Genomic DNA, 57,671 nt, shown 5'->3' with positions numbered 1-57,671 from the left:
CTCGCCCTGTTCACGCTCACCGTCTCGGTGCTGGCCGAGGGCTTTGGTGTCGGGCTTATCTCCACCAGCTTCGTCAAAACGCTGGGCAAGACACTTTGCCTGTGCCTCATCGCAGTCGCGATGGATTTGATCTGGGGCTACACCGGCATCTTGTCCCTCGGCCACTTCGCATTCTTCGGGTTGGGCGGGTATATGATCGGCATGTGGCTCATGTACGAGCGCACCCGTCAGATAGTTGTGACCTCCCTCGCCGATGGGGTCTTGCCGCCAACGCCCGAGGAAGTAGAGGCCGCAATCGGCAACCAGATTTTTGGCGTGGTCGGCAGCAGTGACTTCCCGCTGATCTGGGCCTTTGCAGACAGCCTAACGCTGCAGCTCGCGCTCGTGGTGATCGTGCCCGGAGTGCTGGCGCTGGTGTTCGGTTGGCTCGCCTTTCGCAGCCGCGTGACTGGCGTGTACCTGTCAATCCTCACGCAGGCGATGACCCTTGGCTTGTCACTGTACCTGTTTCAAAACGCCAGCGGCCTGCGTGGCAACAACGGGTTGTCCGGCCTGCAAAACCTACCGGGCATCACGGCCCCGCAATCGGCGGTATCTTTGTGGTTTTTCTGGGCGTCTGCGCTGGCGCTCGGCTTGGGCTACCTTTTGGTAGCATGGGTGGTGTCGGGCAAGTTCGGCTCCGTCATTCGTGGCATCCGCGACAACGAGGCGCGCGTGCGCTTCCTTGGGTATTCTGTGGAGAGCTACAAGCTGGCAGTGTTCACCCTGACGGCCTGTATTTCCGGCATCGCGGGGGCGCTCTACTACCCGCAGGCCGGCATCATCAACCCCGCAGAAGTTGCGCCTATCGCGTCGATCTATCTGGCGGTTTGGGTTGCCATCGGCGGGCGTGGGCGGCTCTACGGTGCGGTGATCGGGACGGCCTTCGTCAGCCTTGTCTCAAGCTGGTTCACCGGCGGTCAGGCACCTGACATCAACCTTGGGTTCTACACGGTGAAATGGGTCGATTGGTGGTTGATCCTGCTGGGCCTCAGCTTCGTACTGGTCACGCTCTATGCCCCGCGTGGGATGAGCGGGCTCATCGACGCGCTGCCCCGCAGAAAGGGAGAGGACGCATGAGCACCCTTTTAGAAGTGTCAGGCGTCACCGTCAGCTTTGACGGTTTCCGCGCCATCAATAACCTGTCCTTCCAGATCGGTCGGGCGGAGCTGCGCGCGGTGATCGGTCCGAACGGTGCGGGCAAGACGACTTTCATGGACATAGTGACCGGCAAAACCCGCCCCGACGACGGCCATATCCTGTGGGGCGATAAAAGCATCTCGCTCGTTGGCATGTCTGAGGCGAAGATCGTACAGGCTGGGATTGGTCGCAAGTTTCAAAAACCCACGGTGTTCGAGGATCAAAGCGTGCAAGAAAATCTGCTTATGGCGCTGCGCAAAAACCGCAGCCCCTTGTCTGTTTTGTTCTACCGCCCCAACGCCGCCGACCTTGCCCGCGTCGCTGAACTTGCCGCTGAGATAGGGTTAGACGATGCGCTGCTGCGCCTATCGGGGGAGTTGAGCCACGGCCAAAAGCAGTGGTTGGAAATCGGTATGCTTCTCGCGCAAGATCCGCGCCTGTTGCTCGTCGATGAACCCGCCGCAGGGATGACCCCCGCAGAGCGTGAGAAAACCACCACCATCCTCAAGGAAGCCGCGAAAACCCGCGCGGTCGTCGTAGTGGAGCACGATATGGAGTTCGTGCGCCGTCTGAATTGCAAAGTCACCGTGCTGCACGAAGGCGCAGTGTTGGCCGAGGGATCCTTGGATCACGTGACCAAAAACCAAGACGTCATTGACGTCTATCTGGGGCGATAGAACATGCTGAAGATCGAGAACCTAACGCTGCATTACGGCAACTCGCAAATCCTGCACGACGTATCCATGACCGCTGATCTGGGCGCCGTCACCTGTGTGATGGGGACCAACGGCGTCGGCAAAACCAGCCTGCTTAAAGCGATCTCCGGCACGCATCCCCGTTCTGGCGGAACTGTGGTTCTTGACGGTCAGGATGTGGGGCACCCGCCTGCCTACGACCTCGCGAAAATGGGTGTCGGATATGTGCCGCAGGGCCGTGACATATTCCCGCTCATGACGGTACGAGAGAACTTGCAAACTGGCTTTGCATGCCTGCCCAAGTCCGAGCATTTCATCCCCGACGACATTTTCGACCTGTTTCCCGTCCTGAAGAAGATGGAAAACCGCCGTGGCGGCGACCTGTCGGGCGGCCAGCAACAGCAACTGGCGATCGCCCGCGCCCTGATCACCAAACCCAAACTGCTGCTCCTGGATGAGCCAACGGAGGGCATTCAACCCAACATCATCCAGCAAATCGGCGAGGTGATCCGCCTGCTTCGCGACAGAGGCACACTGGCCATCGTGCTGGTGGAGCAATACTTCGACTTCGCAGTTGAACTGGCCGATCAAGTGGTTGTCTTACGGCGCGGCGCGGTGATCGAAAACGTAGCCAAACGGGACGTGGACCGCGCGCAGCTGCTGTCACTGGTGTCAGTGTAACAACCGCCTCCCCCAACGCGATGCATCCTACCCTCAGCTGCGGGAAAAACCGTACCTAGCCGACGCCAAAACCTGCGCTGCCTACAGGGATTCGCACGCGCTCCCGCATGACGTCGCCCGAAAACGCGCGCCGCGCATCCTCTTGCGTTTGAAAAGCCGCCTCTTCGCCAACACTAAGGCACTCAGAAGCGAAAGCCCTGCAGTATACTGATATTGCTACAAAAAACCCTAAACACGACTCCTAATCACAAAAATTGCGCCCAGCGCAAGTGATCACTTATGATCATTTCTGTTCGTTATGACCAGGATATGATCACTTCGATCTTGCTCAAAACGCGCCCATCACGGGAAGCTATAGGGGGAGGACACGCTATCAAAACGCTTCGTCAAAAACGCATTCTTTCGATCCTGAGACATCAGGGATCCGTTGAGATCAATGATCTCATGGGGCTGCTTCAGGGCGTCTCCCGCGTCACGTTGCGCCGCGACATCACGGAAATGGCTGAGGAAGGGTTGCTGCGGCGCACCCATGGCGGTGCCGTCCTTCCGGACAGTCACGCCTTGCAACTGGCCGCTGCGAACGCGACCGCACTGCGCGATGCGCAGACCGAGCAGCTCTCCGAGTACGCGGCCATCGTCATGGGCCCGCTCAAAGAACGCGGTGGCAACGCCCTGCGCCGCTCTGCACTGCGCCTTGGCCTCCCGCTGCTTGCCGAGTCTGCGCCGCAAGACGGCGGGCGTTATCTTGGCCCCGACAACTACGCCGCCAGCTTTGCCCTTGGCCAACGCGCGGGACGTGACGCTATTGGTGACGCCGCCACGGTTTTGCATGTTTGCGTCAACGATCTAGCCAACTCACAAGAACGCTCAAACGGGTTTGACGCGGGCTTTCGCGACACGTTCGCGGGCGAAGTCTCAGTCGTGCGGGTCAATGGGCAGGGCCATTTCCGTGTCGCACGCCGTGTTGCCACTGATGCGCTGCGCACCCGCTCCAACATCACCATCGGCTTCGGCGTGAACGACCACTCTGCCATCGCTTTGATCGAAGCAGCCGAGCGTGAAGGCCGTGATCTGGGTGTCTACGCGGTTGGCGGGGAAGACCCGAGGTTCGTGTCGCGTCTGACTGAAGACAGCCCCCTGCGGGCGGTCGCAGCCCTATTCCCTGAACTCGTCGGCGTGGCCGCCGTGGACGCCGCTATCGATATGATACAAAGCCCAAACGAAACGTTTGCCCCGATCATCACGCCGCACCGCATCGTAGCCGCAGACAACTTCGATACCTTCTATCAGGCGACCACCCTCGCGGACGGCACGCCGTCGGTGAAGTTGCGAAACGCTGTTTTGGGTACAGACGCATCTTCTACCAGTAGCCTTCAGACCCTGCCGAAAAATACGCGGATCGCCTTTGTGCCACACTACCCGTCGCATGAATGGTACCGCCTGATGGGCGCCGCAATGATCAAACGCGCGGCAGAACACGGCCTCCAAGTCGACATCGCGCCGCCGCAAGTCGGCATTGCCCGCGAGATCACCCGCCTGCGCTCCAAAATCGCGCAAAACGTCGCGGAACGGATCACCGCTGGCCAGACCATTATTCTAGGCCAAGGCGAGGCTTCACGGCTGGTCGCTGGCGAATTAGCGCGGCGCGTCTCGGGCAACCCAACTGCATTCGACAACACGACAATCATCACCAACTCGCTCGAAATCATGCAAACCCTGACGGGGGTACCCGGCCTCAAGGTCATCCTGACGGGCGGGGAATTTCAGGTCGCTGATCAATGCCTTGTCGGGCCGAGCGTCGGCGCATTGTTCGAGCGGATGCGCGCGGACGTCGCCTATCTATCAATCGATGGCGTGTCCGCGGAATTTGGACTGTCGATGATCGACGAGCGGCTGGCCCAAACGACCATCCGCGCAGCCAACGCCGCCAAACATATCGTTGCCATGGCCGACCACATCTGCGTCGGCGTCGACGCAAACCACCGCGTCTTGGGGGCTACTGATTTCGATGAACTCGTCTGTGATGACGGTGTTCTACCCGACGAACGCGAACGGCTTAGACAAGCAGGCGTCGTCGTAACGATCGCAAATGAAGATGACGAAACGCTTCATAACCACGCGGGCGTCGCCCGCATCACGACCAAAGGGAGGAACTTACTTTGAAACACTATATCAGTTACGCCGCACTCGGCGCCGCACTCATGGCGCAACCGGTTTTCGCGCAAGACGTCACGCTGCAATTCTGGGACAACCAGCAAACAGAGAGCGGCTTGTCGGACGTACAGAAGGCCGCCGTCGACCGCTTTATGGCCGAAAACCCAGACATCGCGATTGAAGTCACCACGATCCCCTACCCCGAATATCAGCAACGCCTGCTGACAGCGGTGCAAGGGGGAAACGCGCCTGACATTGCGACGCTTGACCAGATCTGGCTGGGTGCATTTGCAGAAGCCAAAGCCGTCGTTGATCTGAGCGACCGCGCTGCCGAGGCGGGTCTCACACGCGACCAATTCTTTGGCGGCGCATGGGACTCCGCTGTCTATGAGGATGCCCTTTACGGCATGCCGTTCAATGTCGACGTCTGGCAGTTCAGCTTCTTCAACCAAGACTTGCTCGACGCTGCAGGCGTTTCTTCGGCAGACTTATCCACTTTTGAAGGTCTACGCGCAGCCGCTGAGAAAATGACCGGTGACGGCAAGTTTGGCGTTGGGCTGTTCGGTCACGCGGGTGAAGACACCGTTGCTGTGATGAATTCGTTCATCTTCTCCAACGGCGGCGAAGTTCTCGCCTCGGATGGCAGCTGCGCCCTTAACCAGCCTGAAGCCGTCGAAGCGCTGGCCTACGTGCAAGACCTCGCGCAGTTCGCCCCGAATGGTATCTTGTCCGCCTCGTCCGGTGACATGCGGGAGCTATTCCTCAATGGCTCACTTGCCATCGAATTCTGGCCAGCCCTTGAGCAACCAACCTTGAAATCAAGCGAGATCAACTGGGGTTTCGTCAACGGCACAGCCCCCGAAGGCAAGACCCCTGTGGGCACATTTGGCGGCTGGAACTTGGCCATGTTTGAAAGCTCCGAGCACAAGGACGCCGCGTGGCGCTTCATGCAGTTCTTGGTGAGCGAAGAGGTCAACGGCGACGTTGTCGATCTGATCCCTGCAAACACAAACGCGGCTGAAACGTTCCTCGCGGCCAACCGCGAAGGTCCAGATCAAATCATGGCGCACCTGAACAACGCCAAACCGCGTCCGCTGTCTGCACGCTACCTTGAAATCGCTGACGTCCAGATGCGCCTTTACCAAGACGTTCTGTCTGGCACCAACGCACAAGAGGCCGCTGACACCGCCTGCGGTGAAATCGACGCGATCAACTAAACCAAACCACTGACACGAGGCGCGCGCCTAGTCGCGCCTCGTGTTCTCATGTGCATCAAACTGCGCTCGCTGGAGACCCAAATAATGACCTACAAGGACCGCTGGCTCGCCTGGCTTTTCCTCGCGCCGACGCTCGTTTTGCTCGCGGTGTTCCTCTATTATCCGATGATCGGAACGTTCGTTGAGAGCTTCTACTCAACGTCCTTCATCAATCCGAACCCCGAATTTGTGGGGTTTGAAGTTTACCGCAAGATCATCGCAAGCCGTGAGTTCAGCGAGGTTCTGTGGAACTCCGTCCTGTGGACCGTGGGCGCGGTTATCTTGCAAAACATCCTCGGCTTCTCAACCGCGATGCTGTTGAACCAAGGCTTGCCGGGCCAAGGGCTTTTGCGCGCGTTGTTTCTGTTGCCGTTCATCCTTCCCGGCGTTGTGACCGCTATTTTGTGGCGCTTCATGTATGATCCGCAATTGGGTCTAGTGAACTCCCTTGTCGTACGGTTGTCCGATGCGGAAAACGCCGTCGCGTGGCTCGCCAGCGCCGACACCGCCATGATCGCGGTGATTTTCACCGCTGTGTGGAAGGGCTTCCCCTTCTCCATGTTGATCTATCTCGCGGCCCTGCAAAGCGTTGACCGCGAACAGCTCGAGGCTGCGACCATCGACGGCGCGGGTCCGTTTCGCAAGCTGATCGACGTTATCATCCCATCCGTCTCCAGCGTGATTTTGGTCAACATCGTTTTGACCCTGATCCTGACGTTCAACTACTTCGACATCATATGGATCATGACCCGCGGCGGGCCGCAGGACAGCACGCACATCTTCCCAACCATCATCTACGAGACAGGCTTCGGTCAGTTCCGCTTCGGCGAGGCCGCAACCTATGGCGTCTTCTCGATCCTTGTGTTGTCCGTGCTCGTTGCTCTTTACGCCATCGTTCAGCGGACCACATCGAACCGGAGGGCCACATCATGAAACGCTCCAAAACACTTCGCATCCTTTCGGTTGTCGGCCTGCTGATTATCGGGTTGATCGTTCTGCTCCCGTTCTTCTGGATGATCTCGGTCAGCCTCAAACCTGCGACGGAGCCCTTCGCTATTCCCGCGCGCTTGTGGCCTGAATCTCCGACCCTCGCTAATTACGCCAGCGCCTTCCGCCCAGAGTTTCGGACCTATTTCCTTAACTCGATGATTGTCTCCGGCGCCTCCGTCGTGATCACCGTCTCGCTGGCCCTTTTTGCCGCCTACAGCTTCACACGCGGCCAGCTTTTCGCCCTGTCATTCATGCTTGGCGCAGTGGTCTTGGCTCAGATGTTTCCGCACGCCGCGATCATTATTCCGATCTACAAGATGATGCGCTCATGGGACTTGCTGAACAGCTACACCTCGCTAATCCTGTCCTATGTGTCGATCACGCTTCCAGTGGCAATCTGGATGTTGCGCGGGTTCCTTGTGAAACTCCCCGTCTCGCTAGAGGAGGCTGCCGCCGTGGATGGCGCAAGCCCGATGCGCGTATTTCGCGACATCGTGGTACCATTGGCGCGGCCCGGTATCATCTCCGTCGCGGTCTATGTGCTGATCATCACGTGGCAGGAGTTTCTGTTCGCCCTGTCGTTCACGTCAACCAACGACATGCGCACGCTCCCCGTCGGGCTCAACGATTTTATCGGCCAGTACGGCATTCGCTACGGTGAATTGATGGCGTCCTCCGTGATGGTCTCTATGCCCGTCGTCGCCGTGTTTTTCTTTCTTCAACGATACTTCGTGGCCGGCCTGACGGCTGGCGCGGTCAAAGGGTGATCCTTATGCCATTGATAGAAATCTCCACTCCTCTCAGCGGCATTCGTCGTCTGACATTCAATCGGCCGGAGAAGCTCAATGCTATCTCCACGCCTATGCTCGACGAGTTCGAAGTTGCACTCGACAATGCCGAAGCCGATGACAGCGTACGGGTCATCATACTGGCTGGCGCGGGCGGCAAAGCCTTCATCGCAGGGGCTGATATCGCCGAATACAAAGGCGATAAACGCGCGGCCTTCGCGGCCTACCAAATGCGCGCCCGTGGCCTGTTTGACCGGCTGGAAAACATGCCGAAACCCGTGATCGCACAGATCGACGGATTTGCCCTTGGCGGCGGCTTCGAGATCGCGATGTGTTGTGACATCATCATGGTAAGCGACGTTGCGCAGCTTGGTCTCCCCGAGGGGCGGCTCGGTCTCGTTCCGGGCGGCGGCGGCACGCAACGCCTGATCCGCGCGGTTGGCAAATATGCGGCCTCCGACGTGATGTTGGCGGGGTGGCGTTTGAGCGGCCCCCGCGCCCATGCGCTCGGCCTTGCTGCTGAATGCACCACCACGGAAACGTTGGACGATGCGGTCATGGCCCGCGCACGCGCCTGCCTCAAAATAGCGCCACAAGCCCAAGCAGAGATGAAACGCCTGATGCGCGAAGGCGCTGACGCGCCCGCAGCGACAGCAAAAAGCTTTGAGCAGGAAGTGCTGTTCCGCCTCTATTCCGCCCCTGATGGGCAAGAGGGCATCAACGCCTTCCTCGAGAAGCGCGACCCTAACTTCGTGGGAGGTTTGTGATGAACTTCGAAGGGAAAACAGCATTCATCACGGGGGCTGCGCAAGGGATCGGATACGCCTGTGCCGCCGAAATTATCCGTGCAGGTGGGCAAGTCATGCTCACCGACATTGATGCGGAGCTGGGCGCAAGCGCCGCGAAAAGCCTTGGCAAGAACGCACGTTTCCATACGGTTGATGTTCGCGCCTTCGATGAGATGCAAGCCGCAGCTGATGCCACGGTAGCGGCCTTTGGCGGCCTCGACATTTTGGTCAATAACGCCGCGCGTGCCCTTGACGGGGTCGTCGACGAGATTGACGAAGATCGCTGGGCCACGGTCATCGACACCAACCTCACAAGCGTCTGGCGCGGGATGCGAGTCTGTGTGCCCTTGATGCGCAAGCGCGGCGGTGGGGCGGTGGTCAACATGTCCTCTGTCCAAGGCCTTCGCGGGTTCAAGGGCTGGGCGGCATACGCGGCGGCGAAAGGCGGAATAAACGCCCTCACTGTGCAGGCCGCCGTCGACCTCGCCCCCCACAACATCCGTGTAAACGCGGTGGCACCGGGTACCATTATGACTCCACTCAACGAACGTGTGTTCGCCGAGTCTGCCGATGGCGACGCATTGATAGCCGAATGGAATAGAGCGCACCCGATCGGCCGATTTGGGGAACCCGAAGAGGTCGCGCGCACCGTCGCCTTCCTCGCGTCCAGCGACGCGAGCTTCATCACAGGCGAAATTCTCCGCGTTGATGGCGGTCTTGCCGCGCGGGGCGAATGATGGCGCCATTGCCAAATATCGCAACGCTTAACGCAGGCGGCGGAACGCTGCACTGGAACGGCGCTGTGGGTCACATCGACAGGCTAATGCTTAAAGATGGGACCCGCGAGATTGTGCCGCTTCACCGTGCGCCTTGGTGCGATGACGAGACCGCAGGCGTCCAGCAACTTCCGCCCGTCGAACGGCACCTGACGGGCGACTTTCTTTGCGCGCCGTTTGGACCGAACGAATTGGACGACCACCTGCCGCACGGGAATTGCGCGAACACAGCTTGGGACCTCCAAGACGTCAGCGATAGAACACTCACCGCCGTGACCGACGGGCCATTGGAAAGCCGCATCGGCGTCTGCATGACGCTCGCGAGCAACGCGCCGCTGCTTTATCAGGTGCACAGCATCACCGGTGGGGCGGGCGACGTCCCCGTCGCACATCACCCAATGGTGCACATGCAACAGGGTGGACGCCTGTCCATGTCGCCCAAACGGTCAGTGATAACCCCCAAGATGCCGCTAGAGGCTGGGCGTCATGCCCTCACCTACCCCGCCCAAAGCACGGACGCGACAGCATTCCCCGGCCCGAGCGGCGCGGTTGATCTAACGGTACTGCCTATCGGCACTGCCACCGAGGACTTCGTGACAATGGTAGAGAATGAGGCGTCAACGCTAGGCTGGACCGCCGTGGTGCGAGAGGTCGAGGACGATGTCGTGTTCTTTCTAAAAGACCCGCGCGTGTTGCCTGTGACCATGTTTTGGCACTCCAACGGTGGCCGCGACTACGCGCCGTGGAACGGAACCCATACCGGCGTCATAGGGATCGAAGATGGGGTCGCCGCAGGCCCCGACCCGCGCCCCAGCGCCCCGCACGATACCCGCATCGCCGAGGAAGACGTGCCAACCGCGCTCACCTTAGCAAGGGGACGCACACACCGCATCGTTCACGTGACAGGCGCTTTGGCGCGCCCCGAAGGCTGGACGCGTGTGACCGACATTCGAATAGAAGGCAGCACTTTGGTGGTGGTGGGTTCTGACTCCACCACGCGCGTTTTGCCGTTTGAGACACATATCTGGAAGGAACAATAAGATGGCGACCGTTGAACTGTCTGGCCTGACGAAGACCTACGGCAACTACACAGCGCTCAAGGGGCTTAACCTGAGCATTGCCGACGGTGAATTTATCGTCCTTCTTGGGCCTTCGGGCTGCGGGAAGTCGACAACTATGCGGCTTGTCGCGGGTCTTGAGGAAATCACCAGCGGCGAGATTTTGATCGGCGGCGAGCGCGTGAACGAGCGCCCTGCCCGTGATCGCAACCTTGCGATGGTGTTCCAGAACTACGCGCTCTACCCGCATATGACCGTGGGCGAAAACATCGGCTACCCGTTGAAGATCGCGGGCATCCGGAAGGACGAGCGGCAAAAGGCCGTCGACGCCGCAGCGGCCAAGGTCGAAATGGGGCACCTGTTGTCGCGCCGTCCCTCCGAACTGTCGGGCGGACAACGCCAGCGCGTCGCCCTTGCCCGCGCTATCGTCCGCACCCCGCGCCTGTTCTTGATGGACGAGCCACTGTCGAACCTTGACGCGAAACTGCGCACAGTTATGCGCGCGGAACTCAAACACCTGCAAAAAGAACTGGCGACTACAACCATTTACGTAACCCACGATCAGGTGGAAGCGATGACGCTGGCCGACCGCATCGTGATCCTCAATGACGCGGTTATTCAGCAAGTGGGCACCCCTGCCGAAATCTATGCGCGTCCGGCCAACACCTTCGTCGCCAGCTTCATCGGGTCGCCACCGATGAACCTTATATCGGGCACGCTTGCTGATGGTATACTGACTCACGCGGCGGGGCAGCTACCGATGGCTGGCGCAGGGGAGGTGAAACTCGGCGTGCGCCCCGAGGATATTTACCTGTGCGAAGGCGACGATCCCGTCCACTTTGAGGGGCAGGTCTATTCCGCCGAATTGCTTGGCGACTGTGTGTTGCTGAACATCAAGACCGACGAGGGCCTTCTGTCAGCCCGTGTCCCCCCGACGGTTCAACTAACGATGGGCGACACCGTCAAGCTGCGGTTCGACACGAACAGCCTGCATCTTTACGACGCCACCACCGGCAACCGACGGGACAGCTAATGCAACATCGCTTTTCCACAGCCGAGCGGACACTCTTGGACAGCGCGAACGCACGCGTGTTCTTCGACGGCGTGTTCACCCGCCCAAAGTTGAACCACCCCGAGGGGGTCGCAATAGGGCCCGACGGCCGGATTTGGGCTGGTACGGATGCCGGTGACATTTTCCGCATTTCACCAGACGGTCAGGACCATGAAGTGGCTCACCAACTTGGCGGCTTCGCCCTTGGGTTGGCGTTTGATGGCAGTCGTGCGCTCTTCGTTTGCGATTTGGAGCGCGCTTGTGTGCTGCGCGTAGACCTTGCCACGGGGACCGTCGCGCAATGGTCACATCCTGCGCTCAGAATCCCGAACTTCCCTGTGGTAGATCGCGCGTCAGGGCAACTGTTCGTGTCCGACAGCCACGACCCAGTACGTGCAGGGCCGGGCATTTTCGCGTTTGATCTGGAGACTGGTGACAGCACGCTATGGTTGGACGCCCCGCTACAATTCGCCAACGGTTTGGCAATGCGCGAAGATGAACGTGCGGTTTATGTGGCCGAAACCTTTGCGCGCCGCGTCAGCCGCGTCGCAATCAACGACGATGGCACTGCGGGCCCGCCCGAACCCTTCGCCACCGACTTAGACGGGCTGCCCGACGGCCTTGCCTTCGACGCGGTCGGGAACCTCGTTGTCGGCTGTTACGAGCCATCACGCCTGCTGCGCATCCCCGCCCAAGGCGGCACTGGCGAGGTGCTGATCGAGGACGCCACCGCGCATGTCCTCTGTCACCCCACAAACATCGCTTTCGCGGGGGATCGGCTTTTTGCCGCGAACCTCGGTCGCTGGCACATCACGGCTATCGACATGGACATTGGCGCGCCTGCGCTATGGGAGTTCGACCAATGACATTTCACGGCCTCACATGGGATCATCCACGCGGCTGCAACGCCTTGCTAGCCGCCGCAGACCGGGTCAACGCTGGTCGCTCCACACCGCTCATCGAATGGCACATCCAGCCGCTCGAAGGGTTTGAAAGCGCACCAATTGCGGATCTCGCCGCTCGCTATGACCTCTTGGTTCTTGACCATCCACACATCGGCGAAGCCGTCGCCGAAGATTGCCTAACACCGCTCAACACCCTGTTCTCGCAAGGCCAGTGTGACGAATGGGCAGCCGGCACGATCGGCCCCGCCTTCGCCTCCTATGTCTGGCAAGGTAACTCATGGGCCTTGCCGCTTGATGTCGCCACACAGGTCATGGCGCTGCGCCCCAAACACGCACGCCCGCAAACATGGGAGCAGATTGACCGGATCGCGACCGATGGTGGCGTGGCACAATCACTCGCCGGGCCGCACGCCATTCTGACACTCATGAGCATGGTGGCCGGCACAGGCGCCTCCGTTGGCGCAAAGCGGTTTTTGGAGCCCGAGCAAGCGGCGATTATGCTACAACGCATGCACCGCCTATACGCGCTGCGCCCCAAAGGAAGCGAGCGTCTGAACCCTATCGGGCTTCTTGATGCCATGGCCAGCGACACCGCGATCTCGCTGATCCCGCTTGTGTTCGGTTACGTCAACTACATGCGCCCCGCGCGAGGTCAGTTACCCGTCGCCTTCGCTGATTCCATTCGTGCGGCGACGGGGGCCGGTGGGGTTCTTGGCGGCACAGGTATCGCAATCACTACCCGTGCCACGCCGACCGACAGCCTTCTCGCCCATCTCGTTGAGTTGATGTCCGCCGACACGCAATGCCGCTTCATCCCGCGGCACGACGGGCAGCCCTCTGCGCGGGCGGCGTGGACCGATGCACAGGTCAACGACGCATGGGGCGGGTTCTACGCCGCGACACGCGACACTGCTGAGACCGCCCTGCTGCGCCCTAGGTTCGATGGCTACGTCGCTTTTCAAACTGCCGCTGCAGCGGTTGTTCGAGACGCGCTCGACACGCGCGAGGACGTGCAAAAGACACTCCAAAAAATTGAAACACTCTGGTCCGACGCCCACGCACCGGCGCGGCCTTCTTAACACGATAAGGGAACTCCCATGACACCGATGGCACTAGAGGGCATCCGCGTCCTCGACTTTTCGCACCTTTTGCAAGGCCCGTTCGCAACCCAACTGATGGCTGATATGGGCGCGGACGTAATCAAGATTGAACGTCCGGGCAAAGGCGATTTGTTTCGCTCTTTGACGTTCCGCAACAAATGGGTTGGCGGGGACCAAAGCCCGAACTTCCTAGCGTGGAACCGTAACAAACGCAGCATGGCGCTGAACCTGAAATCAGCCGAAGCGCGCGAAGTCATCATGAAAATGGCTGAAACGGCCGACGTCGTGATCCAGAACTTTCGCCCGGGCGTTATGGCGAAGATGGGGCTTGGCTATGAGGATTTCAAAAAGGTAAACCCGCGCATCGTCTACTGCTCGGGGTCAGGCTACGGCGTCGATGGCCCTTACCAAACCCGCCCGGGTCAGGACATGCTTGTGCAAGGGTTGACGGGTGTCATGGCCGCGACAGGTCAAGCCGACCAACCGCCAACCCCTGTGGGTGCGGGGTTCTCCGACCAAATCGGCGCCATGAATATGATCTACGGCATTATGACCGCTTTGCTGTGGCGCGAACGCTCCGGCGAGGGGCAAGAGGTTAGCGTAAACCTGTTGGCGGGGATGCTTGCGCACCAGAACCAAGAGATGGTTACTGCTATGAACTTTGGCGAGGATTTCGAGCGCCCCTCCTCGGGCATCGGTCATCCTGGCATGGACGCGCCATTTGGCACCTACCCGACCCGCGACGGCTGGATCACCATCGCCATGAGCCCATTTGCGACGCTCATCGACGTTTTGGACGCTCCCGAGCTGAAGGTCTATGACGACCCCAAAACCCTCTATGACAAACGCGACGAAATATGGCGCGAGCTTGCACGGCGCACTGGAGAATGGCATCGCGACACCCTTCTCGAAGCGCTGCTTGCGGCTGACATCTGGTGCGGGGAAGTAAAAACCCATCTGGAGGCCGCAGAAGACCCGCAGGTCGCCCACCTTGGCCTTATCCAAAGCTATCAGCACCCGACCGCGGGCGAGGTCAAAGTTGTCGGCCCCGCCGTCGGCATGAGCGCCACGCCCCCAAAAATCTCACGCCCCGCGCCACTGGTTGGTGAGCATACACGAGAGGTGCTGAGGGAAGCAGGCTATGACGCCGAAACCATTGAGCGTTGGTTGAAGGACGGCACCGCCGGGGAACCGGAAAACAAGTAATGCAATAATCCAATCTGCCTCGCGGATCTTAGCGCAACAACCACGGTGACATCCGTTGTTGCGTGGTCCGCGGGGCTACCCGCCAAACCACAGTGCTTTCTTCGGCAGTGAGACAGCGCAGCGACGTCCGGATGTGCGATAGAAACCGCTGTACCCGATCATACTTTTGCGCATGGAGTATCTAGAAGTCCGAAAACTCACGGTTCGCAGGGTGCAGGCCGACGTTGACGGCGATGTTTGCAATAGCTTAAAGGGGTCGCATGACACGTCTCGGAGCCATCTTCGCCACGACTTATTATTCGCTGCCTTAGGTAGCGGACCATCTCTCGTGTTCACCGCTGCTTTACGCCAGCGGTTTAGCATCAGACGTCGATGACCCTGGCCCAACTTTCTGGATCAGGATCATGTTCTCCACACCACTCACGATAACCATCTTCGGCTTTGGCGCCTTTGGAAAGCTCGCCGCGGCCCTTCTTGCACCCCACGCGCATGTCTCGGTGTTTGATAAGTCATGCGACGCTCGCCAAGCCGCCTCCGAGCTCGGCTTCAGCATCATAAGGGATGTGAGCGACGTCCATGCCGACGTTGTGGTTCTGGCCGTTCCCGCTCAATCTCTCGAACAGTGCCTTTTGGACATCGCCCCCCATTTGCGCGAAGGCCAATTGGTAATAGATGTTTGCTCAATTAAGGAAGAACCAGCGCGCCTTATGCGCTCGCATCTACCCGCGCACGTCGAAATTCTCGCGAGCCACCCAATGTTTGGGCCGCAGAGTGCAATGAAGGGTACAGCCGACAGCCAGATTGTGCTCTGCCCGATCAGGGGCACGCGTTGGCGGCGTCTTGCGGCGTTCCTGCGACAGCGTCTGGGGTTTGGTATCATCGTCACCACACCCGAAGAACATGATCGTCAAACCGCAAGGTCGCAGGGCCTCACCCACCTTCTCGCACATGCTTTTGCAACATTGGGCGAGCATCCCAGAATCTGCACCCGCAGCTCCGAACTCATGTCGGAGGCCATCGCGCTAGTCGCACACGATGCGCCAGAGGTCTCCGACGCTATCGTCTTGGGTAATCGCCACCTCGCCCCCCTGCGCGAGAGCCTTATCTCGGCGCTGTCATCATTCGGCGAAACGGAGGTGAACAAACATTCGCCTGCGCAAACTGACGGCCAACCGTATGAGGCATAAACACGGACTTGGGCTCTGAAGCGACGCGCCGGGCTGCGAAGGGACGCGCGGTTTTGAACAGCTATCAACGCCTGCTCTAGGCTCCAGTTGGGCACAGAGTTGTCGATACCGCGAAAGTCCGGCTACCCATTCTGGGCCGGCCGAAGCCACTAAAGCTAGGCCATCTGACCTTCCACCCGCAGACTAAAATCTGTTTTGTTTTGCACCGATTGTGTCAGTATATCGCTATTGATTTCAGTGATTCCAAATTGGCAAAGGTTCTCCCCCCATGGCAGGTCCCAAAACGCGCCCCGACAATAATTTCCACTGCTTTGAGGGGGCCGGATACGGCTTCTGGAAGGCCATCGCGCAAGGCATGCGCCCCACGGGGCTGACCGGTTCACCAGACGGATACCAACTGGACTACGCCAAGGATGTGGATGGCGCGATCGTGCACAACGGTGGCATGTTCGCGCCGCAAGAGGTCAAGTTGCGGCCGGGCTCCTACTTCCGGTTCTTCGGAACAGCGTCCAAAAACGTCTACGGCGCAGGATCATCCATGGCAGGTGGCTGGTGGCTTGACTACGACAACTTCTTGAAGGTCTGCGAGTGGGCCGAGGCGCATGACATCTCTCTGGCCCGCGCGGCGCAGGCGTTGCTGGTCATTCCGAAGGAATGGCACGACTGCGGCTACGTGGGGCGTGCACGGCTGAAAACCACGATGAAAGCGTGGGTTGGTAAGGGCAAGCCCGCCACTGGCTCGGTAAGCCCTGACAGCGCCATGCGCGACAAGGCGAAAACGCCAGTGACGATGGCGCCCGCGCATCTGGAAATGAAGCAGTACTTTGTTCCCGGTGACCGCGCCTTGCTCGGGGCCAGCTTTGAGGTTGTAAACACCCAGCAAGTGATCAGAAAAGACGCGCGCCTCCCGTAAGTTTGAGGGAATTTCAACAGGCATGCTATTTTAGGTTGCCGCCCCGCACAGCTATCGCTAAACGGGTCGGCGGAGACGTGGCCGAGTGGTCGAAGGCGCTCCCCTGCTAAGGGAGTAGGCCCGGAAGGGTCTCGAGGGTTCGAATCCCTTCGTCTCCGCCACCACCCCTAACGTGCTGTTATTGTGAGGTTTTTAGAGCGATGTCCAAAGGCTTGTTGTCCATAATGGACCACAAAAAGGCCGAGAAAGAGGACATGCACTACCTCGTTCAACCTCGCGGCTCCGGTAGGAGTTGGGTATTCAGAATGGTGACACCGCCTAACTTGGTTGGTGTTCCCAATCCGTGGGACGGAAAGCCTCTAGCTAAAGAGATAAAACGAGGTCTTGGGACGCGTCGGCTTCCAGAAGCTCGTAAGCTCCGTGACATCGCGCTGGGTGATATTCGCAAGCTTCAGAATAGCCTTGGTGAGCGGGAGGCGTTCTCTCTGGCTTCTGCCGTGGATTGGCGTGATCAAGTGGAGGCTGCAAACATAAAGGCTCAAGAGGATGGAGACCCATTCAATGTTGGGGTCGAATTCGTGTTGGGCGACAAGGTTGAGCAGGCTTCGGCTAGAGGCATTCCGCATGACCAGATAAAGAGGTTCGCCCGTGTCGCTACGGGCGCTGGGTATCCACTTGTGTTCGCTCATTCGCAGTATGTAGAGGCCCGCCGTGTTGGTAACCCCTACGACTACAACCCATTAAAGCGCACAACCGTCATGAGCCTTGATACGGCGATGAAGCATCTTCGTGCCTTCCTTGAGGACGATGCGGAGACTGCTTGCTTGGAAGATGTAACTCCACAGCTTGCCCGTCGCTTTCGCGATGAATACCTGCCTTCCATTCGTCATGGGCGCAGTCCTCAAGGCCTGTCTCCACAAACCATATCCAAGAACATCAACTTGTTGAAGATGCTTTGGGTTTGGGCCGACGAGAATGACCACCTGCCAGCCGACTATAATAACCCTTGGGTCTTTAAGCGCGGTATCAGCCGCAGCTCCAGCCAGCGTGAGCAGGTCAGGCAGGATTACCAGCCCAAGGAGTTTAGTAAGCTGTTGGGAAAAACAGAGCGGGGCACCAAGGAGGGTGATTTGATCCGCCTTGCAATAGCTACAGGCTGCCGCGCCGACGAGCTTGCGATGATTGCTAGCAGCCAAGTAAGAAAAGATCGGTCAGGCTTCGATCTGCTAGATGGCAAGACCAAGAACGCCTCCCGTTTTATCCCAGTTGTAGGTAGCGCTAGAGAGCTGCTGCAGGCCCGTGTGGAAACGCATGGGAAGTCAGGTAGGGTTTTCCCCGAATGGCCCGTAAGGCCAGCCTCTGGTAAGGCTGCAGCGGTCTCACAGTGGTTCACTCGCTTTCGGCGAAAGGTATTAGGCAAGGAGACAGATGGACGTTTGGCGCTTCACTCCACGCGCCACACTTGGCGAACCGTTGCGCGTCGTGCTGGCGTTGATGAAGCGGCTATCAATGACCTTGGCGGCTGGGCAGGCCCACGCACCTCGTCTTCCGTCTACGATCATGGGTTGCGTGAGGAGCAGTTGGAGAAGGCACAGCAGAGCGTGTGGGACGAGCTGGAGAGAATGGGTTACCTTAGGGGGTATTAGTAGACAGCCAAATCGCGGCTGATCGCGTTAAAGTTCGTCGTCTTTCTTGGACTTTGCAATTGCCTCAAGCGCGTCGGCCATACGCTTTCTCTCAGCAGCCTTGCGCTTGTTTGAACTCACAATGAGCCCGATGGGTAATATCACTACTAAAGCAATGAAAATGAGAAACAGCCCAGGAAGGCCGATGTTATTGAGCATGAAGTATTCCTCGTTGAAGGGGGAGACTGCCTCCCCATTAGCTTTGTATCGAGATTGAACTAAACCTGACAGTCTCGCGACAAGAACAAATAGTAAAGCGCACAGAAATCAAGAGCTCTCAAGCAATCGGTAAACTGATGTTCTGGCAATCCCTAGCGCTCTTGCTATCTCGGTCGCACCCTTCCCCTCTTCGTTCCTCATTCGCTTCACCTCGTTCACATCGATAGACGCCTTGCGCCCCTTATAGACCCCGTCAGCCTTCGCCTTCGCTATGCCCTCTAGCTGCCTTTCCTTGCGCAAGTTGGTCTCGAACTCTGCAAAGACCCCAAGCATTTGAAAGAACGCTTTGCCTGCTGCTGTTCCAGTATCCACAGGCTGCTCTGTCGCCTTAAGCGCCACCCCCTTACTGTGAAGCTCACGAGCAATGCTGGATAGATCATCCATTGACCGTGCAAGGCGATCAAGTCGCGTGACCACCAATGTGTCGCCATCCCTTAGGAACTCAAGCAGGGTCTTCAGTTCAACGCGACCCTGCCTGCTTGTCCCGCTAACCTTCTCTTCCCTAATGATCTCACACCCCGCCGCATCAAGCGCCTTGCGTTGTATTGTCAGGTCTTGGTCTGTTGTTGATACCCGTGCGTAACCATAAATCGCCATACTTAAGTGTTCCTTTTGCCTCTAGACCCTTTGTGTCTGGTGTAACAAAACACATAAATCAACCCTAAAAGTACAATCAATCTGTACAGCAGGTGTGTTCTCTTGGGGTATAGCCTAGCGGAACACCCTCAACTTGCTAAGGGTATGAAGCTTTTAGAATGGGTCTCGTGGCGGCGATGCCACCCAACCAAACGGGCAATGGAGAAGGGTCGTATCTGGCAGCAGTCGATCCAGCTAAGCCCCCCCTATAGGGCGGCTTCGGCTGGCCTGCGGTCCGAGCTATAGTTTTGATGGTGGCGGCTCAGGCTTCGCTCTCGCTTGATATCAACGCAACCGCTGCGGAGAGCCGCTGAGAGCGTCAGACAGACGCAGTCCGAGTGGACTTGATGCCCTTTCACCAAAGAGAAGCACTGCCCACTGTAGGGGCGCTGGGTAGGGGCGGGGGTAAAAAGCCAGTCGCTGTACCTATATTAGGCCCTCAGAGATTTGACCCCTAAATCACTTCTGAGGCATCCCTACAGGTAGCGTACCAGCTATTGCTTAGTTGTATTGCGTCAGGCTCTAGCTTCAACCGACCCGCAGCATATAGACCCTCATTCCACTTAGTGTCAGTAGCTTTAGCTATAGCATAAGCTTTTACCCTTAAGGTCTTCTTCCTCCTTGGGGGAGGAGGGAGGGTAATAGCTTAAGCTTCCCTGATGGTGGAACTTAATTGGCCCGCTACCTAGTTCGGCGCATGAAAGCACTAGCTAGGCATGAAGGTTGGAGGCGGGGGGAGGTAAGACCCCAAAGCTAGGCAATGGGTCTCACCCTTAAGCTTAGCCTAAGCTAATACCTCCCCACCCTGCTACCAGACACGATGAAGCATAAGCTACAGCCCTATAGCTACTATATAGCAACAGCGGGGCATTAGCTCTAATGGTGGAACTTAATTAAAACCCCTTATTTATAAGGCTCTTGAGCGTCCACGCACCTCGAGCACTTACGCCCCCACTGGTGCCCCTCAAGGGCTATCGCGCGGCTCATGGGTGTTGGGTCCCTAGAGCCTGTTCTTCGGCTTATCCATCTCACCGCTTCGCTCTTGATCTTGGGGTATCTATCGGCTGACAAGTATTAGGTTGAGGATGGTTCTGTGGACTTTGCTTCCATATTTGTTCCCTGTATGTTCCTATCATGCCAGCCGCTCGCCCCTCTGCTAATAGGTTTAAAAATCAGCGCCTCTGCCATGGTGCCAGCCTAGGCATGCTGATTACTGTCCGGTGTCCGTTCTGTCGCCGCACCGTTAACTTCTGGGCGGCTGACCTCGTCCAAGTGCTGGGGCCAGATCACGAGTTGCATGTTCCGCCATTTCCTTGCTCTCGCTGCAAAACTAGAGAGGTTGACGTGACATGGTGTGTTCCGGCTAGCTCAACCTTGACCGACTTGACAGTTCGCCGTCCGGTTCGCCAAGTTGTCAAATGGGTGTGGCGCGACGAAAAGGCATAACGAATGTGCAACCTTTACTCAAACACCACTGCCGTTGAGGCCATGCGGCAAATGTTCGACGTGCTTCCAAGTAATGTCCACTTAGGGAATGCTGAGCCACTTTCTGCAATTTGGCCGAAGTATCAGGGGCATGTGGTCCGATTGAACTCGGAAGGGGAGAACGAGCTTGTCAGCCTGTCGTGGGGCTTCAGGACGACCAAGACCAGCAAAAAGACAGGCAAGACGCTGCAGCCCGCCGCATGGAACAATGCAAGAGATGATAAGCTGCTCAAATCTGGCTTATGGAGAAGCAGCTTTAAAGAGCGTCGGTGCTTAATCCCCGCCACCGCTTTCTGTGAGGCTAAGGGACGGCAACCTGCAACTTACTATTGGTTTGGCCTCACAGGCGAGGAGAAGCGCCCTCCGTTCGCCTTTGCGGGGATGTGGACCCTTTCACGGTTCGAGGGGGCAGAAGGTCCGCAAGAATGCCCCTGTTTCACCATGATAACTACCACGGCAAACGAGCTGGTAAAGCCGGTACACCCTGAACGTATGCCCGTCATCCTTGCGCCGGAAGACTATGAGCCATGGATGAAAGGCACGATAGAGGATGCTGGAAGCTTGCTTCGTCCATATCCAGCTGAAGGTATGCAAGTGTTGAAGTCTGGGGAGACTGAGAAAGCTGACATGCTCTGAGGCACTGCATCACCAGTTAGACCAAGCCCTCCTTCATCCCGCTAACCTCTTCGTGCTTGATGGTGGGGCTCCTTATTGTCAGGATCACATGCCAATTCAATGTGCGCTGGGCTGTACGGAAGGAGAGATCAAGGTGCATGTACAAGGCGAGTGTGCTTTGAAGGGCGTATCATTGGGTGCGGACCCTCCAGACATCCGCAGAGGTCAGGACCACTGAAACTCGCGGCCCTGACCGGCCGTTCGCTTCATTGCCGAGCGCTGCGGTGCAGCTTCACCAGACCGGCCATTCGTCCACCGTGCAGCATTTTCGGTGGATGAAGGTCGGCAGAGCGGGACAAAGCCGCCATTTAGGATTGCTTCGGCAACGTCTGCTTTCGGTCGGGCGTCTTCAATTTCCGACCATATTTCGTAGCGATGTTGCTGCATTTTTGGGATCTTTGGTTAACGCTCTCGTGTTTCCCACCATGAGTGCATTTCCTTGAATGCGGGCATTAGTCCGACGCTGTCTTCAGTGGCGCTATATTCTACTTTTGGCGGCACCTCGGCATAGACTTTTCTTTTAACAAGACCATCGCGCTCAAGATCCCGTAGTTGCTTTGTAAGCATCGTCTGTGTGATTTCAGGGATCGCTTTCCGAAGCTCTCCAAACCTCTTTGTTCCATCAAAGATGAGTATCTGCAGTATCGACAGCTTCCATTTTCCACCGATCATCGCGAAGACAAGTGGTGCGGGACAAAGATTCGAACTGGATTTGTCGTGCAATTGAAGCTCCATTAGTATCTTTTTGATACTTAAGTATCAAAATACTGCCTACTTTTCAAACCGAGTGTGATGAGTAATTCTAGATTAAACCAGAAAAATGGAGCTTAGCATGGTCGAACCGTCAAAAAACTATGAAGAAATCATTCAAGTATCTGCACCTCAAGAAGCCTGTTTTCAAGCTGTTGCGACACAGATGGGCAAGTGGTGGACCCGATCTGTCGAAGGTGGCCTAGGCGGCGTTGGTGACAAAGTGACTGCGCGCTTCCCGCCCGATTACGGGTATTGGACTTTTGAGGCCACGTCTTTCGAAAGACCTGGTCGAATCGAGATGATTTGCACAGATGCGCATCATAAAGTCGAAGGCCAACCAGAAGAGATCGATCAAGAATGGCTAGGAACAAAGATCATTTGGGAATTCAAAGCGGTTGGAGACAAGACTGAGATTAAGATGACACATGATGGATTGACGCCGACACTGAACTGTTGGGGGATTTGCCTTGATGGCTGGAACCACTTCTTCAAAAACAGCCTGAAATCGTTCTTGTGTGGCGAAGAACCAAGCCCACATATCTTAACTTAGCAGACACTCATCCCACGTGCAGCATCGGTGAGTCTGGGCTCAAAGCCGACCTGCGGCAATGCAGCACACGATGTTTGATCATCAGTGCCTTCTTAGAGTTGTCTCGATGACTGGTCCCAGCCCAGAGCGGACTCACAGCCTCCGACAGAAATTTGAGATAGAAGACCTTCGCGGCGCGTGTCACGAACTGACAAGATGCGGGACAAACCGTGCTTTCGCTGCGGCTGCGCCAATGACGGACTTCGGAGAATGGGTATTCAGTCGGCCTTGATTTTCGCGTTCTAAAAACGGTCATTTTTGGAGCGTCTCGGCTAGAGTGGCAGACCAACGGTAGCTGGCCTGCCCCAGTTCTTTACTCAGGACACTTGTTCGCAAAACCGAATTCTGTTGCCAAATGGGTCATGCACTTGGATTTGCAGGCCCCACGGCAATTCTTCCAAATCAGGACGCCCGAAGGAATACTGCTTATCCGAAAGCTCCTTATGAAACATTCGAATTTTTTGCGTTGGCAAAAATACGTTCGATCCGGGGCTTGCGTCGCCATGATGCTCTGTAAGATGTAAAAGCGCACCGGCACGCTCGACGCCCATGTAGAGCGGCAGTTGCTTTTCGTGACGATGCTCAAATGCGACTTCGAAGCCAAGAAACCCGCAGTAGAACTCTCTTGCTTTGGCCTCATCAAAAATGCGGATGATAGGGCAGATTTTACCGAAGCTGATCGCGTTAGAAACAGCACCTTCCAGTTTGGCCGATGCTGTGTTCCAATCTGAATATCCCAACGTGTTTGCAACGAGCTCCAAAGCCTCTGAGTGGGAAATATCTTTGTCGCCTTTGGCCAAGGCTGACCGAAGTTTGCGGGCCATAGATTTGGCCTGATCTACACTGTTCATGATGATCTCCATGCCAGCAAATTGTTTACGGCGCTCGCTTTACCGACCAAATGCTGGACGGAGTGTTTGAATTAAACATTAGAGCATTTTCACCTTACCCAACAGGGCGCGAGCGGCTGGCAACACAAACCGAGGTAAGAAGGCCATATTCAGTAAAGTTGGTCAAGACCTGCTTTGTGTGCCCACCAAAAACGCTCGTTTTTGACACGGCCCTAAAACACTCCAATTTATGCTGTCAAAAACCCCATTCAAAACCCAGCCAATGTTGAAGGTTTTTGGGATACCCGTGAAAGCGGTCATTCATGCACAAAGCAGCATAGGTAAGTCTGGGCTCGAAGTTGCTGTTCGCCGCTGTCTGCATGAAGGTCCGCTGTTGGGAAGCGGGTTAAACTTTGCAAAGGTCGCTATCTGCGCATTGCTGACCTTGGTGGATGGCGCAGCAAGAGCTACGGCGCAGGCAGGGGGGAGAATGTCGGCTTTTCACAATACGAACCAATGATCACGCACCTGCAGAGAATGTCTGCAAACCGCCCATCGCGGCGGGTAATGAAGATATTGCAAACCTTAAGGTTAGCTTGCGGATTTTGACGCTCTCGGCTGAGCATCAACTCGCCGACATTTCCTCAGTTGGTTTAAAGTTCGATTTCTTATTATTGGCGATTTCCCTTTCTCTCGGACAGGCCTTAGAGATTGCCCGCGAGTGCGCCTGTTTGACTAGACTTCGAATTCCATTGTGCATACTGTGTGGTCCATAAGGGACAACATGCTGAATGGACAACGCTTCGACTGAATATCCTTTTGTTACAGCGACTTAGCGAGGTCGGGTAAGTATCCCTTCGTCTCCGCCATTATACATTTTTAGTCACTTTGATTGGGTCGCCTTGGGCGGCCCTTTTGCCTTATTTTATTGGGATTTTCCCGTCGTTTAAGTTTCCCTCGATTTCTTTCGATAGTGCTCGTATACTTTTCTTGAGTGGTACGGAATGTGGTATTTAATGGTGGCAACGCTGGGCGGTAAGCTTACGAAGAAGTTGGTAGAGAACCTTGGACCGGGTCGGCATGGCGACGGGAATGGGTTGTATCTGGTTGTAGATCCATCCGGTGCGCGGCGTTGGATTGTTCGCGTGGTTGTTAAAGGTCAAAAGAACAAGAAGGGTGCTCCCTTGCGGACCGACTTTGGCTTGGGCGGGGCAGATATAGTCACGATCAACCAGGCCCGCGACCGAGCGCTGGAATATCGCCGCATGGCCAAGCAGGGCCTGAACCCAAGATTTACGGCCACCCGAGAGGTCCCGACCTTTGAGGAGGTCGCGCAGCAAGTCCATATTGATCGCATGCCAACTTGGAAAAATCCCAAGCATGGGCAGCAATGGATCAACACCTTGCGTGACTATGCCTTTCCCAAGATTGGGCGCATGCCAATTGATAGTATTGACCAGCCGGAGGTGCTGATGTGCTTGGCGCCAATCTGGACCGACAAGCACGAAACCGCCCGCAGGTTGTCTCAACGGATTAAAACTGTGTTGGACGTGGCACGCTCAAAAGGGTTTCGGTCCGGTGAGAACCCGGTGACTGCGATCAAAGACGCCCAAGTTTTGCCGAGGATGTCCGCGAAGCCAAAGCATCACAAAGCAGTTCGCTGGCAAGATATGCCTGGGTTGTTTGAGGTATTGAGGACGCGCGATGGCATGGCTGCGAAAGCGCTGATGTTTACTGCATTGTCTGCATCCCGCACGACAGAGGTGCTTAAAATGCGCTGGGAGGAATTAGACCTTGAGGCGCGGGTTTGGACCTGCCCGGCGGAGCGCATGAAAACTGGGTCCGCGCATAGGGTCCCGATGACGCCTCAAATGCTGTCTATTGTCGAAGAGTTGCGCGCGATGAACTCGGAGTTCGTGTTTGAAGGGCAGAAGCGGCACAGGCCCTTGTCCAATATGTCGATGCTGATGTTGCTGCGCCGTGTAACGAATGGGGACGCGACGGTGCACGGGCTGCGCTCGACGTTCCGCGACTGGGCCTCCGAAGTCGCCAATGCGCCGCGAGAGGTGGCGGAAATGTGTCTGGCGCATAGGGTCGGATCGGATGTCGAGAGGGCATACGCGCGGTCTGACCTTTTGGACAAACGGCGTAGCTTGATGAAGAGGTGGTCAAGTTTCGTGTCGGGACGTGAAGGGAGGTTCATCGATGTTTAGTCCATTAGGGTATACGTCCTTTGCTAAGCTTTGGCGGGAATTTACCTCAAAGCACTTTGTTCAGATATACGCCAATGCTGCCGATGACTATGCGGGGGATCAAGCCAAAAGATCTTATTACGTTGGTTCTCCAGCAGATATCTGTGAGCAAATTTTTCTTAAATCGTTTCTCGATCATAGGATTGTCGTCGCCAAGGATCTGCAGCGAATAGCAAGAGTGGATGTAGCATTAGACCGACAATACAACAAAATCTACAAAAACGCGTCTGTTTTTGAGAGCACTCGTATTGCAGAGAACCCAGAAGAGGCAGGCTTAAATGGAGAGTTTCTGCAACGATTTGGCTCAGTTCGGTTTAAGCCTTGGAAGCAATACCACGACGCCCCTGAAGCATGGACGAACGCTTACCCAAAACCGAGCGAAGTTGGCATAGGTCAGATTAATATAGAAAGCGCTCGCTTTCACACGCTTCCCTATGTTTTCGAACGGCTACAATTTGTCGTACCCGATACTGTGCCACCTTGGGCAAGTGATGCATTCCACAAAGAATATGTGAACAGATTTGTCGATGAATTCCCTGGATGGTCATTTTGTATCGATGATGGCGATCTTGCCGATTGGTCGAAGTCATGTCCAACTTACGTTTCCGAGTTCTTCGCTTGCAAAGACAATCCAGTTCAAACAGGCAGGCCGTCTAAAATTGGCGGTATCGTCTCGGCCATCCAACAAATCTATCCGACAGGGATTCCAAATGTACCTCTCAAGGAGATGCATCGCCAAATTGAAGCGGCCCTAGGTGCTACCGTTTCTGAGTCGACGGTCAAAAGGGCGGTCAAAAGACTGAAGAACTAGGTCAAAACTAAGGTCAAAAGTCTCTGATGATTTTTGACCCTTTTGGCCCACTTCACAGAAACCAACTGACGAACACAAACACGGGATACCCAAAGCAACTCAAGGGAATCCAGTTATGTCAGATAGTATCTTCGATAATTCCAAGAACTACGTTCTCGGCGACCCCGAACTTGATCTGATCGGTGACCGCGACAAGCTCGCACAGTGGCGTCACAAAAACATGGGCCCTGCCTTCTACAAGCTCGGGAGGAAGGTCATCTACCGTGGGGCGGACCTGAACGCGTGGGCCGAGGCTTGCCGGGTCGACCCGGCTTTGCGGAGCAAGAGCTAATGCGTGCTCAGGCTGACCTGTTTGGCGTGGAAAATTCCCAAAAGCGGCCTAGCGAGACAACGGCGTGCAAACCCAAGGTTCGCGGCGCTCCCAAAAGCGCTGTTGCGAGCCCTCGTAAGGTCCAGTTCCTGACCATCGATGAAGTCATGAAACGCTATAGCGTTTCGCACGCGACCGTTTGGCGTTGGGTTAAGCACAATGAGCACTTCCCTGCGCCGGTTAAGCTGTCACCAGGTACGAGCCGGTGGTCAGAAGACCAGTTGATTGCGTTCGAAAATCGCGCTCGGTCTCGGCAGAGCGGCAAGCGCTCCAAGACGAGCCAGAAAGCGCCGGTATGAGCCGGTCGTACAAACATGTGCGACCAAAGAAGCACCTTGTCTATTCAGTCGAGGAGCTCATGGGGCTGTTTGATGTAACTCGGAACACTGTATCGAATTGGATCAAGGACGGACTTCGCCCATCAGACGGAGGCGTTCCGTATGTCTTTAACGGGGCCGAAGTGAAGCGGTTTCATGATGCCAAGCGGACAACTGGAAGCACGCCCCTGCGCATTGGCCAGTTCAAATGTTTTTCATGCAAGGAGCGCGTATTTCCCGACACGAAGTCCGTTGAAAAACGAGTGTTAGAGAACGGCGGATTTGCTGTTCGCGCCGTGTGTTTTGCGTGCGCAGCCATTGTGACCAAGAGAGTGAATGAGATTGATTGCGACAAGATTCTAGATTGTGCCAATACAAATACCAGCTTGGAAGCGCTGGACGAAGTAAAGGATCAAATCCCAGCTGGTATTGGGAATGACAGCGATCTGATCGATGAGGTCTGTTATTTCATCAATGACCGCATTCTTCATGAATGGCGCCAGTTTGCGGGCCGTTGGTCGGTTAAAACCGTTTCCGCTAAAATCGCTGCCATTCGCCGGTTTGAAGCTTTTTGTAGTGGTAAAGACTTTTCCAAAGTTACCAAAAAGGACGTGTCGCAGTTTCGCGAACATCTAAAATCTAGCGCTGAATCCTTCGGGGAAGATCGGTTGAGCGTATCGACGGTGCGTCACCTTGTGTCGCACCTGAAGTCATTCTTCGAGTGGCTGATTGTCCAAGACAGGTTTCACGATCTGGATCGAACCTTGCCCGGTTACTTCGAACTGCCCAAGAAGTTCAGTGCTTCGGCTCTCTCAGGCGAGACCAGACCCGTCCCAACTGAAAATGAAGCTTCCCAAATGATCGAATTAGCGCCCGCCGAGACCATCAAGGAAAGGCGTGATAGGGCCATGGTTGCCATTGCCTTCCTGGCGGCTTTACGGGCTGACACGATCACATCCTTGCGAGTCCGACACTTGGATGCCGACCACCAGATCGTGGTGCAAGATGCGCGGCGCTCAAGGACAAAAAACGGCAAAAGCCTCAGGATCAAATTCTTCCCGGTTCCACCGATCTTTGTTGAAGTGGTGGTGGCGTGGAAAGAGGAGCTGATCGGCCTGGGTTATAGCGATGACGATGCATTGTTCCCAGACGACAAACACTTCTCAGGAACTATCGATAGGTCGCAATCGCCTTCAATTTCACCCATGTCGTCGACGCACGCGGTCTCGTCCGCCTTTCAATCAGCCTCCCGAGGAATAAATAAGAACTTTTCTCCGCATTCAGCAAAGCACTTTATCGGGCAATTGCGTTTGAAGATCTGCCAGTCACTTGAAGCCTCTAAGGCTTGGTCGGTTAACATGGGGCATGAGAACGAAGATGTGACTCAGCGGTATTACGAGAACATTACGGAAGAGCGTGTCTCAGAAATCTTCGAGGCATTCCATAGCGGGGAAGGTGTTCCGGTAGAGGATATGGAGCTAATGCTGCGGTATCACGAGCATGAACTGGTTCCAGGAACGCCAGAGTTTGAGCGGGCCAAATGGTTGGTTCTTGAGCGCCAGAATCGGACACTGTAAAAATCGAAATACTCCGAGGGCTGGGTAGCATGGCCACCGGTATCCATCCTAAACCCCATTGTATGTTAACTGACATTGTCGGAAAGCTGTAAGAGTAGTTTATCAACGGCATGTTGGAGCGCGGCAATGGCGACCCGCCCCTATACCACTGCGATTGAGTGCTGGGGTTGGCCCTGTCTTACTTGGGCGGCGAGATGTGCTGAGGGCGGTGACAGCTATCAACGGGAACGTTCTTTTTGCCGCGGCCAAATGATCCAATTGAGGGTCAAGGCATTCATGTGGCTGTCGTGGACCTCCGAACAATGCATTAAGGCGAAGAAGTGGTTAATGACTACGTCGTCATGAGGCTGTCGCTTATCCTAGGATGACATCCATCAAGTTTTGCTAACTCCTAGTTTTATCTGTGTGCTCCCAAATCGCCCAAGACCAGATCAACAAACCAACGACCACGAGTCCGTTAGTGAGACAGCACGCTTTGCAGACATCCGCCTTACCTTTTTAGATCCGCCTGCCGATTTTCAGTTTTGGATCACACGACGCGGCTAGGAAGTGCTCTGCCCTCGAAGTATGCATCGAGATTGTCGACAGCCATGTGCCCCATAGCGGTGCGCACCTCTTCAGTCGCAGACCCAATATGGGGCAGAAGCGTCACATTCTCCATCTTGCGCAGCGTTTCTGGCACTTCTGGCTCTTTGGCGAAGACGTCGAACCCGGCCCCGGCTATGCGTTTTCCAGCCAGCGCCGCGATCAAGGCGGTTTGGTCAAGACTGTCGCCGCGAGCGGTATTAACCAGATAAGCCGAGGGCTTCATGCGGGCGATATGCGCGGCTGTCACCAACGGCGTGCCACCACCACCCGGCACATGGACCGACACCACATCGGCCACCGCCATCACAGCATCGATGCTGTCTAACCCCTGAGCTTCAAACCCAAGGCCACTCACTGGTGAGCGATTATAGTAAACGATTTTCATCCCAAACCCTAAGGCGGCCCTACGCGCGACGGCCTGACCGATGCGGCCCATCCCGATAATCCCCAGCACCTTATCCTGAATACTGGCCCCCAACCCACCGACAATTGAGAATCCACCCCATCGGCCCTCGCGCAGCATCTTCTCGGCAGCAAAGGCGCGGCGGGTTACCGATAGAATTAAGAGCAGCGCGGTGTCGGCAGTGGCATCAGTCAGAACGTCCGGCGTATTCGACACCGCAATGCCAGCATCTCTAGCCGCTGCAACGTCGATGTTCGAGCAACCAACACCGACATTGGCAATCATCCGTGTCCGCACCCCCGCGCCCTTTAGCATCACCGCAGTGATCCGGTCACTGACTGTCGGCACGAGGGCCTCATAATCGTATAGCGCTTGGGCGATCGCCTCAGGCACCATCGGCTTATCGTCGAGGCTGAACACCGCCTCATATGTTTTGGCTAGACGTTCTTCGACCTCCGCAGTCAGCTTCCGTAGCACCAGAACCCTAGGTTTTACCAACATATTTCTCATGTTCTTGCGGCCTCAAACTTTGCCCAGGCCTCTTCCAGCTTGTTGATGTCAAATCCGGGTTCGCGGGCGGGGCAGAGGACGATTTTTTCGCTGGCGACGACGGTGTCGATTGCCTGTTTGAGAGCGGGGATGACCTCACTCGGGATGACGACTGCACCATGCCGGTCCGCGTGAATTAATTCTCCCTGCGCCACCCGCATACCCATAATGCAAACTTCTGTTCCGATCTCGACGACATGAACGAAACCGTGGCTTGGCCCGAGGGATCCAGCTAGCACCGGAAAGCCGTCATCGATCACGTCAAGATCGCGCAAGACACCGTTGGTCACCGCTCCTGCAAGGCCAAGCCCCTTGTGTACGGCGACGTGCACCTCGCCCCACCAGCCAGCGATGCAATTTGGGAAATCGACATCCTCGATCACCGCAGCAGTTGGCCCGCTACCATCCGCCATCGACCTGAAATAATCCATCCGGCGTTCTCGGATGACTTCAGGTGCCTCGGCCGACGGCGCAAGACCCGCGATGCGTGCCGTGCGGGCAAATCCCACGATGGCAGGATCTCCGGGTTGGGAATGCTGCATAGTGCCGCGAGTAAAACGGTTGAATCCTCGCTTGCCCTGCGCCACTTCTATCGCGTTACAAACTGTCGGAGTATCGACTTCGCGTAGCAGCGCTAAAAGGTTATCCGGTAGTGCAGTATCAGTCATACGTACTTGTCCTCTTAGGTGGAAATTAGGTGAGAGTTTCCTGCGGCGGCTTTGTGTCAATCAGCAGTGATATTCCTGTGCCAAGCTTAGCGATTTCCGACGCCGAATTCATCGCGGCCCCCATGACCTCCTCGACCTCGCCTACTCGGCCTAGTTTGATCTCTCCGTTTGACCCATGCTGGCCGTTCAACTTTGTTAAAAGTCTGGGCGACCAGCTACGGGCGAAAGAAGGTAGGGCAAATCGCATACGCGCGGATCTGCCGCCCTCTCAAATAAATCGCCACCGCCTTGTCACATCCGCCCATGAAACACGCATCCGGCGGCCGGATGCATCGCACTCCAGCGCAGCCAGTCCGGTTATCCGAGTTCCGCGCCGAACCATTGGGGTTTGCGACTCAGCAAACAGACCCGAGGTTGCGGTTGAGACCAGAGTAATGATTTTTAAATTGGGCCTCCCATTAGCGCGGAGCCCACAAGATGAGCACCTGCTCAGATAAAAATAACAAACCAGATTTTATTGCAATGGCTTCGCTGTTGATTGAAATTTTTCATGCTTTGGCCCGCTCTCTACATACTAACTTAGCATGCTTCTGGCGGGTAAAGGGTAGCGGGTTGTGTCCAGCATTTCGACATAGAATGTGGAGCCTTTGCCCAATACACTCTCGTAATAAATATGCCCCCCATGTGCCTCGATTATGCGTTTTGAGATGTTTAAACCGAGACCTGTTCCTTGAAACTTTCGTGTGTCGGTGGAGTCAACTTGGCCAAATTCTTCAAAGACTTTGCGATCCGCCCCCTCGGGAATTCCGATACCGTGATCAGTAACTCGAAGACAGATGTGGCCGCCTTCCCTTTGCACGCTGATTAAAATTTCACCGCGACCATTTGAAAACTTTGCAGCATTAGACAGCAGGTTGGTAACGACCTGCACAATTTTTTTGCGATCTCCTCGAACCCAAAACTCATCCCTCTTGACCTTCAGTTCAATGCCTACTTTGGCGCTTTCGGCGTAGGGTCTGAAAAGTTCCGTAGCATCTATCACCAACTCCCCGAGATCGAAAACTTCTTCTGTCAACTCTAATTTTCCACCGTCCGCCTTCTGCAAAAGTAAAAGGTCATCGACGAGGTTGGCCAATCTGTGCGTGTTCCGATCAGCGATTTTTATTGGACCACGAGCTTTTTCGGGCAACTCACCTAATGCGCCTGAATCGACCAGGGCGAGTGCACCTTTGATTGATGTAAGCGGCGTTCTAAGCTCATGACTGATGGTAGACAGAAACTGGTTTTTAGCAAGGAATGCGGCTTTGGTGCGCTCATGCTCTTCTTCCAGCCTGCTTCGACTTTTTTGAGCCTCAGAGTACCCACCCATAAAGCTTCGCGCCAGCTCTACCAGAAAGGCCAGAACAAAAATCACTGTAAAAAAATGCAACCAAACTTCTGACGTTATGGGTGCGGATGTGATCCAGATGTCGTAAATTGGAATGAGCAGAATTGCCGAGACATAGATCGTAAGACGTATACCAAGAACTAACAAGAACTGGTGATTGTTCATTGCTGCAAATATTGACGCTGAAATGAGCATGAATACTGGCATGAAGTGACCTGACTCGGGGTCCTGCTGCAAGGCAAACGATATTGCGAAGAGAGCGACCGCGAATGAGCTGAAAACTGTTCCGAGATATATATGCGACATGGCACGACTTAAATCCGCGGCGCGCCAAACACGCAGCTTCATGATCCGGCGAAAGACGAACAGGTCGTATATTTCACAAGCGACTACGATAGCGTAGAATGCACCGGCAATAAGCCAGTCATAGTAGAACCCTGCCAAGCCGACCGCTACAGTATATATCACGATGCGTTGAGCAAGAAGTTGCAACCCAACTTTTGCGTAGTCGCGAACTCTACGCCGCTGTTGCTTGATGATTTCAAGCTCTTGTGCAGGCTCATCGGAAGTTGAATTCAACAATGCCAGGCAGCTCCTTAGGCTGATTTTTAATTGAGGGCCTATTGTTTCATCTAAGCAGTCAGTCGGAGGTATTGATGTTTTAATTGTGGCATTACTAAGCACAATTGTTAAGTTATGAAAACATTAGCACATGAAAACTAAAGGCAAAAAACATGGGATACACCTTCCCAAAGGACATTGATGCGCAAGTAAGGAAAGCCTTACCTGAAATTTCTCCGGCATCTTCGAAAAGCTCGAAAGCCCCCCTTCATTCAACTCAAGAAAACTTGACCTCACTCAGAATTTTTAAAGCAAATGAGGGAGCTGGTAGAATTCATGCATCGGTTCTTTCAGTAGCCAATGCGCACGCACATGGCGAACTTTATGGGGATTTTCTTCGCGCGCGGAAGCATGTGTTCATTGATACTAAATCGTGGGACTTGCCGCAGACGGATGGGATGGAGTTTGATCAATACGATACTCCCCAAAGTAGGTCTATCGTGCTGCACGAATATGGTGAAATACTGGCCGGTATTAGAATTCTACCAACGAAAGCGCGTTGTGGTTGCTACAGTTACATGCTGCGTGATGCACAATTGGGTGTCATAAACACGATACCTCAGCATGTTCTTTACGAGCGGGCTCCGACCGCCGACTATGTTTGGGAGGCCACACGGCTGTTTGTTTCTTCCAACGTGCCAGCTAAACGTCGTATGATGGTGCAATCGCTTCTGATGGTAGAGATGGCTAAGGCTGCCGTTGATGAGGGAGCATCACACGTCGTTGGCATTGTCCCGTACGTTTTCAAGCGCTGGTTAGAACGCCTTGGTATGGGAGCGTTGCCGCTGGGGCCGAAGATAACAATGGACGGAGACACCTCTCAGGCCGCGATTATGCACGTCGCCGGAATATAAGTAGCGTTGCAGGACATCCATCACGATTTTGATTTTCCCCCTGCGCTTTTGCGGGTTCTATTTGCCTGTATCATCTTCCACTCTTCGGTGGTTACGATGAGCCAAGAACACTCTCTTATCAAATAACGCTATTTGGACACATAAGCGCTGACGTTAGACATTTTGAGAAGCCGCAGTTCGAGCGTTTGCTCCGCCACGACCTCTTTCAAATCACGCGCTTCCCGACGTAGATCCTTCACCTCATCGGTGTTCGCGGCACGTGCTGTGTCGCCTGCCAGACGCCGCTTACCGGCTTCCATGAAGTCCTTGACCATTTGTAGTAGATGCCCTGCGATATGCCTTCACGGCGGCACAGCTCTGCAATGCTGTCCTCGACCCGCAGCCCATCCAGCACAATCCGGATCTTCTCTTCAGATGAATCTCGCCGAGGCTCTTCGTTGTCTTTCTCATCGCCCACTCCTCGCCGGCTACGATGAGCAACAAGCCCTCTCTTAGCAAATTGCCCTATTTGGACCCGTAAGCGCTGACTTAAGACAGTCTGTCACTCGCTGCAGTGCAGATTTTCGAAAGCTGCCGTTCGGCCCACCAGGCAGCTGTCTCGGCGATCCGAGGTCAGCAGGGCGGGACCTTGCCGCCACCCATTTCTAGCCTCAAGGTCTGCTTTTGATACCCGATCAGTTGATCTTATAGCTTGGTAACTGGGCCAGCGCGTTGCGCAAGGCATCACCCCAGCTTGAAGAAACCGCTTGGTAATACGCATCGTCCACTTCGATCCTAGGCTTGTCGGAGACTTCAAAGCTGTCTTGAAGGTAGAGTTGAAGATCAAGCGGTAACCCGACAGATAAATTTGCCTTAATCGTTGAATCAAACGAGACAATCAGAAGCTTAACGGCGTCTTCAAATGACATATCAGGATCGTAGGCCCTCACAAGGATCGGCTTTCCGTATTTGGCTTCGCCGATCTGGAAGAACGGATTGTCGTCCGTCACTTCAATGAAGTTGCCTTCGGGGTAAATCAAAAACATCGTAGGGGCGCCGCCTTTAATTTGGCCGCCTAGGATTACGGAGGCTTTGAATTTCGACGACGCTTCTTGTCCCTCCGCATGGCTATCGGAAATCACCTCTCGCAATGTCGAACCAACAAGCCGGGCGATCTGGAACATCGTCGGCAGTTCCAACATGGAGGGGCTGCGTTCCGTCGCCACTTTGGAGCGTTCCTCGAGAAGGCTGATCAACGATTGGGTCGTTGCCAGATTGCCCGATGTCATAAGAGTTATGACCCGCTCACCGGGAACATCCCAAGTGAACATTTTTCGCGTGACCGAAAAATTATCGACGCCTGCATTGGTGCGGGTGTCGGACATAAAAACCAACCCCTTATTCAATTTTAGTCCGACGCAATAGGTCATTGTCTTGGTCCAGTACGGGATAGAAAAACGAAACAGTAACTCGTATCTATTGCTGAATTTGCAGCGATACAATCATCGTCTCCGCCATCGCCCCCCTGCGAATGCCGGTAATCGGTGCCGCATCCCGTGAATCGAGGCCCGTTGCAACCCTGACGTAACGCTCATCTGGTGAAATGCCATTCGAGACGTCAAAGCCGACCCACCCGAGCCCCACGATATGGGCTTCGGCCCAAGCGTGACTGGCATCTTGATCGATACGGTCGTCCATCATGAGGTATCCACTGACGTAGCGTGCAGGAATACCTGCGACGCGCGCCGCTGAAACAAATATTTGCGCGTGGTCTTGGCAGACGCCCCCACGGGCCGTAAGCGCCTCTTCTGCGCTTGTGCCTGCAAACGTATTTGCTTCACCATAGGGAGCCTGCGCAAGGATTGTCTCTGACAATGCGTGAAGACTGGTCAACACATCGTCGTTGGCACGAATGTTTTGGGCCAGTTTGTGAATACCGCGTCCAGGTATTGTGCGTGGCGTACTTTGGCAAAAATGCCAAAGTGGAGCTGATCCGTAAACTTTTCCGAAAACACCATCCGACGAATGGGTCTCGATTTCGCCTGAGACCTGTACCGAGACTTCGGTCGTGCCTGCTTCAGCTTGAACCAACAGCGTATGGTTTTGGTATTGATCTTGAAATTCGAGCTCCCGTTTTCCTCCCGAGATCGAAACATTCCAGTTCAAAACCGTTTGGTGCTTGGTCGAGGTTGGGGTCAATCGCACTTGCTGCAAGCCATAGGAGACCGGCGCATCATAGGTGTATTTCGTCGTATGTGAAATTTTCAGCTTCATAGTCTCAATTGCCTACCCGATGAATCGATAGTCTTTTTCGATCTGCTGCCCGATAGCGTTGATGTCGTCGATATACGCGGTGATGAATTGATGTAGCCCCTCGTCAAAAATCGTCGCAATCGTGTGCTCGCGTAACTTATCCCGTTGTGCGCTAATCATGTCGTGGCAGGTAAAGCGCGCGCCATAATCCTTGGCGAGAAAGCCGAGGCTCTCTTCTAGAATTCGGCTGCAAAAGGACAAGGAACGTGGAAAGCGGGGGTCCAAAATGAGAAAGTCAGCGACACTGGATGGCGTCATGTTTTCATCATTGAGCCACCTAAATGACCGGTGGGCAGAGACGGACCTTAGTATGGTTTCCCATTGCACATTGTCTAATGTAGAGCCCACAAAGCTGGCTGAAGGTAGTAATGTGTAATATTTTACATCAATAATCCGCGCCGTATTATCTGCCCGCTCCAATGCCAAGCCAATCTGAGTGAAGTCATAGATATCATTGCGCAACATAGTTCCGTGCAGAGCCCCGCGAACCAAGGCGCTATGGCGGCGAATTTCTCCGAGGACGGCTGGTAAGTCAGTTTCTTTGATAGGCGACTTGAGTGTCTCCTTAATGCCCATCCAGCCTTCATTAACCGCTTCCCAAACTTCTGTAGTCAACGCTGTTCGGACCATACGCGCGTTCGTTCGCGCTTTCTCGACTGCGGAAAGAGCACTGGACGGATTGGCAGTGTCTCGCAGTAGAAAATCCACCACATAGGCGGCCTCGTAGGTGTCATACTTGGCGTCGTAATTGCTGCGCGCGCCCGCTGTGGAGACAACCGACTTCCATTCGGAGACCGGATCATTGGAGCGTGTCAGCGCGATCCGAAAACCCGCTTCGACGAGGCGGGCGGTATTCTCGCAACGCTCCAAAAAGCGAAACATCCAGTACAGGCCACCTGCGGTTTTTCCAAGCATCCTGCTAGTCCTCCAGAACCCAAGTGTCTTTGGTGCCGCCGCCCTGACTTGAGTTAACCACCAGAGAGCCAGCCTTCAGTGCCACGCGGGTCAGCCCGCCAGGTGTGATGTCGACGCCCTTGGGTGAGACGAGAGCAAATGGGCGTAGGTCAACGTGACGCGGCGCAAGCCCCTTTTTGGCAAAGATGGGAACCGTCGACAGCGACAGCGTCGGCTGCGCGATGTAGTTACTTGGGTTGCGGCGCAATTTGGCGGCAAAGGTTGAAAGCTCTTTTTTGCTGGCCGCGGGCCCCACAAGCATCCCGTAGCCGCCCGAGCCGTGGACCTCTTTCACAACTAGTTCTGGCAGGTGTTCGAGGACATACGCGAGTGAGTCTGGCTCTGAACACCGCCACGTCTCGACATTCTTCAAAATCGCTTTCTCACCCGTATAAAATTCGATGATATCGGGCATGTACGAGTATATAGCTTTGTCGTCGGAAATCCCTGTACCAGGAGCGTTGGCAATCGTGATGTTTCCAGCACGGTAGACATCCATGATACCGGGCACACCCAGCATAGAGTCGGGGTTGAAGTTAAGCGGATCAAGGTACTCATCATCCACCCGACGATACAGGACATCTATGGTTTTATAGCCCTTGGTCGTACGCATTGCGATGTGGCCGTCCACAACCATTAGGTCATGGCCTTCTACAAGCTCGACGCCCATTTGGTCGGCGAGAAACGAATGCTCAAAATAGGCAGAGTTGTGAATGCCAGGCGTTAAAATGGCCACAGTAGGTTTGCCAACGCATCGGTCAGGCGCACAAGCGGCTAGCGAGCGCCTCAGGTTCTTGGGGTAGTCACTGACGCGCTGAACCTTAATCTGGCTGAACAGTTCGGGGAACATATGCAGCATCGTTTCGCGATTTTCGAGCATGTAGGACACACCCGAAGGCGTACGGGCGTTATCCTCCAGCACGTAGAAATCATCTTCACCCGTGCGCACAAGATCAGTTCCAACGATGTGAGTGTACACTTTACCCGGAGGGGTGAAACCGATCATCTGCGGTAAGAACGCTTCATTGCGCGAAATGAGCTCCGTCGGCACGATCCCCGCACGTAGAATTTCTTGTCGGTGATAGATGTCATGCAAGAATGCATTGATGGCACAAACACGTTGCGTGATCCCTTTGGACAGTTTCGTCCACTCGCGGTTCGCAATAATGCGAGGGATCAAATCGAACGGGATCAGTCGTTCTTGGGCAGCGGCTTGGCCATAGACATTGAAGGTAATGCCTGTACGCCGAAAGAACGCCTCGGCTTCCTTCGATTTCTTCGCAAGACGCGAGGGATCTTCGTTTGCAAACCACCTTTGGTATTCTGCGTACGGTGCGCGGACGCCATCTGAACTCAAAAGCATTTCATCAAAGTGGCGGCGTTCTAAATCCATAGAAACAGACTAAACTTTGTCGCATGTTTAGCAATGTGAATTGTTAATCACGCGCAGCGAGACACAGTAACCGCCTGTTTTTTAAGCGTCATCTGACCGTAAGACGTCATAAAAGAGACGTCTGCCGCGTCTCGGCCTACCCCAATGCGTGCAATTTCGCTGACCTTAGCCATGCCCGTCGGGTCAACCAAATGCCATTGGCCTTCTAGGTAAACCTCTGCCACGGCATGAAAATCCTGAGGACTGACATCAGGCGCATAGGCACTGACAAATCGGGCGGGAATGCCCACGGCCCGCGCCATTGCAATCAAGACATGCGCATAGTCACGACACACCCCTGCACGCGCGCCAAAGCTGTCCGTTGCGGTTGTCGCGCCATGGCTTGCAAGGTTGTTATACGTAAACTGATCCTTAATCCATGCCGACATCTTCTCAATCAGCGCTCCACCACGGTACGCCCCAAACAAGGCTGGAACAGAATTAAGGAAGTCCTCTGGGTGGCAATATCGTGAGGGCATGAGATACTTTGTGACCTCGCTGGGAAGCTGGCAAAGCTGCATGGCCGCCAGATCAGCTAGTTCAACAATGTGCCGATCTACTGCGACCTGCGTTTGATAGGAGCAGTCAAACTCATCGGCCACACGCACCCAACGCCGTGTTCCGACCTGTTCTTCACCATCAACACACGAGGTTTCAACATCTGGCGAGATGCGAAGTGTCGTGTCGCGTAATCTCTGGTCGATACCTTGCGCAGCCTCGATCTGCAGCAATAGGGCGCACGGTTGCGCAGTCGTGTAGATGAGATGGGCTTGAATCGATAGGAGCAAAAAGAAATCCTTACAGGCGAAAATGCAAGACATGCAAACTCTCACTTATCGCGCGAAGTGTCGATGTTTTTTCGAACAGGAACCCGCACCGCAGTACCTTGAAGCAGAAATTAGCACCTGCAGCGAATGATCGGTATCCGCCCCCTTTGCCGAACGTCGCGAACGGCCCTTAGCAGCCGTTCACATAGCGCCGCGCCCCTGCGGTGCAGCTTCACGAAAGCCGGCATCTAAAAATATGTCTATACAAGATTGACGGGGAGCAACCTTCTGGAGGCCACGCTTTGCCCGGAAGCATTATACATGATGAAAGGCGCTCGCTTGACTTAGCCTCCACCAATGCTGCCCACCCAGTCAAGAAAGACCCCCAGTCGCCGCAACCCCGAGACGCGGGTAAGGTAAAGCGCAGAGATATTCAAAGGTGCGGCGTCGAGTTGTCCGGGAAATAGCTCAATCAAACGTCCGGCTTGGATGTCGTCTGCGATCATGAAATCGGAAAACCGCGCGATTCCCAGTCCGCCTAATACCATTTGGCGCACGGCCTCCCCATTGTTCGCAGTCACGGAGGGGGGCACGGATACTGGGGTGGCCAGACCGGCGAAGCGCAGCGTGTTGATATGATCTGGTGCCGCGAACCGAACTTGCTCCAGCTGTGCGAGGTCGGCTGGAGTTTTGGGCCAACCGTTGCGATCAAGATAGTCCGGCGCAGCCACTAATTTCCAAGCCGTGCGCCCCAAGGGGCGGTGCAACATGTCGCTATCGGGCAGCTGGCCCAGTCGAATGGCAACATCTGCGTGACTGCCGATCAGATCCACCAGCGTGTCCGTCATGTCGATAGACAACTGGATGCCGGGGTATTGCGCGTGAAATTCTGCCAGACGCGGGGCGAGAACATGCAAGACGTAAGGAACCGGTGCGTTTACACGCAGTGGCCCGGCGGGGGCCTGTCCGCTGGTAGCGATCTCTTGCAGGGCTTCGCTGCGGTTCAAAATCTCGCGCGCCTCAGCCAGAACTGCGGCGCCTTCGGGGGTGATCTCGATGGATCGCGTCGTGCGCCGCAACAGCATGACCTTCAATTGCTCTTCCAGCCGCGTGACTGATCGGCTGAGCGTAGAGGCAGACACCCCTCTGCGCCGCGCGGATTCAGCAAAGCCCCCATCATCGACGATCCCGACGAAGGCGGCCAAATCCCCCATGCGTAGCAATTCGTGCAGTTTCTGCAATGATCCATTCCAAACTTGTCTGTTCTCGCAATAGATAACGACAGGCATATACGGCGTCGACATCAAATTTATTGGAGAAAACCGATGCCACTTGCCCTTTGGGCGCTGACCATCAGCGCTTTTGCCGTCGGAACGACCGAGTTCGTTATCGTCGGCTTGCTTCCCACCATTGCCGCCGATCTTGGCGTTTCCATTCCTTCTGCTGGCCTGTTGGTCAGCCTTTACGCCCTTGGCGTGACCATCGGCGCGCCAGTGCTGACCGCCATGGCCGACCGCGTGCCTCGTAAGACGCTGTTGCTGCTCTTGCTGGCACTGTTCACCCTCGGCAATGCTTATGCCGCCTTTGCGCCGGATTATGGCAGCCTTGTGGCTGCGCGCTTTATCACCGGTCTCGCCCACGGTGTGTTCTTTGCAATCGCTTCGACTATCGCGACCGATCTTGTGGAACCTGAAAAGGAAAGCTCGGCCATTGCGCTGGTGTTCCTTGGTTTGACCGTCGCGCTTGTGACGGGTGTTCCCTTGGGGACGTTTATCGGCCAAAACTTCGGCTGGCAGTCAACTTTTCTTGGCGTTGTCGCGCTTGGCGTGATCGGTTTCATCGCTTCCGCCATCTTGGTGCCCGCCAATCTGACCAAGACCGCATCAGCGGGGATCAAAGCCCAACTACAGGTGCTGACCTCGCCACGACTTTTGCTGGTTTATCTGATCACGGCTGTCGGCTATGGCGGCAATTTCATCGCCTTCACCTTCCTCGCGCCGATGCTGAACGAAGTCACGGGTCTGTCTGCAGGCGCGGTCAGCCTTGTGCTGCTGCTCTACGGTGCATCTGTCGCGGTGGGAAACATTGCAGGCGGTAAACTGGCCGACCGTATCGGTGCAGTGCCGTCCCTGACCGTGATCTTTGCTGGCCTTGCCATATCTCTGGTCGCACTCGGCGCGCTCCTCACCAGCCCGATTGCAGCGATCGCGGTTGCGGCCTTCTGGGGTGGCTTTGCCTTCGCCAACGTGCCGCCGCTGCAGTCTTACGTCGTGCAAATCGCACGCGAAGTCTCGCCCGGTGCGGTGGATGTGGCGTCCGGCCTAAACATCGGTGCGTTCAACCTCGGCATTGCCGGCGGCGCATGGGCTGGTGGACTTGTGGTGGAAGGCATCGGCCTTGCCGCGGCCCCCTACATCGCCGCTGGTGTGGTGGTTATCGGGATCGTTCTGGTGCGCCTGTCTGGTCGCTTGAACGCAACAGCACCCCAAGCTGTTGCTGCTGAATAACCTCATTTGCCCCGCCGTATCTTTGGTGCGGCGGGGCAAATCATTGAACTGGAGGTTCGTATCATGTCTGCCCTAAATCTGATTTACAAAGACCGCATGACTTTTGGCATTGAATTGCCACTGGACCGCGACTGGTCTGAAGCCGGCCAACGCCGTGCCCGTATCGAGGGTCGCCCCTTTGGTGTGCCGGACATCTCAAACCCCGCCAAAGGCGTGGAACTGGCCGAGAGCCTTGGCTTCGATGCGGTCTGGCTGCGGGACGTGCCAGTCCACGATCCAAGCTTCGGGGATGCAGGGCAGGTCTTCGACCCGTTTCCCTATCTCGGCTTTCTTGCCGGCCGCACGCGGCGCATAGCGCTTGGCACTGCGGGTATCGTCTTGCCACTGCGGGATCCGAACTTGCTGGCCAAGATGTCGGCCAGCCTGCACCATCTATCGGGCGGGCGATTTATCTTTGGCATCGCGTCGGGGGATCGTCCGGTGGAATACCCGCTAATGGGGCTGGACTATGAAGCTCGCGGAGCCACCCTGCGCGGTCGCGTCGACCAGATGCGCAACCTCTGGTCAGGGGATGCGCTGCAAGGACCACAAGGTCCCGTCACCGTGCGCCCCTATGTGCCCGAAGGTATCCCGATGGTGATGGCCGGAATGGGCCAGCAAAGCCTGCAATGGATCGCCCGCACATTGGACGGCTGGTTCACCTATCCCGGACCTCCTGATCAGGCCGAGCGCCGCCTCTCAATGTGGCGTCAGGCGCGCACCGATGCTGGCCTTCCCTCCGCGCCGGTCTTGACCGCCATGCACTTGGACCTTGACCCTGATCCCGATGCGCGCTTCCGGCCAATCCAGTTCGGGGGCCGTATCGGTCGCAATGCGCTCATTTCACATGTTCAATCGCTGCACGCTGCAGGGGTCGCCCACATCGCCTTTAACCTGCGCCAATCACAACGCGAAATAGAGGACGTTCTGGCCGAGTTGGCCGAGCACGTCATGCCTGAGTTTACACAAGAAAACACAATGGAGACAGCACAATGAGTATCACCCTGATAGGTCCTGCCCAGATTCCGTCCATGGGTTTCGGCACATTTCAACTTGAGAAAGATACCGTGGCCGACATGGTGGCCGCGGCCCTTTCCGAAGGGTTCCGCCATATTGATACGGCGCAGGCTTATGAAAACGAAGAGCAAGTTGGCGAAGGTTTGCGCCACGCCGATGTCGGACGCGATGATGTGTTCCTTACCACCAAGATCCTGCCCGAGCACTTCTCGCCAGAAGCCTTCATCGCTGCCGCCGATACGTCTTTGAAACGACTGGGGACGGATTATGTAGACCTGTTGCTCCTTCATTGGCCGTCGAGAGACGTACCGATTGCCGACACCATTGGCGCGCTAAATGATCTGATTTCAGCGGGCAAAGTCCGTCATGGAGGCGTGTCGAATTTCACCATGGATATGGTCAACCAAGCACGGGTTGCGTTGAACACGCCACTGGCCGCCAACCAGATCGAACTGCATCCGCTGATTGACCAAACACGGATGATCGCTCACCTCGCCAGCAAGGGCATACCAGTTGAAGCTTATTCGCCGCTGGCACAAGGCAATGTCATGAAGAACCCCACACTGCGCGAGATTGCCTTCGCGCATGACGCGAGTCCGACCCAGATTGCCCTGGCCTGGATTCTGACGCGCCCACTGAGCATCGCGTTGCCCCGGACCGGTAACAAGAACCGACTAGCCGACAATCTCCGTGCAGCGGAAATCAAGCTGAGCGCAGAGGAGATCGCCCGAATTGATGCGCTTGGCGTACCCGAGGGTCGGTTGGTAAGCCCAGATACACTTGCCCCAGCTTGGGATTGATCATTCACTGGTCCTGCAGAAACACTGCAGGACCTATATACCCGACGACTTCAGCCTTCGGCCCATTGCAGACATTTCTTCGAAGCGAAGTCTGACAAGCGACCTTCCTGAAAGCAGCCGTTCTTACATCCTTCAGCATTTTGGACTGAGCGTACGGCCGCAGCGCGGGACGGAGCGGGCTTTTGCTGCTTTGGCCTCTAAGTCCGCTTTACCTTTGCAATGCGGTCGACCAAATCCGCCCAGCCGTTCTCCTGCCCGCTCGCCGTGTACAGCCAAATGTTTGTTCTGTTCGATGAAAACACTAGCCGTCGGCTATTCATAGAAGTCGGCCTCCTGTAATATTGACAACTATTGAAACGGCACTTTAGTTTCCTGCCCAAAAGGTGCCTGTGAGTTCATGTATTTAGTTTTTTCTTGTCTCGCGTGGTTTGCAGTTTCCTGCATTCTTTTGGATGGTGGTGCCGAGCCGCTCGCGGTCATGTCCTTCACTATTTTGTATTTCTTTTTCTTCGGTGTATGGGGTATTTTGTGGATATTCTTAAGTGAATTGATCACGCGCAGATGGGGAAGACGATGGCCTTACCCGTCCTATGCTTTTCTGGTCTGCTTACTATACGTTTTTGGCTATGCCGTGATGGAGAACGTACCGCTAGAGGTCAGCCTGCCCTTTGTCCCAGTGATAATACTATATCTGATAAAACTGTGGAACCTCGGAAGCAGAGTTCCACAATAAGGTTATAAGGCGTATGTCATACAGAACATGCTGCCGTGAATGACCAGTTTGCGCGTTTTCTGGTCATCCATACAATGTGCGGCATCTGGTATTTGGGCTCATTTCTGCCATTCTCCGCCCTGCAGCCCGTCATTGCGGGCTTTCGTTGCAACCACAAAATCTGGTGCTTGACGAATTCACAGTTTTCGGGACGCAGCTTTCAACTCTCAGCAAATGCACCAATGGCCGCAAAGCGCACCCTGTGCCAAAGAGATAACTGGGCAAGGACAGGATTTTGTCGGTGACCGCGGTTACACACGGCATTGGCGCCTATATATGCCGCGCCAGAAACCCTTCGACGTCCGTTGTCGATGGAACGGTGCCGGAGAAAATCTCAACGTAGTGCTGCACCCTCGCGAGCCTGCCTCGTCGCGCCTCTTCGACCCCCAACGAGATATATCCGATCTGGGTATATATGACTGTCAGACTGCGCACATGAGCTTGATCAGATGGAAAGCCGTGACGCTCAAACAGGTCTGCAATGGCCTTGATGCGAAGACTGTCGGCCTCGTTGACGAGGCGTTGAAGATCATCGTCCACACGAGCCCAGTTGCGGATTGCTAGGTCTAGGCCCGCATCGAACAGGGACGGGTCAAGCCAGCAATCCATAAGGTTGAATAACCCTTCGCTGATATTCGACGCAGGCCTGTTGCAACGTTCAACAAGGGTGCCGGTATTCTTGTTTTCCCATCTTTCTATCATCGCGGCGTGTAGTTCTTTTAGGTCCGTGAAGAACCAATAAAATCCGGTACGGGAGAGGTTCAGTTTTTTGGCTAAGGCCATGATTTTGACCGCATCAATGCCATCGGACACCAGCATCTCGTATGCGGCATTGATCCAAAGGTTTTTTGAGCCGCGTTGACGAGCGTGAGGTTGTGACATGCCGCGAGAATAGATTTCTTGACAGGTGTGTCAATTGCCGCGCAAAATTAACTCGACACCTATGTCAAGTGGGGCGTTTATCCTCTGACGCCTCGAAAAAAGGAGCTTTCAATGACCAAAGACCCATTGCTTCAGCCCTATAAACTGAAACATTTGACGTTGAAAAATCGGATCATGACAACCAGCCATGAACCCGCCTACCCCGAAGACGGCATGCCCAAGGACCGCTATCGGGCCTATCATGAAGAACGCGCAAAGGCGGGCGTTGCGTTGACTATGACGGCGGGATCGGCGGCGGTGTCAAAGGACAGCCCACCAGTGTTCAACAACATCCTCGCCTACAAAGACGAGGTGGTGCCGTGGATTCAGAACCTCACCGACGGCTGCCATGAACATGGCTGCGCCGTGATGATCCAGCTAACGCATCTGGGTCGGCGTACGACTTGGAACAAAGGCAATTGGCTGCCTTCGGTGTCATCCTCCAAGCACCGAGAACCTGCGCACCGGGCTTTTCCCAAGCTGATTGAGGACTGGGACATTGAACGCATAATTAGTGATTTTGCTGACGCTGCCGAGCGGATGCAGGTAGGTGGCATGGATGGCATTGAATTGCAGGTCTACGGCCACCTCTTGGATCAGTTCTGGTCGCCGCTGACCAATGATCTTGTCGGGCCATACGGGGCGGACACGTTGGAAAACCGGATGCGGTTTCCGCTGGATGTTCTGGGCGCGATCCGCAAACGGGTTGGGGACGATTTCATCGTTGGGTTCCGCTACACGGCGGATGAGGCGCAGAAAGGCGGCATCACGAAAGAAGACGGGCTCAAGATCTCCAAGACGCTGGCAGACACCGGCCAACTGGATTTTCTGAACGTTGTGCGCGGCCGCATCCACACTGATCCCGCCATGACTGATCTGATCCCGATCCAGGGCATGAAAAACGCGCCGCACCTAGACTTTGCTGGGCAAGTCAAGAAGCTGACGGGCATGCCCACCTTCCATGCCGCCAAGATCCCCGACGTCGCAACGGCACGCCACGCAGTCGAGACAGGATTGCTGGATATGGTCGGCATGACCCGTGCGCATATGGCCGACCCCCAAGTGGTAAAAAAGATCGTGGAAGGGCGCGAGGACGACATTCGCCCCTGCGTTGGCGCCACCTATTGCCTTGATCGCATCTATGAGGCCGGTGACGCCTTGTGCATCCATAACGCGGCGACAGGGCGTGAATTGACCATGCCGCATACGATCCAGGCTGCTGACGTAAAACGAAAAGCCGTCGTCGTCGGCGCGGGGCCTGCTGGGCTTGAAGCGGCCCGTGTGGCGGCTGAACGCGGGCACGAGGTTGTGGTTTTCGAGGCGCAACCCGACCCTGGCGGTCAGGTACGACTGACCGCTCAAAGCCCGCGCCGCCGTGAGATGGTCTCGATCATCGACTGGCGGATGGCGCAATGCGCGGCCCGCGACGTGGTGTTCCATTTCAACACCTGGGCCGAGGTAGATGATGTCACCGCCCTGAACCCCGATGTCGTCATCATCGCTACGGGCGGCATGCCCAACACCGAATTGTATGAGAGCGGTAAGGACGCGGCGCATGTCGTGACCTCATGGGATATCATCGCTGGGGATGTGAAGCCCGCACAAAACATACTAATCTATGACGAAGCAGGCGATCATGCGGGCCTGCAAGCGGCGGATATCGCAGCCGCCGCGGGATCAACCGTCGAGGTGATGACCCCCGATCGCACCTTTGCGCCGGGAGTGATGGCGATGAATTTGGTGCCGTATATGCGCGCGTTGCAGGACAATGACGTGACCTTCACCGTGACGCGCCGATTGTTCGACGTGGCCCGCAGCGGTAACAAACTGACGGCAACGGTCGGCACCGATTACAGCGATCACGTGAAAGAACAAGACTACGATCAGATCGTCATCAATTACGGCACTTTGCCTTTGGACGCGTTGTATTTCGATCTTAAACCGCTCAGCTCGAACGGGGGGGCTGTGGATCATGATGCGTTGATTGAGGGCGCGCCGCAGACCATCCAGCGCAACAAGGACGGGACGTTCCAACTCTTCCGGATCGGCGACGCCGTGTCAGCCCGCAATACGCACGCCGCAATTTATGACGCGCTGCGGCTGGTAAAAGATATTTAGGCTTTCGGGACTGAACGCAGACAATCCGCCACTCGAGCATCGGTCACCCTGGGCTAATTCTGTTGAAAAACTCGTTGTTTTTGACCCATTGATGTTGGTGATCACGTTGATTTCATTTGGCTGTTCGTAACCAGCCCGCTTTTCACCCTGCGGCTGGTCCCATCGGCTTGAGCTTGGCGAGTTTCCGGAGGTTTTGGGCGGTTGCTGCGAGGGTAAATTCATCTTGGACGCCGTTTGGCCCGCGAAGTCGGAGCCTGGCCAAGCCAAGGATACGTTTTAGGTGGGCGAAGAGCATCTCGACTTTCTTTCGTCGGTTCGAAGCGGTCTGATTGAACCCTGATGCAGTGCATTGACGTGTAAATTCTCGGACGATCTCGTATTTCTCCCGGTGGATCGCGCGCATCTCTGTTTTGGGGCAGCATTTGGCTTTTAATAGGCAATCGATGCAGTCGGATTTAAGGGCCCGGTATTTGCGCGCTTTCCATTCTGGAGCGTTCCGTGCGGGATCGGAATAGGTGCGCCGCGTATGCTTCATCTCTTTGCCGCCAGGACAGATATAGCGGTCGTTCTCATCGTCCCATGCGAAGTCTGATCTGGAGTATGTCCCATCAGTGCGCTCACCCTTATCAAAGACGGGAATGAAGGGCAGTATTTTACGCTTGAGTGCCAGCCAAACAAGATTGTCAGATGAACCGTAGGCTGTATCAGCAGCGATCCAATCTGGCTTCAGGCCAAAGCGTTCTTCGGTCCGGTCAATCATCTTGCGCATGGCTCCAACCTCGGCGGTTCTGTTCGAGCGGCTGGCGTCGACATCAACGATGATACTGTGATCTGTATCGATCAGATAATTGGTGGAATACGCAAAGAATGCAGGGCCTTTACGCGCTGCAGTCCATTGGCTGGCCGGATCAGCATGAGCAGTAAACTTGGGCTTGGTCGCGGTGGCCGCACCAAAGGCTTCGTCGTCCAGCGTGTCGAGATATTTCTGCACCGCGCGCGGTGCATCATTGATGCCGGCCACACGGGCTGCCCAGTCTTCAGGTTTGCTGGAGTTCTGTTTTTGGACATCTGCACTGATCAAGCTGGCATCGATTGCAAATCCTTGGCCACCCACCAGCCCTTCGTCCATGCAGCGCGCAACAGTCGTCTCAAATACGTGGCGCAGAAGGTCACTCTCCCGGAACCTACCATGGCGGTTTTTGGAAAAGGTCGAATGATCCGGGATGCGGTCACTCAGGTCGAGGCGGCAGAACCAGCGATAGGCCAGGTTCAGGTGAACCTCTTCGCACAAGCGGCGTTCGGACCGGATGCCGGAGCAATAGCCCACAAGTAACATCCGGATCATTAACTCAGGATCAACAGATGGGCGACCAGTGTGGCTATAAAACTCGGCAAGATGCGCACGAATACTACTCAGGTCAACGAACCGATCAATCGAGCGCAACAAGTGGTTTTGGGGAACGTGATCTTCCAGTGAAAACTCATAAAACAGGGCTGCTTGTGCCTCCTGCCTTGGTCCCAACATCGCAAATCCCCCGTTCAATACACAGATTGAATCAGCAGCCGGTGCTACGATCAAGGAATAGTTTTTCAACACAATCGGCTCAAACCTGCCGTTCTCGGCATTGCAGAAAGTCCAGCTTCACGGGTGCTGGCTCGCCGCTGCTAACGGCCCTAAGCCGCCTTTAGCAGAGGTCTCCGTCGTTCAGTGCAGATTACCCGAAGCGGACATTGCAGCGAAAGGCTACAGATCAATTCACGATCATATCTTCGCTTATCTGCGTCGCGGAAGCCGTCGCGGGTTGGAAACACGCCAGCCACGGTAATGGCGGTGTTCATTAAGGTAGTAATCAATCGCGCAGCTTGCCGTTTTTCGAAACCGCTCATCATTCCAGAGTGAAATGATGGATTTCCGCTTCAATCTGCCCGATTGTTTGGACTTATCGTAAACCCAGCCAAGGTACGGATCAAGCTTATCAGTTCGTCTACCCGATGGCTTGTGGCCATGAGGAATGGACGGAAACCAATCGTCATCGAAGGGGTGAAATAGCCAATCATTCCCCTCAACAGCTATGATAAGGTGCAACATCAGATCGTCGGGGTCGTCATCCGATTGCCCCTCCTCAGATCGTTCGCCACTCTTGTCATTTACCTCTGATTTTTCCTGCTCTGGCCAATCATCTTGATCAGCCCCACCTGAGTGGTCCAGTTTGATTGTTAGTGCATGATTGGCCTTTGGTCCATCTGGACGATGGTTTCCGGGGCTGGTGGGCGATAGCCCAGAGCACTGTGGGGGCGTTTCGTGTTGTAGTGTTTCCTCCATTCTTCGATCAAGATTTGGGCTTCGCGCAGGCTGTAGAAGATCTCTCCATTCAGGAACTCATCGCGGAACCTTGCATTGAAGCTTTCGCAGTACCCGTTCTCCCACGGGCTGCCGGGTTCGATGTACGCCGTCTTCGCACCAACGGCCTTGATCCAGTCTGGGACGGCCTTCGCAACGAACTCAGGGCCGTTATCGGATCGTATGAACGACGGCACGCCGCGCAGGATGAACAGATCGCTCAAGACGTCGATGACGTTGCCAGAGTTCAGCTTGCGATCCACACAGATGGCCAAACATTCCCGGCTGTATTCATCGATGATGTTGAGCGTACGGAACGCCTTTCCGTCGTCAGTCCGACAATGCACGAAGTCGTAGGACCACACATGATCGCGGTGTTCAGGTCGCAATCGAACGCACGCCTCATCATTCAGCCAAAGCCGCCCCTTCTTTGGTTGTTTCATTGGTACTTTCAACCCCTCCCGTCGCTACAATCTTTCGACGCGCTTGTCATTCACATGCCAGCCAGCATCTCTCCGCAGTGCAGCGATCCGACGATAGCCGTAGCGGCCATACTGCCGGGTCAGTTCGATCATATCGGCCACCAATCGTTCTTCACCGGCACGACCTGTAGGCATTTTGCGTTGCGTAGATCGATGTTGTCTCAGAACGCGGCACGCGCGGCGCTCCGAGACATTCAGCTCAGCACGAACACGATCAATGCAAGCACGACGGCGAGCGGGGCTTAGAAGTTTCCCTTTGCGGCCTCCGCCAAGATCAGTTTGTCCAGCGTCAAATCCGATACGGCCTTTCTCGACCGCTCATTTTCTTTCTGTAAACGCTTGAGTTCCTTCAATTGATCCGCACCCATCCCGCCGTACTTCTTCTTCCAGCGATAGAATGTCTGTTCAGTCACACCGATCTGCCGGATCGCATCCAGACGTGACATCCCTTGCCCCGTCAGAACCTCAACTTGCCGTAACTTAGTGACAATCTCTTCGGGCTTGGGTCGCTTGTTGGCCATGTGTTTCCTCCGTTTTCCTAAACATAGCGGAGGACCACTTCAGTGGGGGAGGATCACAGAAACGTCCATCGACGTCGCGCTGGCTCACTTGGTCTCACGCGAGACCAGCCGCGAGCGTCCCCGACTCAAGACGTACAAACCCAAGCCTGTCGGCAACCGGCTTGGCATTCACGCCTCTAAGGTAGCACAGCGCCGCGAACAGCTTGGACTTGATGAAAAGGGCTTCCCCGCCCGCTAACGCGGTGGAACAGCACCGAAGGTAAATCTCCTCCTATCGAAGACACTGGTTATACTTAAACACCTGATTCGATTGTGATTCCCGCCTCCTGCCACTCTCGGAGTCACCCCCTACTGGAAAGCCTCCAGATTGCCTCCAGAGACAAACACAAGGAGAGTGTCGGAATTCACCCTCAGGCTTTAAGTATCTGATTTTACTGATTTATTAGCACCACACGCGCGCGCCCATTCAACAGGTAAGCTACTAAAATATAACCTTAATAAAAGCACTCATAAACGAAGCACCCCCAGCGATACCCCAAAGCCATCTGATACGAAAATATTGCATGGCCCTCGATGCTAAACAAAGGTCGAGAATTGTAACGTGGTAGTCTAGGCCCGCGCTTCAGTTATGCGTCAAATTTTTGCTGTCTCCGAGAGTTGAGTAATACCCTCAAGCGGCCACCTTACCCATGATGTTCCCTCCCAAAATATTGGCAGGGCCAAGTTTTCTTATACTGAATGTAGTCTTCGGTAGAAAACATGCGTGACGGGGCGCTTTCCCAAATGAAAGTCGCCCCGTCTCCGACATCGACGCCATGTTCACACCTTGTACGGGCGCCCGCCTCTTGCTTAAAACTTGGCGATCATATTCACAAAGATGCCCTTATCATCATAGGTCAGGTCCGTCAGGTCATCAGAGAAGCGCCCTGAGTTGTAACCAATACCAAGCTTCATGTTATTTCCGACATGGCGGTACACGGCCCCAAGTACCCCGTACTCTTTCGTGCCGGCTTGTTCTGCATCCAGCACGCGGGCTTCCAGCAGCGCATCCCAATTGTGGACGATGTGATACCTTGTGTTGAGAACCCCCAGCCACGCATCGTTTTGCGTGTATGGACTTGTCGCTGTTGCCGCTGATTTAGAGAGGCGGACACCAAGTTTACCGCCAACCGACCATTGGGGCTTAATATCGTAAATAGCATCAAAACTTAGAACATGACTGCGTTGGCGCGCTCCTAGCACATCGGTGCCGTCAATCCGCTGGCCGTAATCATCATATAAGTAACGGTATTTCAGCAAGACATTTAACTTGTCATTATCCGTTGGGCGATAGGCATAGCCTAGCGATGCATCGATCAACTTACCATTTAGGATGGAAGATTGATCGGTATCAGTACGAGAGGCGTCCAGGTTGAAGACCAGGCGACTCGCGTCGGAAATCTTGTACCGTCCCGAAGCCGAGAAGAGGATAGTATCTGCATCTCGGTTCGTTCCCGAAGTCAAACCACGTTCACGGCGGTACTCCAGTCGCGCACGCGCTGTCAGCGCCTCATCTTCATACCGCACACCAAAGGAAACAGCCTCACGGTCAAAGTCACCATTGATTGAATCGTTGATCCGTCCAACCTCGATAGCGGCGGTGTAGTTCAGGAAATCGCTACGGGCGTAGTCGACGCCATAAGTGCTGCTCAGTGATTTATGAGAGCCAAACAGATCGTAGGTATTTTCACCATAGTAGGCCAAGCTCCGTGTGATTTGGCGACGACCACCGAAGACAAATCGGCCTTTGTCCGCACCAGACACGTTTCCCGTGAAGAATTCGCGGTCGGGATCCAATTCGTAGCCGAAATAAACCGAGTTATTGTTCTCGTCCTCATACGAAACACGCGCGGCGGCACCAACGCCCGTCGATCCGTCAGAGAGTTCACCACTGACTTTCCAACCGTTTTGGAAGTCATATGCGCCGCCCACTCCGATGCGGTTGTTTTTGCTCAACCCTTCATTCTGCAACGTTGCCTGAGCGTAAACGAACCATTCTAAACGTTCGGTGGCCTTGGACGTGTAACGCACCGCGGCATCAGTGCGTGAACCGTCATCCGAGGCCGTCTTCTTGTCGATGTGCTCTAACCCGAAATCAAGCCTCTCAGTGGGGGACAACTGGTACTCGACCTCAACCCCGCCCTCACGGCTAAACTGCCCGACACCGTTGCTGTAGTCATCATAATACACCGATAACTTCATTCGGTCAGATACCCTGAACTCGGTAAAGCCACCCCAAAGGGTCTCATCGCCAGTCCCCGCTCCTACTTGATAGTCGAGAGAGTAGAACCCCAATGTACGATGCTCATAATATGCGCCGAAGCGACCCTCAGTGCCGAACCCTAGGTCTGCAAAGTCGGCAGCTACTTCGGCCTTAAAGGCTTCACCAGTTCCACCGACCGCCGCGACGTTGTCGATAATCAGACCACCATCGGTGGAATAACTTGACCCAAAACCCGGCCCTTCGCTGCGCGCATACTCAAGCGAGGCAAAGGTGTTTTCGTTGTAGCGATACAACACGTCAGCGCCATAAGACTTTTGATCGGCAGTGCCCGTTTTCTCTATCAAGCTGGTCGCGCCGAAACGCAATTTGTCTGTCGCCCAAACTTGCGCACGCGCGCCGTATGCGTATCCCTCAAGATTGCCAGAGGTTGGTGTGTACTCATATTGCGCGACAAGATTCACATTCTCTTCGCCACCTTGATTGGTAACGACGACCCCACCGCCTGTCGTGCTGGTCAATGGTGCCTTAAGTGTCACAATACCTTGCAGATAGTTGATCTCGTAATCGCGACCGTAAACCAGAGATTGGCGTTCAAGCACACGGCCGGAAGCCGGATCGCGAATTTCGATAGAAAGGGTTTCAGACCCGATGGAGATGTCCTGACGTTGGAGGAAATAGACGGAACCGCCTGTCCCGCGAAAAACGTCCCGTTGCGGAAGGTTGTCAGGTTGGGCCGCGTAGACATCCAGTTCCACTCGTGCTTCGCCGCTCGACGTTTGCTGCGCTGACTTGTACTGCGCTTGCGCACCGTAAAGCGTACGTTCGTTGCGAAGAAAGTGCGAACCGTTGATCTGGCCCTTGAAGGTTCCCCACATCGCAAAGTTCTCGTCGCGCTCTGCTTTGAAGTAAAACTTTCCGGCTGTCGGCGCGTCTTCCTCGAAAGTGCTGTCATCGCCGTAGGTCAGATAGTACTCATCCGGATCTATGCGTGTAAGCAAACTGCGCGGGTCTTTCTCGTCAAACTTACGCAAAATGTCCGAAAAGTCTTCCTCTCGAGTGTCCGCGGATGCGGTGATGGTGACGCCGTTTGCGGTGGTTCCCTTGGTGTAAAATGCTAGGCGGCCCTTCTGATAGCTGCCGTCAGCACCGGTCACACCTTGCTCTCGGTGCCCCACTGTGATGTCGACCACACCGACCGTAAACCAGTCCGACTTGCCCAGCTCTACATCGCGCGCAAGCGTGATATCTCGACCAGCGCTGTTGGCTTGCACCACAACAGTTTGCTCACCCTTCGGTAAAATACGTTGCAGAACAAACTTGCCCTGACTGTCAGCATAGATTGTCTCACCCAGCGTGGAGACGGCGGCGTTCGGCGCCAAAGAACTGCCTGAAACTGTCACGGCACCGCCGCGCACGGGGATGCGATCGACAACAGCGGTTGACTTACCCTTTTCAACGCCCGCTTCGCCGCGCGCACTGTAAGGTCGATCCAGCGTCACCGCCGATGTCTCGTCATATCGGCCTTTGGCGTCGTACACCCTATGGATCACAACAAGGCCCTCGCCTTCCGGAAGCGTGACCGAAACCTGTCCGTTCGGGTCAAGCTGGTGCACCGCAACTTTTCGGGGACCCCCACGCGCCAGCTGGTCCACAATATGAACCTCACCACGAGATAGGAATGCGGGGTAATTAGTCACAGACTGCAAAGTCACCGTGTCACCGGCGGCCAACCGGCGTGCCTCCCCTAAAACCTCTAGGTCTAACCGCTTAACGATTGCTTGATCGTCGGACTGCACGCGAATGTCGGCCTCGGCCAGAGCGACGTCGGCTTTGCGCTTCTTGGTCTCAACCTCCCTGTCGCCTTCGAAGGTTTCCCCATCGACTGAAATTACGAAACCTGTCGCCTGATGACGATCCCCTGATGCCTTTTCGGTATTGGCACCAACCGGCATCTTAACGCTATCGCCGGCAGTTCCTAACTCGCACCCTTCTGGAAGAGCTCCTTTAACAAGTGCACAGTTCTGCTCTGCCATCGCGGCGAGAGCCGGATAAAGCACGCATAGGGCAGTCGTCCCTAGAAAGGTGCCGATGGAGCGCGTTCTGGTCTTAATGCTCATGATCGTATCCTTCACTGCACACGTTTGATGGTTGTTTCGATGTTCAGCTTGTAGCCCCCCACCCGTCTCCATTTTGCGCGGAGAATTTTCTCAACCAGCCGTAATTTTTTCTGAGCAGTTTTCAGCTCTTCGTCTTCAAGAAGGTAAGACAGTCTCAACACCGAAGGTTTGCGTTTAATCGATGCCAACAGCCGGTCCACACTTTCCCCGAAGCCGTCGATTGGCTCCCCCGTATCTGGCTCAAACGCTGTCGCGGTGAGATCAATGTCGACAACGTTAGAGATCGAAGCGCCAAAGTTGAGCTTGGCCATCTTACCTGCGGTTACGCGGATCACCCGTGGGTTCTCTGTTGTGACGCGGTAGCCTGTCGGCAAGCTTGCGGTGTCAAGCTTCAGCGTAAAGTTCGAGCCAATGTCCGACGGAAGTTCCGCACAAGGGACGTGGAACCGCCCGAACTCGTCAGTGGTAATTCGAACGCCTCGGACAGTTACCACGCGTGCCCCAGCCAACCCAGGCTCACCCTTGTCCTGGTAACCATTGTGGTTCTTGTCATCGAATACTTTACCGATGATGTCCGCGCAGTCGAACACATGCTCGGACACAACCCGCACGATGGCGACGCCGTCTGCACTCAAGGCGTTCCCTGTTATCGGGTCGACCATCCGCGCCCTATTTGCCGCGTCACCCGCGAGTGCCGCACTGGTAACACGGACTTGGAGCGTCAGCGTCGCAACTCCTGAGGCAGGCACTGTCACATTCTCGACCGTTACACGGTTGCCCGACACCGTCGGAACCACAGCCGCGCCATCCAGCGTGGCCGAACCAGGGGTGTACAGGAAACCAGCCGGCAGAATGTCGACGACATCTAGCGGGCCTGCGGCGACCAAATTCCCGTTGCTCGCCGTGATCGTGTAGGTCACCACATCGCCGATGCGCGCAGTTGTTACATTGGCGACTTTCGTAATGCTCAGCCCGTTCACCGGCACAACTGGAACCGGGTCCAACGGAATGTGGTTATTGATGACGTCAGGGTCTCCCGTAGCCAACAAAAATGCTAAGTAGTACGGCGTTGGCGACCCTGCCGCTGGTGCGGTGCTAGACGCCGACAATTGGCAGCTACCACCAGGCACGGCATCCACAGGGCAAGTCGTCGCGTCGAGCGTCCCCGCCTCAGCAGGTGTAAGGGCCGACACAGCCGTAACGAACCCCGACGGATAAGTCGTGATTTTTAGCCGGTACTCCGTTTCGGCAGTTGGGCAACTCGGCGCCCCGCCCGGAATAACGTCAAAGCTATACTGGCCAGTAGCGGTTGTAGTTTGAGGCTGCTGGCCAGGCAGCAGACAGACTGTGGGCAAAGGCGTACCCGCCGCATCTGTCATTTGAATTGTAGCCCCTTGGACAGGCGCTCCCGTGGCCGAGTTGTAGATAACGCCCGCAGGATCAATAGGCTGGTTTTGATCCATAAGTACGGTATCAGCCTCAATATCCAGATCGCTGATGCTCCCCACGGCCACGCCGGTCGCCACGTCAGTGAAGACAATTTCGTACCCATTGTCAGGTGTGAACCCAGAGAACTCGTAAGAGCCGTCACTGCCGGATGTCGTTGTCTGTACCACAACCCCGTCAAGAATGAGCTCAACAGCATATCCTTCCAGAACCTCATCAGAGCCTGCTTCGAAACTGCCGTTCCCGTTGGTATCAAGATAGACGTTGCCTGTGACCAACGGCAAAGAGCTGATCACCTCAAGTTGAACGGTTGCGGCATTACAGTTCGTCGGATTCACGACCTCGCAGATCTGATAGTCAAAGGAGTAAGTGCCGTTTGGAACCAAAGCCGTTGTATCCAAGGTACCATCCGAATTGAGAACAAAGTTGCTTGGCAACGGACCAACCGGAGTGACCGTTATCCCCGCTGGATCCACAGGCAAGTCGTTGAACATGTCATTATCAAGTACGTTCAGTACGCCCGTCGTCGGCTGGGCCAGATCTACCGGCGCAGCCGGCGTGTCGTTATTCGCAACGATCGCCGCAGCAGCAACCTCAACCGTCGCCGTCGCCGTGTCGCAGTTCGACGGGTTCAGCACCTCGCAGATTTCATACGTATAGACATAGCTGCCCGCCGTCGTCCCCGCCGCAACCGTAACGCTCCCGTCAGCGTTCAGCGTGATGCTCCCCGCAGTCGGCGTCACATCAAGGCCCAGAGACGTCGTGCCGTCTTGCGCCGTGCCCGACCCGTTCAGCGTCACATCGCTCCCGATCGCAGGGTCCGCCACGCTGTTCAGCGTGTCATTCGCCACGACATTCCCGAGCACAGTCTCAACCGCGCCATTCA

The 57,671-nt window shown here is 55.5% G+C and carries 46 protein-coding genes, 1 tRNA gene and 2 pseudogenes (1 of these 49 running past the window's edge); 30 read left to right on the top strand and 19 right to left on the bottom strand.

Annotated features, from left to right (window positions below; translation table 11 throughout):
• From urtC to BLW66_RS14485, 18 genes are all read left to right on the top strand, one after another.
• Positions 1-1,119, top strand: partial view of an urea ABC transporter permease subunit UrtC gene (urtC, locus tag BLW66_RS14570; protein WP_089947892.1) — the 3' portion only. 54 nt of this gene lie to the left of the window's left edge; 1,119 of the gene's 1,173 nt are visible here — the last part of the coding sequence; its start codon lies off the left edge, out of view; the stop codon is at positions 1,117-1,119.
• Positions 1,116-1,856 carry an urea ABC transporter ATP-binding protein UrtD gene (gene urtD, locus BLW66_RS14565; RefSeq protein WP_089947891.1) on the top strand — a complete coding sequence of 247 codons (741 nt, stop codon included), beginning with the start codon at positions 1,116-1,118 and terminating at the stop codon, positions 1,854-1,856. Before urtC ends, urtD begins: the two co-directional genes overlap by 4 nt.
• A gap of 3 nt (positions 1,857-1,859) precedes the next feature.
• A complete protein-coding gene (urtE, locus tag BLW66_RS14560; RefSeq protein WP_089947890.1) occupies positions 1,860-2,555 on the top strand; it encodes an urea ABC transporter ATP-binding subunit UrtE in 696 nt (231 codons plus the stop codon).
• A 279-nt stretch (positions 2,556-2,834) separates the two neighbouring features.
• Positions 2,835-4,718, top strand: coding sequence for a DeoR family transcriptional regulator (locus BLW66_RS14555; RefSeq protein ID WP_089947889.1), 1,884 nt, complete (start codon positions 2,835-2,837; stop codon positions 4,716-4,718).
• Positions 4,715-5,926: an ABC transporter substrate-binding protein gene (locus BLW66_RS14550; protein ID WP_211664277.1), complete on the top strand. Its 1,212-nt coding sequence runs from the start codon at positions 4,715-4,717 to the stop codon at positions 5,924-5,926. The genes BLW66_RS14555 and BLW66_RS14550 overlap by 4 nt, the downstream gene beginning before the upstream one ends.
• Before the next feature lie 48 nt (positions 5,927-5,974).
• On the top strand, positions 5,975-6,898 hold the full coding sequence (locus BLW66_RS14545; protein ID WP_211664276.1) for a carbohydrate ABC transporter permease: 924 nt from the start codon (positions 5,975-5,977) through the stop codon (positions 6,896-6,898).
• The gene (locus BLW66_RS14540) at positions 6,895-7,722 is read left to right on the top strand and encodes a carbohydrate ABC transporter permease (RefSeq protein ID WP_089947888.1); all 828 of its coding nucleotides are present in this window, start codon (positions 6,895-6,897) and stop codon (positions 7,720-7,722) included. Before BLW66_RS14545 ends, BLW66_RS14540 begins: the two co-directional genes overlap by 4 nt.
• Positions 7,723-7,727: 5 nt before the next feature.
• Positions 7,728-8,510: an enoyl-CoA hydratase/isomerase family protein gene (locus tag BLW66_RS14535; protein WP_089947887.1), complete on the top strand. Its 783-nt coding sequence runs from the start codon at positions 7,728-7,730 to the stop codon at positions 8,508-8,510.
• Complete coding sequence (locus BLW66_RS14530) at positions 8,510-9,268, top strand: SDR family NAD(P)-dependent oxidoreductase (protein ID WP_089947886.1); 759 nt, start codon at positions 8,510-8,512, stop codon at positions 9,266-9,268. Before BLW66_RS14535 ends, BLW66_RS14530 begins: the two co-directional genes overlap by 1 nt.
• Entirely contained in the window at positions 9,268-10,347 is a 1,080-nt protein-coding gene (locus tag BLW66_RS14525) for a hypothetical protein (protein WP_089947885.1), read from the top strand. Before BLW66_RS14530 ends, BLW66_RS14525 begins: the two co-directional genes overlap by 1 nt.
• A 1-nt stretch (position 10,348) precedes the next feature.
• Positions 10,349-11,398, top strand: coding sequence for an ABC transporter ATP-binding protein (locus BLW66_RS14520; RefSeq protein ID WP_089947884.1), 1,050 nt, complete (start codon positions 10,349-10,351; stop codon positions 11,396-11,398).
• Positions 11,398-12,282 (top strand): SMP-30/gluconolactonase/LRE family protein, encoded by an 885-nt coding sequence (locus tag BLW66_RS14515; RefSeq protein ID WP_089947883.1) that lies wholly within the window; start codon positions 11,398-11,400, stop codon positions 12,280-12,282. Before BLW66_RS14520 ends, BLW66_RS14515 begins: the two co-directional genes overlap by 1 nt.
• Positions 12,279-13,400 (top strand): hypothetical protein, encoded by a 1,122-nt coding sequence (locus BLW66_RS14510; RefSeq protein WP_089947882.1) that lies wholly within the window; start codon positions 12,279-12,281, stop codon positions 13,398-13,400. Before BLW66_RS14515 ends, BLW66_RS14510 begins: the two co-directional genes overlap by 4 nt.
• Positions 13,401-13,418: 18 nt before the next feature.
• On the top strand, positions 13,419-14,627 hold the full coding sequence (locus tag BLW66_RS14505) for a CaiB/BaiF CoA transferase family protein (RefSeq protein ID WP_089947881.1): 1,209 nt from the start codon (positions 13,419-13,421) through the stop codon (positions 14,625-14,627).
• Between the two features lie 404 nt (positions 14,628-15,031).
• On the top strand, positions 15,032-15,814 hold the full coding sequence (locus BLW66_RS14500) for a prephenate dehydrogenase/arogenate dehydrogenase family protein (protein ID WP_089947880.1): 783 nt from the start codon (positions 15,032-15,034) through the stop codon (positions 15,812-15,814).
• 268 nt (positions 15,815-16,082) lie between these two features.
• On the top strand, positions 16,083-16,727 hold the full coding sequence (locus tag BLW66_RS14495) for a hypothetical protein (protein ID WP_089947879.1): 645 nt from the start codon (positions 16,083-16,085) through the stop codon (positions 16,725-16,727).
• A gap of 71 nt (positions 16,728-16,798) precedes the next feature.
• Positions 16,799-16,888 (top strand) — tRNA-Ser (locus BLW66_RS14490).
• 63 nt (positions 16,889-16,951) lie between these two features.
• Entirely contained in the window at positions 16,952-18,373 is a 1,422-nt protein-coding gene (locus BLW66_RS14485) for a tyrosine-type recombinase/integrase (RefSeq protein ID WP_170833491.1), read from the top strand.
• A gap of 27 nt (positions 18,374-18,400) precedes the next feature.
• Here BLW66_RS14485 and BLW66_RS17980 read toward each other — a convergent pair whose 3' ends face one another.
• Both BLW66_RS17980 and BLW66_RS14480 read right to left on the bottom strand, forming a co-directional pair.
• On the bottom strand, positions 18,401-18,571 hold the full coding sequence (locus tag BLW66_RS17980) for a hypothetical protein (protein WP_170833490.1): 171 nt from the start codon (positions 18,569-18,571) through the stop codon (positions 18,401-18,403).
• A 108-nt stretch (positions 18,572-18,679) separates the two neighbouring features.
• Positions 18,680-19,228 carry a recombinase family protein gene (locus tag BLW66_RS14480; protein ID WP_089947877.1) on the bottom strand — a complete coding sequence of 183 codons (549 nt, stop codon included), beginning with the start codon at positions 19,226-19,228 and terminating at the stop codon, positions 18,680-18,682.
• A 1,488-nt stretch (positions 19,229-20,716) separates the two neighbouring features.
• Between BLW66_RS14480 and BLW66_RS14475 the strand changes: the two genes are divergently transcribed.
• Positions 20,717-21,388 (top strand): SOS response-associated peptidase, encoded by a 672-nt coding sequence (locus tag BLW66_RS14475; protein ID WP_089947876.1) that lies wholly within the window; start codon positions 20,717-20,719, stop codon positions 21,386-21,388.
• Positions 21,389-21,829: 441 nt separating this feature from the next.
• Here the strand turns inward: BLW66_RS14475 and BLW66_RS18240 are convergent, their stop codons facing one another.
• The gene (locus BLW66_RS18240) at positions 21,830-22,162 is read right to left on the bottom strand and encodes a winged helix-turn-helix transcriptional regulator (RefSeq protein ID WP_089947875.1); all 333 of its coding nucleotides are present in this window, start codon (positions 22,160-22,162) and stop codon (positions 21,830-21,832) included.
• Positions 22,163-22,259: 97 nt separating this feature from the next.
• Here BLW66_RS18240 and BLW66_RS14465 point away from each other — a divergent pair, with 97 nt between their 5' ends.
• On the top strand, positions 22,260-22,730 hold the full coding sequence (locus BLW66_RS14465) for an SRPBCC family protein (RefSeq protein ID WP_089947874.1): 471 nt from the start codon (positions 22,260-22,262) through the stop codon (positions 22,728-22,730).
• 356 nt (positions 22,731-23,086) lie between these two features.
• Here BLW66_RS14465 and BLW66_RS14460 read toward each other — a convergent pair whose 3' ends face one another.
• Positions 23,087-23,620, bottom strand: a complete 534-nt coding sequence (locus BLW66_RS14460) for a glyoxalase superfamily protein (protein WP_066598841.1) — start codon at positions 23,618-23,620, stop codon at positions 23,087-23,089.
• A gap of 229 nt (positions 23,621-23,849) precedes the next feature.
• Here BLW66_RS14460 and BLW66_RS17975 point away from each other — a divergent pair, with 229 nt between their 5' ends.
• The 5 genes from BLW66_RS17975 (at position 23,850) to BLW66_RS14435 (ending at position 28,926) form a co-directional block, all read left to right on the top strand.
• A complete protein-coding gene (locus BLW66_RS17975; protein ID WP_170833489.1) occupies positions 23,850-24,119 on the top strand; it encodes a hypothetical protein in 270 nt (89 codons plus the stop codon).
• Positions 24,120-24,603: 484 nt separating this feature from the next.
• Positions 24,604-25,812, top strand: a complete 1,209-nt coding sequence (locus tag BLW66_RS14455; RefSeq protein WP_244508658.1) for a tyrosine-type recombinase/integrase — start codon at positions 24,604-24,606, stop codon at positions 25,810-25,812.
• Positions 25,805-26,662, top strand: a complete 858-nt coding sequence (locus BLW66_RS14450; protein ID WP_089947873.1) for a hypothetical protein — start codon at positions 25,805-25,807, stop codon at positions 26,660-26,662. The genes BLW66_RS14455 and BLW66_RS14450 overlap by 8 nt, the downstream gene beginning before the upstream one ends.
• Positions 26,663-26,777: 115 nt before the next feature.
• Positions 26,778-26,993, top strand: coding sequence for a MerR family transcriptional regulator (locus BLW66_RS14445; RefSeq protein ID WP_089947872.1), 216 nt, complete (start codon positions 26,778-26,780; stop codon positions 26,991-26,993).
• Between the two features lie 397 nt (positions 26,994-27,390).
• Positions 27,391-28,926: a tyrosine-type recombinase/integrase gene (locus BLW66_RS14435; RefSeq protein WP_170833488.1), complete on the top strand. Its 1,536-nt coding sequence runs from the start codon at positions 27,391-27,393 to the stop codon at positions 28,924-28,926.
• Between the two features lie 529 nt (positions 28,927-29,455).
• Here BLW66_RS14435 and BLW66_RS14430 read toward each other — a convergent pair.
• From BLW66_RS14430 to BLW66_RS14415, 3 genes are all read right to left on the bottom strand, one after another.
• Complete coding sequence (locus BLW66_RS14430; RefSeq protein WP_089947995.1) at positions 29,456-30,418, bottom strand: 2-hydroxyacid dehydrogenase; 963 nt, start codon at positions 30,416-30,418, stop codon at positions 29,456-29,458.
• Positions 30,419-30,423: 5 nt separating this feature from the next.
• Positions 30,424-31,134 carry an RraA family protein gene (locus tag BLW66_RS14425; RefSeq protein WP_089947869.1) on the bottom strand — a complete coding sequence of 237 codons (711 nt, stop codon included), beginning with the start codon at positions 31,132-31,134 and terminating at the stop codon, positions 30,424-30,426.
• A 574-nt stretch (positions 31,135-31,708) separates the two neighbouring features.
• Positions 31,709-33,103: a sensor histidine kinase gene (locus BLW66_RS14415; protein ID WP_089947867.1), complete on the bottom strand. Its 1,395-nt coding sequence runs from the start codon at positions 33,101-33,103 to the stop codon at positions 31,709-31,711.
• 152 nt (positions 33,104-33,255) lie between these two features.
• On the opposite strand from BLW66_RS14415, the gene BLW66_RS14410 reads away from it, so the two are divergent.
• Positions 33,256-33,996, top strand: coding sequence for an acyl-homoserine-lactone synthase (locus BLW66_RS14410; protein ID WP_089947866.1), 741 nt, complete (start codon positions 33,256-33,258; stop codon positions 33,994-33,996).
• A 161-nt stretch (positions 33,997-34,157) separates the two neighbouring features.
• Here BLW66_RS14410 and BLW66_RS14405 read toward each other — a convergent pair.
• The 7 genes and pseudogenes from BLW66_RS14405 to BLW66_RS14375 all read right to left on the bottom strand — a co-directional run.
• Positions 34,158-34,423, bottom strand: a pseudogene (locus tag BLW66_RS14405) (transposase); the annotation flags it as partial.
• Between the two features lie 247 nt (positions 34,424-34,670).
• The gene (locus tag BLW66_RS14400; protein ID WP_089947865.1) at positions 34,671-35,405 is read right to left on the bottom strand and encodes a proteasome-type protease; all 735 of its coding nucleotides are present in this window, start codon (positions 35,403-35,405) and stop codon (positions 34,671-34,673) included.
• A gap of 46 nt (positions 35,406-35,451) precedes the next feature.
• Positions 35,452-36,249 (bottom strand): transglutaminase family protein, encoded by a 798-nt coding sequence (locus BLW66_RS14395; protein ID WP_089947864.1) that lies wholly within the window; start codon positions 36,247-36,249, stop codon positions 35,452-35,454.
• Between the two features lie 12 nt (positions 36,250-36,261).
• Positions 36,262-37,203, bottom strand: coding sequence for an alpha-E domain-containing protein (locus BLW66_RS14390; RefSeq protein WP_089947863.1), 942 nt, complete (start codon positions 37,201-37,203; stop codon positions 36,262-36,264).
• A 4-nt stretch (positions 37,204-37,207) separates the two neighbouring features.
• Entirely contained in the window at positions 37,208-38,635 is a 1,428-nt protein-coding gene (locus BLW66_RS14385; protein WP_089947862.1) for a circularly permuted type 2 ATP-grasp protein, read from the bottom strand.
• Positions 38,636-38,682: 47 nt separating this feature from the next.
• Positions 38,683-39,495: a transglutaminase-like domain-containing protein gene (locus BLW66_RS14380; protein ID WP_244508657.1), complete on the bottom strand. Its 813-nt coding sequence runs from the start codon at positions 39,493-39,495 to the stop codon at positions 38,683-38,685.
• A gap of 290 nt (positions 39,496-39,785) precedes the next feature.
• A complete protein-coding gene (locus BLW66_RS14375) occupies positions 39,786-40,682 on the bottom strand; it encodes a LysR family transcriptional regulator (RefSeq protein ID WP_089947994.1) in 897 nt (298 codons plus the stop codon).
• An 84-nt stretch (positions 40,683-40,766) separates the two neighbouring features.
• On the opposite strand from BLW66_RS14375, the gene BLW66_RS14370 reads away from it, so the two are divergent.
• The 3 genes from BLW66_RS14370 to BLW66_RS14360 all read left to right on the top strand — a co-directional run bounded on the left by BLW66_RS14370 (position 40,767) and on the right by BLW66_RS14360 (position 43,804).
• Entirely contained in the window at positions 40,767-41,948 is a 1,182-nt protein-coding gene (locus tag BLW66_RS14370; protein WP_089947860.1) for an MFS transporter, read from the top strand.
• 63 nt (positions 41,949-42,011) lie between these two features.
• Positions 42,012-42,983 (top strand): TIGR03571 family LLM class oxidoreductase, encoded by a 972-nt coding sequence (locus tag BLW66_RS14365; protein ID WP_089947993.1) that lies wholly within the window; start codon positions 42,012-42,014, stop codon positions 42,981-42,983.
• Positions 42,980-43,804, top strand: a complete 825-nt coding sequence (locus BLW66_RS14360; RefSeq protein WP_089947859.1) for an aldo/keto reductase — start codon at positions 42,980-42,982, stop codon at positions 43,802-43,804. Before BLW66_RS14365 ends, BLW66_RS14360 begins: the two co-directional genes overlap by 4 nt.
• Positions 43,805-44,846: 1,042 nt before the next feature.
• Here the strand turns inward: BLW66_RS14360 and BLW66_RS14350 are convergent.
• Positions 44,847-45,458 (bottom strand): TetR/AcrR family transcriptional regulator, encoded by a 612-nt coding sequence (locus BLW66_RS14350; protein ID WP_089947857.1) that lies wholly within the window; start codon positions 45,456-45,458, stop codon positions 44,847-44,849.
• A 111-nt stretch (positions 45,459-45,569) separates the two neighbouring features.
• On the opposite strand from BLW66_RS14350, the gene BLW66_RS14345 reads away from it, so the two are divergent.
• Positions 45,570-47,615, top strand: coding sequence for an NADH:flavin oxidoreductase (locus tag BLW66_RS14345; protein WP_089947856.1), 2,046 nt, complete (start codon positions 45,570-45,572; stop codon positions 47,613-47,615).
• Between the two features lie 142 nt (positions 47,616-47,757).
• On the opposite strand, the gene BLW66_RS14340 is transcribed toward BLW66_RS14345, so the two are convergent.
• The 4 genes and pseudogenes from BLW66_RS14340 to BLW66_RS14325 form a co-directional block, all read right to left on the bottom strand.
• On the bottom strand, positions 47,758-49,140 hold the full coding sequence (locus tag BLW66_RS14340; RefSeq protein ID WP_089947855.1) for a transposase: 1,383 nt from the start codon (positions 49,138-49,140) through the stop codon (positions 47,758-47,760).
• 692 nt (positions 49,141-49,832) lie between these two features.
• Positions 49,833-50,959, bottom strand: a pseudogene (locus tag BLW66_RS14335) (IS3 family transposase).
• Between the two features lie 849 nt (positions 50,960-51,808).
• The gene (locus BLW66_RS14330) at positions 51,809-55,339 is read right to left on the bottom strand and encodes an RHS repeat domain-containing protein (protein WP_139254573.1); all 3,531 of its coding nucleotides are present in this window, start codon (positions 55,337-55,339) and stop codon (positions 51,809-51,811) included.
• Between the two features lie 11 nt (positions 55,340-55,350).
• Positions 55,351-57,671, bottom strand: a 2,321-nt coding sequence (locus BLW66_RS14325; RefSeq protein ID WP_139254572.1) for a DUF11 domain-containing protein, incomplete at its 5' end; no start/stop codon positions are given.

The sequence above is a fragment of the Litoreibacter albidus genome (assembly GCF_900107015.1).
In the GTDB taxonomy this organism is placed as follows: domain Bacteria; phylum Pseudomonadota; class Alphaproteobacteria; order Rhodobacterales; family Rhodobacteraceae; genus Litoreibacter; species Litoreibacter albidus.
Note: the sequence above shows the minus strand (reverse complement) of the source record. Positions and strands in the feature narration are given on the sequence as shown.

What these genes read in the sequence shown, in the direction of transcription:
- urtD (WP_089947891.1), top strand. Translation starts at nt 1,116, where the DNA reads ATGAGCACCCTTTTAGAAGTGTCAGGCGTCACCGTCAGCTTTGACGGT.
- urtE (WP_089947890.1), top strand. Translation starts at nt 1,860, where the DNA reads ATGCTGAAGATCGAGAACCTAACGCTGCATTACGGCAACTCGCAAATC.
- BLW66_RS14555 (WP_089947889.1), top strand. Translation starts at nt 2,835, where the DNA reads ATGATCATTTCTGTTCGTTATGACCAGGATATGATCACTTCGATCTTG.
- BLW66_RS14545 (WP_211664276.1), top strand. Translation starts at nt 5,975, where the DNA reads ATGTGCATCAAACTGCGCTCGCTGGAGACCCAAATAATGACCTACAAG.
- BLW66_RS14540 (WP_089947888.1), top strand. Translation starts at nt 6,895, where the DNA reads ATGAAACGCTCCAAAACACTTCGCATCCTTTCGGTTGTCGGCCTGCTG.
- BLW66_RS14535 (WP_089947887.1), top strand. Translation starts at nt 7,728, where the DNA reads ATGCCATTGATAGAAATCTCCACTCCTCTCAGCGGCATTCGTCGTCTG.
- BLW66_RS14530 (WP_089947886.1), top strand. Translation starts at nt 8,510, where the DNA reads ATGAACTTCGAAGGGAAAACAGCATTCATCACGGGGGCTGCGCAAGGG.
- BLW66_RS14525 (WP_089947885.1), top strand. Translation starts at nt 9,268, where the DNA reads ATGGCGCCATTGCCAAATATCGCAACGCTTAACGCAGGCGGCGGAACG.
- BLW66_RS14520 (WP_089947884.1), top strand. Translation starts at nt 10,349, where the DNA reads ATGGCGACCGTTGAACTGTCTGGCCTGACGAAGACCTACGGCAACTAC.
- BLW66_RS14515 (WP_089947883.1), top strand. Translation starts at nt 11,398, where the DNA reads ATGCAACATCGCTTTTCCACAGCCGAGCGGACACTCTTGGACAGCGCG.
- BLW66_RS14510 (WP_089947882.1), top strand. Translation starts at nt 12,279, where the DNA reads ATGACATTTCACGGCCTCACATGGGATCATCCACGCGGCTGCAACGCC.
- BLW66_RS14505 (WP_089947881.1), top strand. Translation starts at nt 13,419, where the DNA reads ATGACACCGATGGCACTAGAGGGCATCCGCGTCCTCGACTTTTCGCAC.
- BLW66_RS14500 (WP_089947880.1), top strand. Translation starts at nt 15,032, where the DNA reads ATGTTCTCCACACCACTCACGATAACCATCTTCGGCTTTGGCGCCTTT.
- BLW66_RS14495 (WP_089947879.1), top strand. Translation starts at nt 16,083, where the DNA reads ATGGCAGGTCCCAAAACGCGCCCCGACAATAATTTCCACTGCTTTGAG.
- BLW66_RS14485 (WP_170833491.1), top strand. Translation starts at nt 16,952, where the DNA reads ATGGACCACAAAAAGGCCGAGAAAGAGGACATGCACTACCTCGTTCAA.
- BLW66_RS17980 (WP_170833490.1), bottom strand. Translation starts at nt 18,571, where the DNA reads ATGCTCAATAACATCGGCCTTCCTGGGCTGTTTCTCATTTTCATTGCT.
- BLW66_RS14480 (WP_089947877.1), bottom strand. Translation starts at nt 19,228, where the DNA reads ATGGCGATTTATGGTTACGCACGGGTATCAACAACAGACCAAGACCTG.
- BLW66_RS14475 (WP_089947876.1), top strand. Translation starts at nt 20,717, where the DNA reads ATGTGCAACCTTTACTCAAACACCACTGCCGTTGAGGCCATGCGGCAA.
- BLW66_RS18240 (WP_089947875.1), bottom strand. Translation starts at nt 22,162, where the DNA reads ATGGAGCTTCAATTGCACGACAAATCCAGTTCGAATCTTTGTCCCGCA.
- BLW66_RS14465 (WP_089947874.1), top strand. Translation starts at nt 22,260, where the DNA reads ATGGTCGAACCGTCAAAAAACTATGAAGAAATCATTCAAGTATCTGCA.
- BLW66_RS14460 (WP_066598841.1), bottom strand. Translation starts at nt 23,620, where the DNA reads ATGAACAGTGTAGATCAGGCCAAATCTATGGCCCGCAAACTTCGGTCA.
- BLW66_RS17975 (WP_170833489.1), top strand. Translation starts at nt 23,850, where the DNA reads ATGCTGTCAAAAACCCCATTCAAAACCCAGCCAATGTTGAAGGTTTTT.
- BLW66_RS14455 (WP_244508658.1), top strand. Translation starts at nt 24,604, where the DNA reads ATGTGGTATTTAATGGTGGCAACGCTGGGCGGTAAGCTTACGAAGAAG.
- BLW66_RS14450 (WP_089947873.1), top strand. Translation starts at nt 25,805, where the DNA reads ATGTTTAGTCCATTAGGGTATACGTCCTTTGCTAAGCTTTGGCGGGAA.
- BLW66_RS14445 (WP_089947872.1), top strand. Translation starts at nt 26,778, where the DNA reads ATGTCAGATAGTATCTTCGATAATTCCAAGAACTACGTTCTCGGCGAC.
- BLW66_RS14435 (WP_170833488.1), top strand. Translation starts at nt 27,391, where the DNA reads ATGGGGCTGTTTGATGTAACTCGGAACACTGTATCGAATTGGATCAAG.
- BLW66_RS14430 (WP_089947995.1), bottom strand. Translation starts at nt 30,418, where the DNA reads ATGTTGGTAAAACCTAGGGTTCTGGTGCTACGGAAGCTGACTGCGGAG.
- BLW66_RS14425 (WP_089947869.1), bottom strand. Translation starts at nt 31,134, where the DNA reads ATGACTGATACTGCACTACCGGATAACCTTTTAGCGCTGCTACGCGAA.
- BLW66_RS14410 (WP_089947866.1), top strand. Translation starts at nt 33,256, where the DNA reads ATGGGATACACCTTCCCAAAGGACATTGATGCGCAAGTAAGGAAAGCC.
- BLW66_RS14400 (WP_089947865.1), bottom strand. Translation starts at nt 35,405, where the DNA reads ATGACCTATTGCGTCGGACTAAAATTGAATAAGGGGTTGGTTTTTATG.
- BLW66_RS14395 (WP_089947864.1), bottom strand. Translation starts at nt 36,249, where the DNA reads ATGAAGCTGAAAATTTCACATACGACGAAATACACCTATGATGCGCCG.
- BLW66_RS14390 (WP_089947863.1), bottom strand. Translation starts at nt 37,203, where the DNA reads ATGCTTGGAAAAACCGCAGGTGGCCTGTACTGGATGTTTCGCTTTTTG.
- BLW66_RS14385 (WP_089947862.1), bottom strand. Translation starts at nt 38,635, where the DNA reads ATGGATTTAGAACGCCGCCACTTTGATGAAATGCTTTTGAGTTCAGAT.
- BLW66_RS14380 (WP_244508657.1), bottom strand. Translation starts at nt 39,495, where the DNA reads ATGTCTTGCATTTTCGCCTGTAAGGATTTCTTTTTGCTCCTATCGATT.
- BLW66_RS14370 (WP_089947860.1), top strand. Translation starts at nt 40,767, where the DNA reads ATGCCACTTGCCCTTTGGGCGCTGACCATCAGCGCTTTTGCCGTCGGA.
- BLW66_RS14365 (WP_089947993.1), top strand. Translation starts at nt 42,012, where the DNA reads ATGTCTGCCCTAAATCTGATTTACAAAGACCGCATGACTTTTGGCATT.
- BLW66_RS14360 (WP_089947859.1), top strand. Translation starts at nt 42,980, where the DNA reads ATGAGTATCACCCTGATAGGTCCTGCCCAGATTCCGTCCATGGGTTTC.
- BLW66_RS14350 (WP_089947857.1), bottom strand. Translation starts at nt 45,458, where the DNA reads ATGTCACAACCTCACGCTCGTCAACGCGGCTCAAAAAACCTTTGGATC.
- BLW66_RS14345 (WP_089947856.1), top strand. Translation starts at nt 45,570, where the DNA reads ATGACCAAAGACCCATTGCTTCAGCCCTATAAACTGAAACATTTGACG.
- BLW66_RS14340 (WP_089947855.1), bottom strand. Translation starts at nt 49,140, where the DNA reads ATGTTGGGACCAAGGCAGGAGGCACAAGCAGCCCTGTTTTATGAGTTT.
- BLW66_RS14330 (WP_139254573.1), bottom strand. Translation starts at nt 55,339, where the DNA reads ATGAGCATTAAGACCAGAACGCGCTCCATCGGCACCTTTCTAGGGACG.